The following is a 57,671-nucleotide window of genomic DNA, read 5'->3' on the forward strand; positions in this document are numbered from 1 at the left end:
GACGCCGTGCGAGCTCGTCGCGAATGCTGGCAAATTCGGTCTGCCGTTCCTGCGCCAGCAGCGGCTCGACCAGATTTTCGGGCAGGGTCGCGAGCGCCTTCTGCATGGTGCCGACCCGCTCGGCCGGGTTGGTGCAGTTGGTCAGCACATAGGCGAAGGCGTCACGTGCGCGGTCGGGCTTGCCGGTCTGGACGAAGGCCTCGGCGACGCGCCAGAGCACATCGACATTGGCGCAGGTCAGCATCGCCGGCGTCTCGGTGCCGAGGCGGATGACCTGTTCCCATTGCCGGGCATTGGAGGCGTTGACGAGGCGTTGGCGCGCTTCGGCCGTGTCGAGCTGCGCCACGAGGTCGGCAGGCGCACGCCAGCTTGGATCGGCGCTGCCGCGCTGGGCTATCGCGGCCCGGGCCTCGCCGTACTTGCCCTCGGCGAAGAGCTTCCACACCCGCTCGAGCTCGGGATCGCCGACCTGCCCCTGCGAGGTCAGATCGGTCGGCGGCTTCCATTCGGGGTAGAGCGCCCGCAGCCTCGCGAGTTCGGCTTCGAAGCGGCGAACGTCGCCCCGCGCCGCGAAATAGCGGAGCGCGGTTTCATCGACCTTCTGCGGGGGCTGCTGCGTTTGGGGCTGAGTCGCTGACGGCGTCGCGGGGCGCGCGGGCGCGTTCGGGGCCTGCGCCAGTTCGAGGGCCGGCTCGTTGCCCGGCATGGCCTGCTGCGTCTCGCCCTGGGCGAGCGCCGGCCGGATCACGGGTTGCGAGCCCGGCCATTTGGTATCCTGACCACTGTAGCGGCCAAGGGCATAGAAGGCGGCGCCCGAGGCCGCGGCGACGATCAGGACCGATCTCACATGCATTGCGGATACCTCTCGCTCAGCATCGAGAGGGAGAGAAGATGCAGCGTCGACGGGTAGTACAGCGTAGGCTGGAAGGTCTTCAGCTCAGCCGGAATCGGGGTTTTGTCGAGCGCGCAGGCCATCGCTGCGGCGAGTATGCGATAGCCCGCATCGGGGAGAGGCTCGACGGGTTTGCCGCTGCGGACGTCGACGACCGCCGTGCCGCCGGCCCAGGCCTGGCGGAAGGGCTCGAGCCGCGCCTTCTCGCCGAGCCCGGCGCGCAGCAGATAGAGGGGGATGCGGAGCGCATTGTAGCCGAACTGGGCGGGGAAGCCTTCGGCCGGCTTCGGTTCGGCCTTGATCGACAGCCATTCCGGCGCAAGCAACTTCCGCTTGGCCAGCTCGTCGAGCAGCTTGAGCCCGCTGGCCTGGACATGGGTCCAGACCGGATCGCCGGTCAGCTGGGTCATGACGGGGAAGGCTTCGAACACCCAGTAGGAGGGGTTGATCACCGGGCCGTCGGCACGATCCTTCTCGGAGAAGCCGACCGCTGCCGGCATCAGCCAGACATCGTTGCCGCGCTTCAGGAGTGCGACCTTCGCAAGAGCGCGGGCGAGCTGGCGGGCGGCGGCGCTGTAGGCGGGCATGTTCCAGCGGCTGCCGGCGCAGGCGAGGGCGTGGGCGATCAGAAGATCGCCATCGCTGGCGTTGTTGATGTCGGTGACGCGGGGGCTCGCCTTCGGATCCCAGCGCCAGGCCGCGAGCCCGTCGTCGCGGATGAGCAGTTCCGTGCGTGTGAAGGCGAAGATGCTGGCGAAGGTGCTGCGATCTCCCGCCAGGCACGCCAGCAGGAGCCCGTAGCCCTGGCTCTCGCTATGGCTGATCCCGCTATTCGCATCGTCGACGACGCGGCCCTCGGCGGTGACGAATTTCTGCCGGTACAGCGCCCAGGCATCGGCGGGCACCGTCGCCTGCGCATTCGGAAGGAAGCCGAGGAGAGCTGCGGCGAGCATGGCGAGAAAGCGGATCACGATCGACGCCCCAACCGCCGGAGCATCAGGGATGTTCCGATGCCAAGGCCGATGCAGGCCGTGAGCAAAGCCAATGCATAGATGCCGATATTGCTCGACATCCAGTTGGCGAAGACCAGGCGCATATTCGTCAGGCTGAACGGCCGTGTCATGACGAAGGAGGTGCTGTCGGCCGAGATGATGTGCGCCTCCTGGGCGCCTCGGAACGCGGTGATCTTGCCGGCCATGGCCGCCCAGTTTCCGGGCGAGACGACCCTGTCCACCGTGCTTTCCAGAGCCTCTTCGCGGCGGGCGATAAAGGCGGTCCAGACCTGTCTCGTCTCCGGATCGGCGGCCTGCGCGACAATCAGGTCAGTGCCTTCGGCCGGCTCGTAGAGCGTCGGCGCACGCGAGGGCGCGCGCAGCTGCGCGAAGGAGAGATCGAAGGTTCGCTGGAGCCACTGATCGAAGGCGATGAAGTAGCGGGCAAGAGGGCCGCCCAGCGAGCCGCGCCAGCGGTCGCGCACGGCCTCGGTGGTCGGAGCTGCTCCGCCCGAGGCTTCGGGCGTCGCCTGCCGGCCCTGCAACCGGTTGATCACGGCGTCAAAGACGGCGGCGCCCTCCGCATCCGGCGTCACCACCACGGCGTCCGAGCGCAGCGGCCAGGTGGCACGGACATTGTCGGCAATCCCGACGCGCGGGAGCATCCCGGCCGGCAGCTGGCCGGCGGCGCCGACGATCAGGACCGGCCGGTCGCCGACAGCAGCCGGACCGGACAGCACCTCGACGGTGAGCGGCCTGCTGGCCCGCTGGGCGATGCGCGCCAGCAGCGTACTCGCGGCGCTGAGATTGGTGGCATCCTGCCGGCCCATGATGAGGGCGACCTGCGATGCGACCGAATAGGGAAAGCCGGTGCCGGCTGCCGCCGCGAGATTGGGGCTGACCCCGATCTTCGCGAAGTTCGGAACGGACAGCACAGTGGTGTCGAACAGCGCGAAGCGGCTCTTGCCGGGGAGCGTCGCGCCAGGCCCGCAGCTCAGGTCCGACTTGGCTACGGTGACCGCCTCGAACCAGATCTCGTTGACGCCCGGCCGGAAATGCCGCAGCGGCACGGTGATCGGGAATTGCTGGAACAGCCCGCCCGTCACTGCATTGAGCTGCAAGGTCGCGGCGACGTTGCCGTTGACGAAGATCTCGATATGGCTGTCGCCCGGAAGGACTTCGTCCGAATAGGCGCCGTCGAGATAGAGCGTCGCCTCGCCGTAGGCGTTGGCGTAGAAGTCGCCGGGCATCGCGACGACGGCCCGCACCCGCATGCGCCGGCCGGACGATTCCTGCGTGGGGATGCCGAGCTCGGAAAACCGCACCACCTGCCGGTCCGCGACGAAGGGCGCATCCGGCACATGCCAGCTCGCCGTATCCATGGTCTTGCGATTGATGTTGGCCGGCCTCGAGACGGGGGCGGTCAGCAGCTTGCCGACGATCGCGTCGATGTCCGGCCAGTTCGCGCCCGTCACGAGCAGCATGTCGGTGCTCTTCTTCGGGCTCGGCACGAAGCCGAGGAAGCTGCGTCCGCCGGCTTCGGTGGGCAACCCGCCGAGCAACGCACGGATCTCGTCGTTCGTGCCGAGTGCGACGGTCAATGTGCCCGGCCGGGCACGTTCGGGCAGGCGTTCCGAGACCTTCACTGCGACCTGGCCGTATCGCCCGCGCAGGGCAAGGGCCTGCGCCACGGCGAAAATGCTGTTCGCGGCAATCGCGCTCGCTGCGCCGGGGGCGACGATGACGATCGTGGTCTGGCCGCCCTCGTCGGCGCCGATCGCCGGCAGATCGTCGAGGCTGCGCAGCCGGAACTGCTGCGCCGCCGGTCCCTTGAAGGTCAGCCGGGTGCCCGCGCCGTCGATGCGGGTCCACAGCTCATAGGTCGAAGCCACCGTGCAATCCGTGCGATGGCGCTGCAGGGCTTCGAAGCTGATCGTATTCAGCCCCGGCCTGAGCAGGCCTTTGCGAACCGCGACCGAGGTCTGCTTCAGGCGGTCGGACGATGCGATCGGCATCTCGATCACCCGTTCGCCATTGAGGCGGACGGCCAGCCGGGAAACCTCCGGCATCACGACCAGTGCATTCTGAAAGGCGATATCGAGATTGGGATCGGCCGCCGCCTCGTCCTGCGTCAGGTAGAAGGCCCAGCTGCGTGTATCGCTCTCGCCTTCGAGCATGACGCGCGGTGCCGGCAGCAGCGGCTTGAAGGCGAAGGCCGGAGCCGGCGATGGCGCCACCGGCTCCCGGGCCGGAGGCGGGGCAGGGCTCGCCGCGGGCGGCGGTTCGGCCGGCTGCGCGCCGGGCGGCGCAATCATGAAGGGGGCCGGACCGGGCACCGTCGCTGGCGCCTCCTGTGCCGAGAGCCGCGGGAGGAGGCCCTGCGTCAGTGTGGCAACCGCGACTGTGAGGAGGGTGAGCGGGAGCCGTCTCATTCCGCCGCTCCGGTGCGCGTGGACGACCGTGAAAACCGGTAGAGGCCGAAGAAATAGGACAGGCCGCGGCTCGTCTGAAAGGCCGCCATCCGCAGGAAGCGGATCGTGCCGTAGATCACCCCCATGTTCTGCCGCCGCGACTTCTGGAACTGGCTCCAGTTCTCGGCGTCGGAGAAAGCGAGATCGGCGATGATGCGGCTGTGCAGCGGTTCGGTCGGCTGGTAGCTGCAGCCGAGCAGAAGACCCTTGTCGTCGGGAGCGACGCGCATGACCCGCAAGGGCAGGGATCCACGCGGCATGTCGATGGTCGTTTCGAACGACACCTGCCCCACGCTGCCGATCGACACCTTGTCGAGGTCCCTGGACAGTACCCGGATGGCGATGCCGTCGACGGATACATTCTCCGTCACGACCGGGGCGATGTGGCCGTCGATGCTGATCTCGCCGCGCCGCTTCACCGGGAAGCGCCGGGCGGCGCGCCCTTCCGGCCGCTCGGAGACGACGCCGAGCGCGCAGCCCGCCATCAGCAGGTTGAGGATGTTCCACAATCCGACGACGAGGGTCGTGTCGGCATTGTAGGGCTCCGCGATCATCCGCCAGTAGGTCGCGATGACGCCGAGGAACAGCACGGCGAAGATGATAAAGAACGGCTTGCCGAGCTCGGAGACGCGCCGCTGCTCCAGGGATTCGTTCTTGGCCGTGACCTTGAAGGTCGGCTTGGTCGGCCTGAGCAGCACCGAGATCACCGCCGGCAGCAGATAGACCGACTGGATGAATTCGTAGAGTTCGGAGATCCAAGGCCAGCGATAGCGGCCGTAGAGGTAGTTCTGCATCATCAGGTTCACCGCCATGTAGCTGAGCACATAGGCGATGAACTCGGCGCCGGAGGCGGTGAAGATCTCCAGGCCGAAGAACAGGTAGAACAGCGGCGCGATCAGGAAGGTCAGCCGCGCGAAGGGGAAGAGCCAGAACAGGGCGGAGGACGAATAGCAGAGCCGCTGCGGCAGGGAGAGGCCGCGCTTGAACATCGGGCGATGGAACAGCAGGATCTGCATCATGCCCTGCGCCCAGCGCGAGCGCTGGCCGATGAAGCTGGTGAAGGTCGCCGGTTGCAGTCCTGCGATCAGCGGCTTGTCGACATAGACGCTGTGCCAGCCGGTGGCATGCAGGGTGATCGCCGTCTCGGCGTCCTCCGTGATGCTCCTCCCCGAGAAGCCGTTCGTCGTCTGCAGGGCTACGCGCCGCAGGACCGCGGCCGAACCGCAGAAGAAGGACGCGTCCCATTTGTCGAGGCCGCGCTGGATGATGCCGTAGAACATCTCGTTCTCGGACGGCATCGTCTTGAAGGTCTTGAGGTTGCGTTCGAGCGGGTCGGGATTGATGAAGAAATGCGGGGTCTGGACCAGGAAGAGCTTCGGATCCTGGCCGAAATAGCCGACTGTCTCGGTCAGGAAGCTGCGTGCCGGGGCGTGGTCGGCGTCGAAGACGACGATCAGTTCGCCCTGCGAATGGGCGATGCCGTTGTTGAGGTTGCCGGCCTTGGCGCTGATGTTGCGCTCGCGCGTCAGGTAGGAGACGCCAAGCCCATCGCAGAGCTTCTGCAGTGTCGCCCGGCGCTCCTGGGCGGCGCTGGCAGCAACGAAATTGTCGGCGTTGCACTTTTCGTCGGTGCCGCCATCGTCGAGCAGGTACACTTTCAGGCGGCCGGCGGGATAGTCCATCGCCAGCGCCGCCGAGAGCGTGGTCGCCAGCAACTCGGCATCCTCGTTATAGGAGGGTACGAAGACGTCGACCGTGGGCGCGCTCTGCGGATCGATCGGCGGTGCCTTGCGGCTCGGCTGGGGCATGGCCACGACGAACAGGCTGAGGAACAGCATGCCAATGTTGTAGAGTTCGGCGAGGTAAACGATCAGGCCCGGAATGAAATCCTCGAGCTGGTTGACCGGAGGCAGGGTGCTCGTGGTGCGCCAGTAGATATAGCGCAACACGATTGCCGTCCCCAGGCCCAGCGCGATCAGCCTCCAGACGCCGTAAGGCCTCAGGAATTTGAGGATGATCATCGCGCTCACCACGATCGCACCGGCGATCAGATGCGCCTGCAAGCTGATCGGCAGCGTGATGAGCGCGACGACCACGATCGCTGTGATGGCCCAGAAGATGACGTAGCATGCTGTTCGCATGGGCGTTCGGCAATCCGGATCGTGTTCAGGGCGCGGGCGGGGGTGGGACGGTCGGATATCCTTCGAGAGGCTTGTCCGGGATCGGCTCGGGAGCTTCCTGCACGCGGCGCTCGCTTCGCGGCGCCCGGACCGGGCGCGGCCGGGCGGCGGGGGCCTGCTCGAAGGCATCGGGAGCAGAGGCCTGCGGCACCGGATAGATCGGCGCTCCGGCCTTGCCGAGTTCCGGCGCAGGCGACGGCGCATCGCCGATCGGGCTCCAGCCCGTACGCCGCAGCGAGGCGTTGATCGAATAGCTGTAGGCGAGGCGCAGCAGCGCCGCCTCGGTGGCGACGGGGTCGCAGACCCTGATGCGGACCGAAATCACGCCCGATCTCGGCATGAACAGGCTGTCGCCGCTCGCGATGCGCTGCCAGGCATAGAGGCAGGCTTCGCCGCCTACTCCGCGCCCGAACGCATAGCTGAAGGGGCCGTATTTGTTCTGGACGAAGACGGCTGCGGGCGCCATGGCGATTCCGGGCAGGCGCTCTTCCATTTCCTGGGCAATGGAGAAGTCGTCGATACCCGGTTCGCGCAGCAGATTGCCCTCGACGCCGAGCCTGTCGGGCAGATCGGTGACGGTGAAGAAGGCGGCATGGATGGCATTTTCACCCGGCGTGCGGCCGCGCGTCGTCAGCGAAATAACCTGCGAGACGGCATTGTCGTAGCTGCGTTGCGTGACGCCGGTCACAGGGAGGCTGCCGGGCGGCGGCAAGACCATCGCCCTGCCGACATCGACCGTGATGGACCGCGACGCGATCATCAGCTCGGAATCGGAAAGCTTCTGCTCGCCGCAGCCTGCGATCGTGAAAAACAACCCGGCCGCCGCGGCGGACATCGCCACATGACTGAGTGTTGGACGTCGCACCGTGGGGTGTACGGGCGGTAGCTGCCTCGAAACACTCATTGGCGTGCCGTTCGATGTCTGCTCGGCATCGTCATATCGCGACCATTGGTTAACACAGGTTAACGCATAGTTAACTGTGGCCGCGCGGCTGTGAGCCGACGGTCAGCCTGAACTCCCCCCCTTCCGCAATACAGATGATTCGCGGGTTCATTCCAACTGTGGATCGCTTTCGATTGCGACAGCTCAAAGAATGTTCGCGAGTCGACCGATGAACACAGATCGGCTACCGGCCGGCAAAGATGATTCGCGGTGGCACGGTTTTTTCTTTCCGGCGCATCGGAAAACCGTGCCCGGCATTGCTCCGCCGCGGTCGAATCAACCCGAAAACACCTGTGGAGAACAGAGATGCCCGGCTAAGCGAAGCCGGGAGGCGGTGAGATGCTGCCGCCATATCCTCTCATATGCCCGAACGGGCTTGCACCGCTGCGCGGGGCACGGCAACAATGGCTGATGATCAGGATATCGATAGCTGCAAGCGTGGTCGCCATCCTCGTGGCAGGCTGCGTCTCATCCCAGCCCCGTGCGGTTCCGGCTGCTTCGGGCGGCTCTGCCAAGCGGATCGTCCGCGACAGCGCACAGCTCATCCTCCCGGACGGTACGCGGGTGAACCCGGACTCGACCGGCGGCTTCGAGCTGCCCAATGGCGATTACGTCAAACGCGATCCCGGCGGCGCGCTCATTCTGCCCACGGGCGCGCGCTGCCTGCCGGATCAGGGCGGCTATCTCTGCCCCTGATCACGACAAAGCCCTTCCGGGCCGATAGGTCGGCCCGGTCGCAAAGTTAGGTCATTGGCTGGTCCGGACGGGCAGCGGCGCCGTCTCAGGTGCTCTGCCGACGCGAGGTCTTCCCGGCCGAAGCTTGCTTTGACGGCATCTCGGCAGCCTGCTGGCCTGACGGCCGCGAGACGTTCTCATCCTCCAGCACGTGGTTGTGGCTGCGATAGGCCCAGATTTCCTTGGCCGCGTCCCAGTGCTCGCGGTCACGCCCCTCGGGCTGGCCGTCCTTGATCCACAATGCGTAGGCGATCTTCCTGATCTCGTGCTGGGATTTCTCGTCCTGCATGTCGCGTCTCCATGATGGTTCCCCATTCGCGGGGGATCCTGGTTTCGGAGAGGGCAACGGCTTCAGCCGTGCACGGGATCAACGAGGTTCGCGAAGCGCTGTTCCCTCTGCTGGTTCGAAAGATCGCGTGCGAAGCGATGCTCAGGCTTTCGCCGGAGCAAGCACCGGTTCGCCGGGCGCCTTCGTCTCGGGCTTGGCCGGGCGGCGCGCATAGCGTTGCGCCAGCACGGCGCAGGCGAAGAGCTGAGCCTGATGGAACAGCATCAGCGGCAGCACGATCAGGCCGAGCGCCTGACCGGGGAAGAGGATATTCGCCATCGGAATGCCGCTCGCCATGCTTTTCTTCGAGCCGCAGAAGACGATGGCGATCTCGTCCTCCTTGGAGAAGCCGAGACGGCGGCTGGCGAAGGTCGTGATCACCAGCACGGCGGCGAGCATGACGATGTCGAGCCCGATGACGAGGCCGAGGTCGGCGAGCGTGACCTGCGACCAGATGCCGGCGACCATGCCCTCGCTGAAGGCGGCGTAGACGACGAGCAGGATCGAGCCGCGGTCGACCAGCGAGATCGGCGCCTTGTGGCGCTGCAGGAACGGCCCGATCCAGCGACGCAGCAATTGCCCGGCGACGAAGGGCAGCAGGAGCTGCAGCGCGATGCTTTCGACGGCGCGTGTGCTGAAGCCACCGCCCTTCGAATCGAGCAGCAGCACGACGAGCAGCGGGGTCAGCACCATGCCGAAGAGGTTGGAGACGGAGGCGCTGCACAATGCCGCCGCGACATTCCCGCGGGCGATTGAGGTGAAGGCGATCGAGGATTGCACGGTCGAGGGCAGGATGCAGACGAAGATCAGCCCTGCTACCAGTTCCGACGGCAGCCAGTTGCCGAAGGCGCGGGTGAGAATGAGCCCGAGAACCGGAAAGAGCACATAGGTGCTGGCGAAGACGAGCGACTGCAGTCGCCAGTGCAGCAAGCCTTCCCAGACTGCCACCGGCGACAGGCGCGCGCCGTAGAGGAAGAACAGCAAGGCGACCGCCACCGAAACGGCGTCATTGGCGACTTCCGCGCCGACGCCGCGTGCCGGCAGCACGGCTGCGACCGCGACCGTCGTCATGAGCGCGATGAGATAGGGGTCGATGCCGAAGCGGGCGAGCGTGCGGCGGATCATCTGCGGTCCTTCCGATTGGATGCAGCCTTGTAATCCCTTTCATGTTCATTTTGATCCGGACTGGACATGATATCGCTCATCATGGATCGTGATTGGCATGGAACTGGACAAGAAGCCGCTCGATTCCGTCCTCCTGCAGAGCTTCCTCAAGGTCTGCGAGACGCTGAGCTTCACGGAAGCCGCGCGCCAGCTCGGCCTGCGCCAATCCTCGGTCAGCCAGCACGTCGCGCGGCTGGAGAAGCGGGTCGGGCGACGCTTGCTGGCGCGCGACACGCATGAGGTGCGCCCGACACCGGACGGCGACGCCATTCTGCCCTTCGCGCGAGAAGCGCTCGATGCTGGTCGTCGGATCGAGCGCTATCTCGAAGGTTCGACTCTGCGTGGGCGGCTCAGGCTCGGAGTCTCCGAGGATTTCGCCTACACGGCGCTGCCGGACATCCTGGCCGAGTTCGCCATGCAGCATCACGCAGTCGACCTGGAGCTGACGGTGGGCCTCAGCGGCTTGCTCTACGAACAATATGATGCCGGCGATCTCGACCTGATCTTCGCCAAGCGCCGCAAGGGTGACGCGCGCGGCGAGGTCGCCTGGCAGGAACGACTCGTCTGGGTCGGGCGTCCGGGCGCGCGGCTCGCCGAGCAGCGCGAGGTGCCGCTGGTGCTCTATCCGCCGCCGAGCATCACGCGCGTCCATGCGATCGAGACGCTGGAGCAGGCGGGGCGACCCTGGCGCGTCGCCTGCACCAGCGGCAGCTTGGCGGGCCTTCGCGCGGCAGCGGTTGCCGGGCTCGGCATCACCGCCCATTCGGCGCGGTTGATCCCGCCGGGGCTTGCCGAGGTCGAGCCGCGCGAGGTGCTACCAACGCTCGGGACGATCGAGTTCGTTGTTATCGGCGGCCAGTCGCATCAGGAGGCGGCGCGGGCGCTGGCAACCAGCATCCTGTCGAGCGCCGGGCGCATCCTGCCGGAAGCTCCTGCGCGGCGCGGGCGAAAGCCCTAGTCCCGCGCCAACGCGACCACCGGGTCTAGACTCGCGGCGTTGCGGGCCGGCAGGAAGCCGAAGGTCAGGCCGATCAGCGTCGAGCAGGCTATGGCAGCTACGAAGGCCTCGCCCGAATAGATGAAGCTCACCTGCGAGCCCGAAGCCTCGAAGGCGAAGCCGATGGCGAGCGCCATCCCGATGCCGAGCGCGCCGCCGATAAAGCAGACCAGCGAGGCCTCGATCAGGAATTGCTGGAGAATGTCGCTGCGGCGCGCGCCGACAGCCATGCGCAGGCCGATCTCGCTGGTGCGCTCGATCACCGAGACCAGCATGATGTTCATCACGCCGATGCCGCCGACCAGCAGCGAGATCACCGCAATCGAGGAGATCATCAGCGTCATCGTCGCGGTGGCGCTGGTGATGGTGTTGCGGATCTCGTCCTGGTTCAGGATGAAGAAGTCCTTGGCGCGGTGGCGGTGGGTCAGGAGTTCCGTCACGGCTTCCTGCGCGGCGGCCATCGGTGTCTCGTCGTCGACGCGCAGCGTGATGCTGCGTAGCGAGAGGTCGCCGAGGAAACGGCCCTGCACGGTGGTGTAGGGCAGGAAGACCTGCGGGTTCTGGCTGCCGCCGAAGCCGCCCTGCTGCTGGCGGATCACGCCGACGATGCGGCAGGGCACCGAGCCGATCAGGATCACCGTACCGATCGGGTTCGCCCGTCCCTGCGGGAAGAGCACGCCCAGCGCGTTCTCGTCGATCACCACGTCCTGCGCGAGCGTGCGGACATCCGCGGCATCGAAGAAGGAGCCGCGCGTCAGCACGCTGCCGCGCACGTCGAAATAGCGCTCGCTGACGCCGTTGACCTGCGCGGTGGCCTCGACATTGCCGAAGCGGATCGTCGCGCTCGTCGTCACCGTCGGCGTCACGCTGGCGGCATAGGGCTGGCCGGCGAGGACCTGGGCGTCGAGCACGGTCAGGGTCCGCACGCGGCCGGAGCGCAGATCGCCAAAGCCGGCGCCTGGGAAGATCTCGAGCGTGTTGGTGCCGAGGCCGGAGATGTTCTGCAGCACATTGCGCTTGGCGCCCTCGCCGAGCGCGACGACGCTGACCACGGCGGCGATGCCGATGACGATGCCGAGCATGGTCAGCGTCGTCCGAAGCTTGTGGGCGGCCATGGCGCGCACCGCCATGCCGAACGCCTCCTTCAGCCGGCCGAAGACGGCGCGCAGGCGCCCCGCCGGCGGCGGGACAGGAGAGGGCGGAGGCACCTTTTCCGAGCGCGGCGCCGTGCGCCGGTCGGCGATGATCCTGCCGTCGCTGAGCTCGATGATGCGATGGGCGCGGTTGGCGACATTCATGTCGTGGGTGACGAGAATGACGGTGTGCCCCTCGCGGTTTAGCTCCTCGATCAGGGCCAGCATCTCCTCGCCGCTCTTGCGGTCGAGCGCGCCGGTCGGTTCGTCGGCGAGGAGGACGCGTGCGCCGTTCATCAGGGCGCGTGCCACCGAGACGCGCTGCTGCTGGCCGCCGGAGAGCTCGGAGGGGCGATGCGTCTTGCGGGGGCCGAGACCGAGCCGGTCGAGCAGCGTCGCGGCGCGCTTCTCGCGCGGACCCGGCGGAATGCCGGCATAGATCGCGGGGACCTCGACATTGGCGAGCGCGGTCAGCTCGGAGAGCAGGTGATAGCGCTGGAAGACGAAGCCGAAATATTCGCGCCGGAGTCGGGCGAGTTCGTCCGGGTCGAGGTCACGCGTCGGCCGGCCGTCGATCTCGTAGGTTCCGCCGGTCGGCCGGTCGAGGCAGCCGATGATGTTCATCAGCGTCGACTTGCCGGAACCGGACTGGCCGACGATCGCGACCATCTCGCCCGCCTCGATCACGAGATCCGCGCCGTCGAGCGCGGCGACGGTCGCCTCGCCGGTGCCGAAATCGCGCCGGACGCCCGCGAGACGGATGAGCGGCACGCCCATCGTCAGAAACCGAAGGGCGAGCGGGAACGGCGTGCCGGGCGGGTCGCGTCGGCGCCGCCGCCGCTGCGCGCAGTGACGACGCGCTCGCCCGCCTTCAGGCCTGTGGCGATCTCGGCGACGATCTTGTTGTCGAGACCGATCGTGACCTTGCGCTGCTCCACCTTGCCATCCTCGCCGAGCACCTCGACGAAGGCGTTGGGGCCGCGGCGGCGGATGGCTGTCGAGGGGATGGTGACGACGTTCTGGGCCCGGCCGACGATCACCGTGACCTGCGCGGTCATCGAGGTCAGCAGGCGGCCCTCGGGATTCGGCACCTCGAAGAGGGCGTTGTAGTAGACCGCGCTGGTGCTGGAGGCCGAAGAGCTGCTGCTCGCCGTGGAGGACGAGGTCGTGTTCTGCGTCTTCAGCGTGTCGGGCGCGGGCTCGACGAAGGAGATCTTGCCGGGGAAGCGCTGCTCGGGCGCGCCGAGCACGCTGAAATACACCTCCTGCCCGGCCTTCACCCGCAGCACGTCGGCTTCGGAGATCTTCGCCTTGACCGTCATGGTCGAGACGTCGCCGAGCACGACGACGGTGGGCGCGGACTGAACGGCGTTTACCGTCTGGCCTTCCTGCGCGACGAGGGCGAGGACCGTGCCGGCGCTCGGCGCGGTGATGCGAGTGTAGCCGAGATTGGCCCGGGCGGTCTCGACCTTGACCTGGCCCGAGACGATCTGGGCGTCGAGCGCCTCGATCTGGGCTTGCGTCGTCGAGACGGTCATCTGCGCGTTCTCGTAGGCGTCGCGGGAGACGGCGTTCTGGCCGACCATCAGCTTCTGGCGGGCGAGCACGGCCTCCGCATAGGCGAGGCTGGCGGAGCGCTCGGCGCGCTGCGCCTTGAGTGCGGCAAGATCGGCTTCGGCCGAGCGCAACGTGTTCTGCTGGGTAATGCCGTCGATCTCGGCGATCAGGTCGCCTGCCTTGATGTTGTCGCCGAGCTTGACCTTGAGCGAGACGACGCGGCCGGTCGCTTGCGAGCCGACGCTGACCTGCCGGACCGGTTCCAGCGCGCCGGAAGCGAGCACGGCTTCCTCAACATTGCCCATCGCTGCCTCGACGGTCGGCAGGTTGACGGTTTCAGCCGGTGCGGGCTGTCGTGCCTGCCAGAGGTAGTAGCCGCCGACAGCGGCGACGATCAGGGCAGGGAGCAGGAGGCGGCGCGGCCTCATGGTTGCGGTTCCTCTACGGGAATAAGGCGTAGGCGCGGCCCGGTTTCGCCGTCGATCACGGCCGGCGCCGAGACTTCGACGGGCCTGAGCCAGCCGCCGCCGAGCGCCTTGTTGAGAGCGATGAACTGTGTCGCGAGCGTGACCCGGCTTTGGATCAGCGCCTCCTCGGCGCCGAACTGGGTGCGCTGCGCCTCGAGCACGTCGAGGAAGCTCGCATTGCCGGAGGTGTAGAGCGCGCGCGAGAGCTGCGCGGCTTGGGTCGAGGCCTGGGCGGCTTCCGACAGGCTGCCGAGCCTGATCCGCTCCTGCCGCAAGCCCACAAGGCTGTCCTCGACGTCCTGCAACGCGGTCAACACCGTCAGCCTGAACGCCGCGTCCTGCCGGTCGCGCTGGGCCCTGGCCGCATCGACGGCCGCCGCGAGCTCGCCGCCGTTGAAGATGGGGACGCTGAGGCTCGGGCCGATCGTCCAGCCGATGGCGCTGTTCTTGGCGAGATCGCCGAGCTTGAGCGCCGAGGTCGAGATGTTGCCGGTCAGCGAGACCGAGGGATAGCGGTTGGCCTCCGCCTGGCCGATCCGCGCCGTCGCCTGGGCGAGCAGGCGCTCGGCCGAGCGGACATCGGGCCGGCGACGCAGCACGTCGGCAGGAATCCCGGTGCGCGGCGGGGCGGGTGTCGCGGGGACTGCGGCTGCGCGCGCAAAATAAGGCGCCGTCGCCGCCGGCGGGCGCCCGATCAGCACGGCCAGGCGATGCTGGTTCTGGGCGAGCGAGGTTTCGAGCAAGGGGATCTGCGATTCCGTGCTCGCGGCCTGGGCGGTGGCCCGGGAGGTGTCGATGGCGGAGATGTCGCCGGCGCGGAAGCGCGTGCGGGTCAGCGCCTCAGTCTCACGTTGCGTTTTGGCCGTGCTGCGGGCCAGCGCGATCCGCGCCTGCAGGCCACGCGCCTCGACATAGGTCGACGCAACATCGCCGATCAGTGTCARCATTGCGCCGTCGAGGTCGTCGAAAGCGGAATCGGTGCCATAGGTCGCGGCCTCGACGGCGCGATCCTGTGCGCCGAAGAGGTCGATCTCCCAGGAGGCATCGAAGCCGGCGCGGAAGCTGTTGCGCGTCACGATCGCAGAGCGGGAGCGTATGGCGGAGGCGTTGCCGTCGACCTGCGGGAAGAGCGCGCCGACCGCCTGCTCGCGCGTGGCCCGGGCCTCGCGGATGCGGGCCTTGGCCTGGGCGACGTCGAGATTGCCGGCGATGGCCTGCTCGACCAGCGCGTTCAGCGTCGGGTCGCGCAGGGTGCGCCACCACTCGCTCGGTTTCGGCGCCTTCGGCCCGCTATTCGCAGCGCTCCAGCGTTGCGGCAGGTCAAGCGTAGGTGGCGTGTAGTCCGGCCCCACGGCACAGGCGCCGAGACCCAGCGCCAGCATCAAGAGGGGAGCGGGGCGAATCATCGCGGCCAGAATGACGGGAAAACCCGAGGCCGCCAGCCTTTCACCCCGTCCATGCGCAATATTTCGTCCCTACGGCGATCCCGCCAGAAGGATAGCCGGTCAGGTTGCCCGGCGCATTGCGGCTATATGACCATCCGGTGCGACAGCGTCTTGACGGTCATGTAATGGGCCAGCCCTTCGGCGCCGCCCTCGCGGCCATAGCCGCTGTCCTTGACGCCGCCGAACGGCACTTCGGCGACGGAGGCCTCAAGTGTGTTGATCGACACGTTGCCCGCTTCGATACCTTCGGCGAGTTGGTCGGCGCGCGCCGCAGAGTGCGTGAAGCCGTAAGCCGCGAGGCCGAAGGGCAGGGAATTGGCCTTCTCTATGGCTTCCTCGACCGTGCGGACGGGATTGATGATCGCCATCGGCCCGAAGGGCTCCTCGCGGAGCGCGCGGGCGTCGTCCGGCAGCTCCGTGAGAACGGTCGGCGGAAAGAAATACCCGCGATTGCCGAGGCGCTCGCCGCCGGTCAGAACGCGCCCGCCACGGGCCCGCGCATCGGCGGTCAGCGCTTCCAGCGCCTCGATGCGGCGATGGTTGGCGACAGGCCCCATCTCGGTCTTCGCGTCCAGGCCGTTGCCGACCGTTACGGCCTGCGCCCTCTCGACGAAGGCCTTGGTGAAGCGTTCATAGATATCCTGCTGCACGAAGAAGCGTGTCGGTGAGGTACAGACCTGGCCGGCATTGCGGACCTTGCGGGTGGCCGAGAGATGGGCTGCGGCAATGGGGTCGACATCGTCGCAGACGATGACCGGGGCGTGGCCCCCGAGCTCCATCAGCACCGGCGTCATGTGGCGCGCGGCCAGTTCGGAGAGGTGCTTTCCGACCGCTGTCGAACCGGTGAAGGCGACGAGGCGGGTCTGCGCCTGCGGGATGAGATAGCCGGAGATTTTGGCGGGGACGCCGAAGACGAGGTTGAAGGCGCCGGGCGGCAGGCCGGCATCGTGCAGCGCACGCGCGATATGGAGGGCGCCGGCCGGGGTCTCCTCGGCCGCCTTGATGATGATCGAGCAGCCCGCCGCGAGCGCGCCCGCGATCTTGCGGCAGGGCTGGCTCATCGGGAAATTCCAGGGCGAGAACGCCGCGACCGTGCCGACCGGCTGATGGGTGACGATGTAGCGGATGCCGGGCTCGCTCGGCACGACGCGGCCATAGGCGCGCTGGCCCTCGGCCGCGTCCCATTCGAAGAATTCGCAGCCTCTGATCACCTCGAGCCGGGCTTGGGCAAGTGGCTTGCCGTGCTCCATCGTGATCGAGTGGGCGATCTCTTCGACGCGCTCGCGCATCAGCGCAGCCGCCTTCAGCATGATCTCGGCGCGGATGCGCGGCGCCACGCGGCTCCACACCTTGAAGCCTTCCGCGGCGGCGGCGAGCGCATCGTCGAGATCGGCATGGGAGGCGAGGGGCACGGTGCCGATGACGCTTTCGTCGGCCGGATTGATCACCGCCTGCTCTTCCGCCGTCTTCCGCCAGGCGCCACCGATATAGAGCTTGAGATCGGGATAGGTCGTCATGAAAGCCTCGGCTGGCGGTGCGTTCAGCGGTCTGTTCGGGTGGTTTCCGCCATTCTCAGGGGGACCATAGGGGGCGGCTTATTCTGTGATCCAGTCGGCTAAATCAGATAAATTCAGATCGATCTGGTTATGAATGAGCTGCGCTCGTTGCGTGCGTCATTCTCGGGCGAAGCCAAGCTTCGACCCGAGAATCTCGCGACGGCGGGCTGGCCTCCGAGATGCCCGGGTCAGGCCCGGGCATGACTTGGAGGGCATCGTCTAACGCACCAGCGTCCGCACGCGGTTCTCGATCAGCCTGACCAGTCCGAGCGCCGTCATCTCCGAGGATTTCGGATTCGATGCGAGAGGCCGGTTCTCGATGGCAATATCGAGTTTGCCGAAGGCGCCGCGGGCGCTGAGCTTGTGGCCGTTGCCAGTGGCGGCGGGGTCGGCGACGAGCTCGACGCGCGTTCGATCGAGCCCGATGCCGGCCAGTGCGGAGATCACCGCGACATTGGCGTTCTGCGGGAAGCGTGAGGCGGCCTCGCGGGCCGTGCCGGAGAAGAAGACCTTCGCATCGGCAAGCCCATCGAGCGCGATCAGGCTTTCGGCCGAAGTTCCGCGCCAGGCGGCCGGCGGCTTGACGATGCGATGGACGACCTCGTCGAGCGGGAGCAGGGCCGCGGCCGCGATGCCGTCGATGCCGGCGAGCGCGCCGGGCGGGATCAGGATCTGGCTGCCCCGGTTTTCGGCGGTGACGATCAAGCGATCGAGCAGCGCGTCGTCGCAGAAGGCGCTGGTCGAGGCGACGGCGAATGCCGGGGCGTTTCCGAGCGCTGCTTCGCCCCAGATGCCGACCGCCTCGCGTCCGGCGGCCTCGACGATGAGATCGAGGTCGAGAGCGGCCAGCTCGTCCGGTGTCGTGATCAGTTTGGCACCGGCCGGGATGTCACTGGCCGCAGCGGGGTTACGGACCGCGATGGCCGCAATAGTAATGTCGCCGCCGTCCCGCTGGGCCAGAAGCTCGGCAACGCGGCGATTGATGGCACCCCAGCCGATCAGGGCAAGGCGCAGCGGCTTGGCCGAACGCGTCGTCATGAGCCTTCAGCCGTTCTCAACGCAAGGTCGAGGAGCGTGCCGCCGTTCAGTCCCTCCAGCATGCTGAAATGATGGCCGGGGCAGATCAGGGGCGCCGGCGCTTGCCATGTTGCGGCGAGTGCCGCCGATTGCGCCTTGAAGGCGTCGCTCTCGCCTTCGCCGACCGCGAAAGCGACCCGCGTGGCCTGCGGGCGGGGCTGGGCAATGGGGCTGAGCCGCGTTGCGCGCGCGGCATCGTCGAGGCCGAGCAGGCGGCCGAGCGGCAGATGGCCGAGCGGGTTGAGGTGGTAGAGGCCGGAGAGCAGCAGGGCCGAGGCGATCGGCGGGGCGTCCGGCGCGCAGAGCACCATTGCGGCGAGATGCCCGCCGGCGGAATGGCCGGAGATGTGCAGGCGGGTGGCATCGAGGCCGAGCGTATCGGCTTCGCGGGCGAGGTAGTTCAGCGCTGCGACGCTCTGGGCGAGACTTTCTTCGAGCGGCGTATCAGGTGCCAAGCCGTAATTGGGCATGGCGACGGCATAGCCGGCATCGAGCAGCCCCTGCGCGAACTGGGCATGCTGGACCTTGTCCGAGGCCTGCCAGTAACCGCCATGGATGAAGACGAAGATCGGAGCGCGCATCGCCCCGGCCGGGCGGTAAAGGTCAAGCGTCTCAAAGCGGCTGGGTCCATAGGCGAGATCGGCGGCGCCGTGGCGGGCGCGGAAGGCTTCGCCGTCGCGGCTCCATTGCCGGAACAGCGCCTTCATGTCGGCTTGCAGGCGCGGGCTGTATTGCCGGCCGAGCTCGCGGAGCGTGTARCCTTCGACCAGTGTATCCGGCAGCGGCTGCGCGGCGACATGGCGGGCGCGAATGGTCAGGCCGGGCTCGGAACGGGGCTGAAGGCGGATCGGCGGGCGGAAGCCGGCGAAGACCTCGCGGTAGGCCAGTTCGACGCTATGGCGGGAGAGATGGAAGGCCTCGGGCCGGTCTGTCTCCCAGATCATTTCGCGCAGATGATGCGGGCCGCAGCCCGCGGCGATGAGCCCGCCAAGGATGTCGCTCAGTGCATCGCGCAAGGCCTCGACCGGGTCGTTCTCGGCGCTGTGCGCGATGATCTCGATGAGGTCCGTTTCAGACGCCGACATAACGATGCACCAGTTCCGCATTGGCCGCGAGGTCGGTGCTCGTGCCCGACCAGACGGTGCGGCCTTTCTCGATGATGTAGTGCCGGTCGGCGATGCGCTTGAGCACGTTGATGTTCTTGTCGATCAGCAGGATCGACTGTCCCTGCGCCTTCAGCGCCTCGATGCAGCCCCAGATCTCGGCGCGGATCACGGGCGCGAGGCCTTCGGTCGCCTCGTCGAGGATGAGGAGCTTCGGGTTGGTCATCAGCGCGCGGCCGACCGCGAGCATCTGCTGCTCGCCGCCCGAGAGCGTGCGGGCCGACTGGCCGGCACGTTCCTGCAGCCGGGGGAAGAGCGCGTAGACACGGCTTAGCGTCCAGGGCGATGAGCGCTTCAGCCGGTTCGAGGCGGTGGCGACGAGGTTTTCGCGCACGCTCAGCGTCGGGAAGACCTGCCGGCCTTCCGGCACGAGGCCGATGCCGCAGCGGGCGATCTTTTCCGGCGCGATGCCGCGCACGTCCCGGCTCTCGAAGCGGATATCGCCGCCCTTCGGCGCCAGCAGCCCCATGATCGAGCGCACCGTCGTGGTCTTGCCCATGCCGTTGCGGCCGAGCAGGGTCACGACCTCGCCCTCGGCGATATCGAGCGCGACATCGAACAGGACCTGGCTCCTGCCATAGGCCGATTGCAGGTTGCGCACGCTCAGCATCAGGCGTCTCCCTCGCCGAGATAGGCGGTGCGCACCTCCGGATTGTCGCGGATCTCCTCGGCCGTGCCGGTGGCGATGACGCGGCCATAGACGAGGACGGAGATGCGGTCGGCCAACGCGAAGACCGCCTCCATGTCGTGCTCGACCAGCAGCATGGTGACGCGGCCCTTCAGGCCTGAGAGCATCGCGACCATCTGCTCGCTCTCGGCGTGGCCGAGCCCTGCCATGGGCTCGTCGAGCAGGAGCAGGCGGGGCTCGCAGGCCAGCGCGATGGCGAATTCGAGCTGCTTCTGCTCGCCATGGGAGAGGTCGGCCACCTTGATTTCGGCGCGGTGGCTCAGGCCGGCGGTAGCGAGGTGTTGACGGGCGCGGCTGCGCAGGTTCTCGTCGCGGCGGGCATTGCCGAAGAAGCGGAAGCTGTGGCCGTCATGGGCCTGCACGGCGAGCGCGACATTGTCGAGCATCGTGAAGTCCGACAGGAGCTGGTTGATCTGGAAGGTGCGGGCAAGGCCTCGCGCGACGCGCTGCGGCGTCGACAGCGCGCCGATTTCCTCGCCTTCCAGCGTGATCGCGCCCTCGTCATGGGTGAGTTCGCCGAAGAGCTGCGTCAGCAGCGTGGTCTTGCCGGCGCCGTTGGGGCCGATCAGCGCGTGGATCTCGCCGTCGCGTATGTCGAGATCGACGCCATCGGTGGCAATGAGCCCGCCGAAGCGCTTGCGCAGGCCACGGATCGAGAGGAGCGTCGCGGTCATGGCGCGCTCCTGCCGAGGCCGAGGCGGCTGATCAGCCCGTTGAGCCCGCCCTGGGTGAAGAGCACGACAAGGAGCAGGATCGGACCCAGAACGAGCTGCCAATGCTCGGTCCAGCCCGTCAGCACGGTCTCGAGGATGACGAGAGCGGCGGCGCCCAGCAGGGGCCCGAGCAGTGTGCCGACGCCGCCGAGGATGACCATGATCATCAGCTCGCCGGATTTGGTCCAGTGCAGCATGTCGGGGCTGACGAAACGCAGATAGTTCGCCATCAGCGCGCCCGCGAGGCCGGCGCCCATGCCGGAAATGACGAAGGCGGCGAGCTTATAGCGATAGGGCGCGATGCCGATCGCGGCCATGCGCCGCTCGTTCTGGCGGATGCCGGCCAGCACCATGCCGAAGCGCGAGCCGACGATGCGCCAGAGCGCGAGGAAGACCAGCGCCGCGACGACGAGGCAGATGAAATAGAAGGTGACGTCGTCGCGGGTGTTGAAGTCGAACAGCGCATTGCGGCGGCGGATCGTCATGCCGTCATCGCCGCCATAGGCCTTGAGCGAGACGAACAGGAAAAACAGCATCTGCGCGAAGGCGAGCGTGATCATGATGAACTGCACGCCGCTGGTGCGTAAGGACAGCGCGCCGATCACGCAGGCGAAGAGGCCGGCCACGAGGATCGCGGCCGGCAGGGTGAGCAGGAGCTGGTCTGTGCCCGGGATGAAGCCGAGGAAGAGGGCGTCGTCCATCATCGTGCGGTAGAGAATGCCGACGGCATAGCCACCGATGCCGAAGAAGGCGGCGTGGCCGAAGCTCACCATCCCGCCGAAGCCGAGCGCGAGATTGAGGCTGGCGGCGGCGATGGCGTAGATCAGGACGCGTGTCGCCAGCGGCACCAGCGCGGGCTGGCCGAGCGCTTTGACGACGAAGGGCAGGGCGATCAGCGCGGCGGCGAGGGCGACCAGCGCGATGATGCGGCCCAGCGCCGGCGTCGCGGCATGCGGGCGGGTGATGGCGTCGTCAGACATGGGCGGGGAACAGTCCCTTGGGCCGCACCAGCAGCACGATCGCCATGAGCAGGTAGATGCCCATCGAGGCGAGGCCGGCGCCGAGCGCATCGGCCTCCGAGCCGGTCATGACATGGCGCAGCAGGCCGGGCATGAAGGCGCGCAGCGAGGTGTCGACGAGGCCGACGATCAGCGCCCCGAAGAAGGCGCCGCGGATCGAGCCGACGCCGCCGATCACCACCACGACGAAGGTCATGATCAGGATCTGCTCGCCCATGCCAACCTGCACGGCGAGGATCGGCCCGGCCATCAACCCGGCAAGGCCGGCGAGCAGGGCGCCGAGCCCGAAGACGGCGGTGTAGAGCAAGCGGATGTCGACGCCGAGCGCGCGCACCATCTCGCGATGGGTCGCACCGGCCCGCACGAGCATGCCGACGCGAGTGCGGTTGATAAGGAGATAGAGGCCGAGCGCCACGAGCAGGCCGACCGCGATGATRGCGAGGCGATAGACCGGGTAGGTGAGGCCGGGCAGGAGCTGGACCGAGCCATTCAGCGCGGGGGGAATCGAGACGAAGAGCGGCTGGCGGCCGAACAGGATCGTCACGCTCTGGTTGAAGATCAGGATCAGCGCGAAGGTGGCCAGCACCTGATCGAGATGGTCCCGCGCATAGAGCCGGCGCAGCACGACCAGCTCCATCGCCATGCCGATGACGGCGGCGGCGGTCAGCCCGGCCAGCACCGCGAGCAGGAAGGAGCCGGTCTGGGCGGCGGCGAAGGCGGCGGCATAGGCGCCGGCCATGTAGAGCGAGCCGTGGGCGAGGTTGATCACGCCCATGATGCCGAAGATCAGCGTCAGCCCGGCCGCGAGCAGGAACAGCATCACGCCGAACTGCAAACCGTTGAGCAATTGTTCGAGAACGAGCGTCATTTTTGTCGGGGCTAGAGTGCGCCGCGTTCGCTTGGGAACACCGGCGTTGTTCCAGTTTCGTCATGCTCGCCCTTGTGGCGAGCATCCACGTCTTGAACAGGGCCTTGACCAGCGAAGACGTGGATGGTCGGGACAAGCCCGACCATGACGGCGCGTCTCGCGAGTGGCTAGAGTCCGAGCCTTCTACGGCTCAGAGCTTGCAGTCCTTGGCGTAGACGTCGCTGTGGTTGCTCAGCACCTTGCCGGTCGTCTTCAGCACCGGCGTGCCGTCGGCGGCCTTCTCGACCTTAAGCGAATACCAATCCTGCACCGGGTGCTGGTTGGGGCCGAATTTGAAGGCGCCGCGTACCGACTGGAAATCCGCCTTGGCGAGCGCCTTGCGCAACGCCGGCACATCGGTCTTTCCGGCGGTCGCCTTCAAGGCCGAGGCGATGGCGAGCGCGGTGTCGTAGCCCTGGCTGGCGTAATAGGTCGGCACGCGGTTATAGGCCTTGGTCCAGGCCTCCATGAACTTCTTGTTGGCCGCGTTGTCGAAGTCGGTGTTCCAGTGGGCGGTGACGCTGAGGCCGAGCGCGGCGTCGCCGACCGCCTTCAGGGTGGTGGCGTCGAGCGAGGGCTCCGCCAGCACCATCGGCACCTTTCCGAGCAGGCCGGCCTGCTGGTACTGGCGCAGGAAGGCGATGCCGAGGCCGCCCGGATGGAACTGGAAGACGACGTCGGGATTGGCCGCGCGGATCTGCGCCATCTCGGGGGCGAAATCGGTCTGGTCGAGGCGGGTGTAGACCTCGCCGGCGATCTCGCCCTTGAACAGACGCTTGAAGCCGGTCAGCGCATCCTTGCCGGCCTGGTAGTTCGGGGCGAGGATGAAGGCCTTCTTGTAGCCGAGATTGGTGGCGTACTGGCCGGCGCTCTCATGCAGGCTGTCGTTCTGCCAGGCGACGACGAAATAGTTCTCGTTGCACTCCTTGCCGGCGAAGTTGGACGGTGCGGCATTGGGGCTGACATAGAGCGCGCCGGAATCGACGATATCCGGCACGGTGGCGCCGGCGACGTTCGAGAAGACGATGCCGGTCATGATCTTGATGCCGTCGGTCTTCAGCATCTTCTCGGCGATCTGCTTGCCCTGACCGGGTTTCAGCGCGTCGTCCTCGACGACGAGCTCGACCGGCACGCCGCCGAGCTTGCCGCCTTCCATGTCGATGGCGAGCTTGAAGGCGTCGCGGATGTCCTGGCCGAGATAGCCGCCGGGCCCCGAGAGCGTGGTGATCATGCCGATCTTGACCGGCTGCTGGGCCAGGGCCGTGGAGGCCGCCAGCGTGGCCGCGATGCCGAAGAGCAATCCGCGCAGTTTCATCATGGACTCCAGTCGTTCCGTTCTGCCTCTGAAATGGTTCGACGCGGCGTTTCTGCGCCGCCGCGCTTATGCGTATTCCGACGACAGGCGCCGCCCGAGCCGGCGGCGCCTGCGGCATGGCATCACAGGCAGACCCAGCCCGCCGGCGGCTCCTTGCCGGGATGCAAGGTGCCGCAATGCGGGCAGGTGCGAGCCTGCTCGTTGCCGTAGAACTCACGGTAGAGCGGCGGCAGGTCGTCGACAATGCTGACGAGGTCGACCTCCACACGATGGACGAGGCCCTGGCACTCGAAGCAGTACCATTCGAAGGCGTCGAGCCAGCCCTCCGGCCGCTTCGGCTCGATGACGAGGCCGATCGAGCCTTCCTGAGGGCGTTGCGGCGAGTGGCGCACATGCGGCGGCAGCAGGAAGATGTCGCCTTCGCGGATCGTCACGTCATAGTGCTTCCCGTCATCGACCAGCTTGAGCATCATGTCGCCCTTGAGCTGGTAGAAGAACTCCTCGACAGGATCGTCATGATAGTCGGTGCGGCGGTTGGGGCCGCCGACGACCGTCACCATCAGGTCGGAGTCGGTCCAGATCTGCTGATTGCCGACCGGGGGCTTGAGCAGATGCTTGTGCTCCTCGATCCACTTGTTGAAGTTGAAGGCCTTCAGCCGCCCTTCGGTCGCCATCTCTCCACCTCTCCCGTTTTTGTCTCGGATCTCGTTCAGCCGGCCTTGGCCAGCGGTGCCCGGCCGGGCTTCAGGCCGCAGCTCTCGAAGGCGGAGCGCGTCGCGGCCTTCTCGGCCTCGGTCAGTTCCAGCATCGGTGGCCTGACGCGCCCGCCGACCTGGCCGAGCAGCTCCTGCCAATACTTCTGGTGGGCATGCGGCTTCTCTGCCGGGCGCGTCCCGCGAAGGGCCTCGCGCACCGGGTTCAGGCTGTCGCGGATGGCGCGGGCCTTCTCAGCCTCGCCGCGGAAGGCAAGGTCGGTGTATTCGCGCATGCGCAGATCGTTCGCCGTCTGGATGAGATAGGGCGGCGACGAGCAAAGATAGAGCTGCCAGCCGAGCTCGAGGATGTTGTCGAGCCACTCATCCTCGGAGGCCGTGCTGACCAGAATGCGGTCGCCGGCAACGCGGGTGAGCTCGGTATACATCGGGCGGGGCACGCTGTACTTGATCGCGACCACGTTCTCGATATCCGCGAGGCGGTTGCAGAGCTCTGGGCTCATCAGATAGCCGGAGTCGGGATGGCTCCAGAGCGCGATGCCGATATCGACCTTCTCGGCGATGGTCCGGTAGTATTCGTAGAGCGTCTCGTCCTGCGCCTTGAAGAAATGCAGGATCGGCGCGTGCACCACGATGTAGTCGGCGCCGACCTTCTGGGCATGGCGGGCGAGGTCGATCACCACATCCATGTTCTGGTCGGAGCAGGACATGATCGTCTGGCCGCGCCCGGCGGAAGCCTCGACGGCCAGCTCGAAGCTGCGCTTGCGCTCCTCGATCGACATCGAGAAGAACTCGCCCTGCTTGCCGGCGATGAACAGCCCGTCGATCCTGAGGTCGTCGAGCCAGTGGCGGATGTTCTGGCGGAAACCGCCCTCGTCGATGGCGAGGCTATCGGTGAAGGGCGTGAGCGCGGCCGCCCAGATCCCCTTCATATGGGCGCGGGCATAGGCCTTGGCGTCCTTCTTGGCGTATTTCATGGAAGACTCACCCTCGCATTCCCGCACGGTCCGGGCAGGGCGGGCGGCGATGGCGAGGGCTGGCCTTGAGCCGCTCATCCGCGCCGCCGCCTTTCCGCGTCCCCGCCAGGCGTCGCCCCGGATCCGACTGGGGCGATGAGGAATGATGGCATGACAGGCGGGGTATACGGCAACTCGTAACATTCGTATGAATTCGGAAGCTCTCCTTATAAATCGGGAAACCCATGGCGATCACGCTGCGCCAGATCCAGGCCTTCCTCGCGGTGACCGAGCAGGGCACTTTTACCAAGGCGGCAGAGCGGCTGCATATGGCGCAGCCGGCGCTCTCTCAGTTGGTGCGAGAGCTGGAGCGCGAGCTCGGCATCCGGGTGCTCGACCGCACGACGCGCCGCGTCGAGCTGACCGAGGGCGGGCGCGAGTTCCACGGCGCGGCGCTGAAGATCGCGCAGGATCTGGACACGGCGGTGCAGAACGCCAACGGGCTGGCGGAGCGCAGGCGCGGGCGCATCGTCGTCGCGGTGCCCCCGCTGCTCGCGGCCGTGATCATGCCGCCGACGATCGCCGCGCTGCGCGCGAAGCACCCCGGTCTCCAGGTCGCGATTATCGATGCGCGCAACGATCTCGTCGTCGAGGCCGTCCGCTTCGGCCGGGCCGATTGCGGGGTCGGCACCTTCTCGGCGCTGGAGGACAATATTGAGCGCACGCCGCTCGCCCGCGACAGCCTGATGCTGTTCTGCGCGCGGGGCAGCCGATTCGCGGAGCGGGAGAGCGTGCTCTGGCGCGATCTTGCGGAAGAGGAACTGATCACGCTCACCCGCGACAGCGGCATCCGCCTGCTGGTCGAGGTCGGCTATGAGAGCGCCGAGATCACATTGAGGCCGGCCTATGAGGTGGCGCAGATTACCACGGCCCTCGCACTCGTCGAGGCGGGGCTCGGCATTGCGGTGCTGCCGACCTATGCGCGTGCCGTCGCGCCTTCGGGCGTGGTCGCTCGCCCTCTGGCAGAACCTTCGATCGCGCGCGACATCGTCATGATCCGGCCGAGCGGCCGGTCGGTCTCGCCGGCGCTCTCGGCCTTCGAGACGCTGTTGCGCCGATTCGTGCGCCAGCTTGTGCCGAGCGAGGAGAACTGAAGCCGGCGGCTAAGGCGAGCTCTATCACGACCGCAAATTGCGTCGAGCCCTTGCCAGGAGCTCCTCGCGACCGGATGGGAGCGATCACGTTTCCTGAACCGAACGAAGCGGACCTCGCCGAGCTGCCGCCGCTTACTCTGGCGGAAGTCGCCGCAGAGCGTGGCCTTGATTCCATCTGGGTCGGGGCAGTCAGCAATGACGAGTATGACCTGTTGGTCAGACGTTGGAGGGGGGCTCACTGCGACAGCTCCGCAGGCTGGTCGATACCGCGCTGGCGGCTCGTGAAGCTGGTGCGACCCGCCACTAACGCACAAGGACGGCGCGCGCTCGTGCTTCTACCGAGCGGTGGCTAATTGCGATCTGTAACGACAATTAGCCCAACGACCTGAAAATCAGCGCGGCGTTCAGCCCGCCAAAAGCGAAGGAGTTTGACATGGCAACCGGGATTGCCATCGCCCTCCCTTCATTGGGCACGCAATCGAAATCGCATTCCGGGTCTGGAGCGTGGAAATTGGCGGTCGGCGGCGCTATCCCATTCTCCATGGCCAAGATCGTCGCAAATGGCCTCGAACGCGCCAGCAGCACCGACGCCGACGCTCCCGATCTCCGGTCAGGCCGGGCGAACGGTGTGCTTCTCCAGGTATTCGACCAGCGTGTCGAACCTCTCGTCGCGCGCCGGTAGTGTGACATCGATGTCGAGATCGCAGCGCTCGACATGAATGATCGCGCGTAGTTCGGACTTCATCACCGCAAGCGTGCTGTCGAAGCTTGGAAGTGTCATGTTGGTGACGAGGATGACCCCGTCGCAGATCACGACGGAGCGCAGGATCGTTGCCTCGAACAGGATGTCGAAATCCGGCGCGTGGGTGAGAGGATCGCGGTCGTCGGCGATCAGGATCGCAGTCTGTTTTCTGGGAAATCCCTGGTTGATGACGAGCGCGCTGCGTTGATGACGTTCATGGAGCGGCGCGATCGAAAAGCCCGGTCCTAACAAGGGGGGGGCCGCTGCTAAATCCTCGTAGGTGGATTGCGCGAACAGACGAGCTCTTAGAAGCTGTGAGAGCGTCACGCGGTGCAGGGCGTCGAGCGGGCGCCGTTGCCGGTTCTTGAACATGGCCGCATCGCGAAAGCCTCTGACGCTGCCCTCTCCTTTCAGCAGGCGGCGGAGGAGATCAGCCTCTTGCTGAGGATCCTCCTTGCCGATCCTGGCGATCGCTTCAACCGACATTAGCGGTGGGTGCTGGAGTGCCAATTGATTGAGATCGATACCTTTCGAAGCAAGGTAGGCCAACGCGACGAACTGCCGATAGATCGTGTTGGGCGCCTTGCCGATCTTGTCGCTGATGCGCTGCAGGAACGCGGTTCGGGACGACCGATTGGTGGCCTGGAATTCCTCCCAGAATGGTAGCGAGAGCGCGATCCAGTTCGTGGCTGCTTTGGACTTTGGGGCCGGCATCGATCGCGTTCCAGACAGCTCAGTTGACACGATTTTTGTTACACCACATCATAACAAAGATGATCAACCGAATTCCGATCCCGCCCGAGCAACCGCCTGTGTCCTTCGAAGGTTTTCCACAGGCGCGCCTGTGCGTACCCGGAGGAGACAACCGAAATCGCCGAGGTCAGTGGGCAGCCACCGACGTGGCAGTGAACTCGCTCGTCTGCTTCCTTCAGCCCGTGTCTGCGCTGAAAAACCGTTGGTTTCGAGAGGCTGCGTTCAAAGCGCGTGTAAACGCTATCGATTTGCACGGCACTCGCCCGAACGCCCCTGACGCGCTCGCCGGAGCGGCACGATGAGCGCACCTGCCCCAATCAGCCTGTCCTGCCAGCTTCCGCCCAATCTACGACGCGCCTGGGCGCGCGTCGAGATGGATGCGACGGGCCTGCTCGGACGGACCCGTTCCATCAATTCGCTGGTCGCCCGACATCATGGGACGTTCGAGGTCCTCATCGATGGCGGTCTGCGTCACGAGGATCTCGTCGCGTTGCTGGCCGAGGCTGGCATCACGCGCGCTGACGGTAGCAAGATCACTCGCAACGCGATCGCCGCTGCCATCAGCCGGGGCCGGCGTTCGCCTCGTTCAAACACACCACCAATCATTGCTGGGCTTGGACCCGACCCCGCTCCGTTGCCGCAGGTCTGCGCGCAATCAATCGAGCCGCTCAACCAGCCACTCGCTGGTCCGGACCCACCTGGGCCAGTGGCTCCACACGGCCGGTGGCCACAGCCAACGGCGGTCAAGCCTTCCAGTCGGGCGGCCGCGAACCTTCGCGCAGGTCGCCTCTTCAACCGCATTGGACAAGACCGAGACCATGACTGAAAAAAGCAGCGTCAAAAGTAAGCCCATTCAGGAGGTGCCACGCGTGTTCGTCGAAGCCACCTCAGAGGCTAGTCACCAAGGCAAGTCGACGATCTTGCAGCGGATCCGAGATCTGTTCGATGATATCGGCCTGCCAAACGTGCTCGTCCGCGTTGAATCTCGACGCGTTGCTGGGCCTCTGCGCGAAGGCGATGTGGCCATCGCAACCGAAGATCTCGCCGTCGCTGAAACCACGCCGGGAGGTGTGGTTGGCGTCCTGCGGCCCGGGTTGTTGCAACTCGATCGGATCGCCAGGGAGGGTGGGGTTGTCCTGTGGGATTGGCCCGGCGGCTTCGGGCAGCAGCGTCAGGAGGTCCTGGTTCGAGCCAATCTCGATGCACTCCTGAAAAAGCGAGGCATCAAGGCAATGACCCTGGTGATGACGACAAACGTGATCGATCGGATCGCGGAAGCGCAGAGCATTCTGGAGGTCACGCGGGACATCGCTCCCAGCTTTCAGCGCGTTCTGATTCGCAACGAATATGTTGGGCGGTTCGCCTTTGCCAGCGATAGCGCCCCCTATCGTAGCCTGAAGGCGGCCGAGGCAGCCGCGACCTTCCCGGGAATCACCTTGAATAAGATCTCGGACGTCTCGTTGGCTGCCCTGCGCCCGACGGGCCTCAGCATCCGAGAGATCATCGAGCAGGACCCAGAAACCCTCGCGGAACGACTTCGGACCGACGAGTTTTCGATGGCTGCCTGCGTGACCGGCGTCGCAGCCTGGTACGATCGGTCGGGGAGGGATCTCGCGCAGATCCTGCCTTTTCGCGCGGCGCCCCAGTTGGTCGACGGCTCAACTGAAGCGGCTGGCCGCGAGACGTAAGCGGCTCAGAAGGGCTGCAATCTGGCATTGCCTGCAATTCGCCATGCGACAGGGTCGATCTCCAAGCCCTGCCGTCACCAGGCTCTTGAAGCCCTGGCAATTTGCCATCGTCGTGATCGTCGCTGAACTGGCCTCTCAAATCCGCGAAGTGATCACGGCGCTGAACAGGTCACGCTGACCAACCCGCGACCATCGACGCGAGGCCCGATCACTAACGGTGATCGGGCCTCGTTTTTGTTGGAATCGCTGTCGTGCCACAAGGAAGAGAGTTCGTTGCCCTCTGACGTGAGGTGATGACTTATGACAGGCTATGACAAAGTGTGACGCGCTGTGTTGAAATAAACGCGTTCTGACCGATTGTGACAAGGTATGCCGTTATTCGTGGAATCTTTCCGAAAATAATCGACCCTATGCCAATATCGTTAAATGAAGCGACGTCGGCCAATTTTCAATCGCTAGTGAGTCATCATCATCACTGGTGACGATCGCTTGAGAGGTAATCCGTTCCCCTCTGCGTTGGAACAGTCATCGGTCTTGTGTTGCTGGCTCGGTCACGGTTATTCAACTTCGGTCGATGGATCCAGACGCAAATTTCTTAGATGCGATCGAGGCGTGTTAACGCTGATCTTCATAAATAATTGCCTGCAGGATTCGCTTTGAGCAGAATCCCCAAATCGGTTCGTGCATTACGCCCGAATCGAAGCGGCCGCCGGTGCGTTTGCAGACGCCCCGGCGGCCTAACCACTCTGTATCTGAGGGATACATCATGGCTGAAGACCCCTATACCGGCGCTCCGCGCGCCGGGAAATCCCCTTTGCCTGCCTATCCGCACCGCTGGCTGATCGGATTCCCGCAGCCGGGCGGGTTTGAGTCGCATCGTCCGACCGAAACCATCCATCCGCTGATTTTCGTGCCGAGAATCCTGATTGGCATGCCCGGCCAGGTCGCGGGGATGCTGCCCGCCAATTTTCTCCAGCACCCTGGCGCCTATCTCATGCTGCGCCCCGGCTCGGTTCTCGACCGTCCCGAGGTTCGGGTTGGGGAGGGCCGAAATGTCGCTGAGCGACTGCGCCAGACGCAGGAAGCTTGGGTCGCGGCGGGGTACTCGCTCGTCATTGCTGTGACCTGTGATCATCCGGCATTCAACAAGGAAGCGGCCGAGACCGTGGAACTGCGCCTCACGGCGATGATCGAAAGCAACAGCTCGATCCGTGTGATACGTGACCGTGCTCCGAAAGTGCGTGCGCTCGACCTCACCACACAGCGGGCAATCGACGACATGCTTGCGATCGTCCGACAGGAAGTGGAGCGGCGCGGCATCGCCGTCCTGTCCTCCAGGTTGGCAGCGACAGCACCTCCCCAGCCGACCAGCAGTGGTTCGTCAACTTTCGCCGCGCCAAAAGCCCTCGAAACTCCTGCTGTGACCGACGAGATGCTGTTCCGTCCGAGCATGGAGATTTCGCGTCAGGCCAACCGGTCACCAGGTGTGTTGAGGCAGGCTGCGGAGCCGGGCTTCCGCAAACCGAAGCCCGAGCCTTGGCATGCCAAGAAATACTGCCTGCATTACGCTGCGCTTGACGGCTCCATGGTGAAGCACCGGTCCGATCTCTTCGAGATTGAATCCGGCACGCAGGTGAGTGCCACAGAAGTGCCCGCCTTGCATCAGACACACCGCAAGCTTCGCAAGACATTGATCGCGAAGGGATTCATTGGGCCCGATCCGGATCGCATGAGCGGCCTCGTTGTTTTGCGCCCGATCGCGCTTCCAACCGGCGCCAAGGCGGCGGCCATCGTAACGGGTTCGACCAAGAGCCCGACGCGCGTCTGGCGCGCCGCCTGAGCGCTTCAGCCTCTCGCTCAAATCTCCCCCATTTCATTTGGCCGGGCCGCAGCTTCGCTCTGCTGGCGCGAAGGAGCCCTCATGTCTCACGCCTCCGAAGACGATCTTCCAGCTGCCTGCCTGACAAATCCGCCCCAGCATTGGTGGCGCTTGCTGAGCCCCTATGATTGGACCAATTTCGCTGTGTGGGGACTCTGTGACCGCGTTCTCGATACGCTGGAATTCCTGAACGAGCCTCGCTGGGCGATCGCCAGGCAGGGTGATCCCGCTGCCGCGATCGCTTTGGCGCTGAAGTATGATCGCGCGGATGTTCACGTGGCTCTTGTCGATGCGGTCATGTCGACGCTGGTCGTCGCAAGCTTGGCGGGCAACCGAGCCGCACGGCTCGTCCTCATTAAAGCCCTGGCCCGCCGCAGGCGGGATGACCCGGCGTTCGATCATGYGCTCGAAGCTTGGTCCGAGCTCGACCACGAGCTGGTCATGGAACAGCGCATGGCGAGCTCGGCGCGCCGGAAGCGCCACACCGATCACTCCAAGGTTGCAACCAGCAGCGACACGCCGCTTTGATCGGAGGAGCGTCATGGATGATTTCGACGAATTCGAACTCGATCTGAACATCGGCGTTGCGCGCGATGCTGCCGAAGCCGACACAGACGATCCGATCGCGCGGCTGCCGCGGCTGATCAGACTTGGCCTCAACGCCATTGGTCACAAGAAGTCGATCCGGGAGCGGGTCGGTGGCGAGATCCTGGAGGTCGCTCCCGAGCTCATTGGAAAGGTCACCGCCTGGCTCACCGGCTATCGCGACACTCCGATGAAGGCGCTCGTGAAACAGCTGGATGCGCTCAGTGTCGACAGCGACAGGCCGGTGCTCCGTTCATTGGCGAACGCTGTACTTTTGGTTTCGCTGTCTCCCTTCCTGCGGGATCGGCAAGCGCAGGGGCGCGTCGCGCTAGCGCTCAGAGTCGCGTTCGACGAGATCGCCTTCGACGCTCCACTGGAGACACGCGCTCAGGCCGCTCGGCTTCTGATCGGCTGGTCGATGATGGCATCTGGCGCCTTCACCTCGACCCGCTTCACGAGTGCCATCGACATGGTGCCGGGTCTTGCCAACGCTGCAGTCGAGGACGTCTCTGTCCTCGCGAGCAAAGAGGCGAAGGCCCAATCGGAGGAGGCCAAGGCGAAGGAGGACGGCTCACGCGGCGGAGACGCGACGCTGTCCGGAGCTCGCTCCTTGGTAGTCGTTCCGCCTGGCCACATCATCGTTTGCGCACCCGTGCGCAGCAATGGAAAGCTTTGCGACGGTCATCATCATGTGGTCGGCAAGCCGGTGCCGCTCATTGCGACGCCAGATCTGGTTGCGGTCCGCCGGCAGTTGGCAGCGGAGTTTCCTCACGCGACCAACGCGATTGATCGGATCCTGGCCGATCTGATTGGCCGAGAGCACATCCTTCTCCGGCCGCTTGTACTCATCGGATCGCCGGGCTGCGGCAAATCCAGATTTGTGCGCAGGCTAGCCGAAGTCCTGGGGCTTTCGACTTGGCGAACCGCGGCCGCAACGGCAGACGGAGGCGCTCTCGGTGGTACGGACCGCCGTTGGAGTTCGGCGCAGCCTTCCCATCCGTTCCTCGCGATATCGGCAGCAGGCCATGCCAATCCCATCGTCATGATCGATGAGATCGAAAAGGCGCCGACGCGAAGCGATTATGGCCGCTTGTGGGACGTGCTTTTGTCGCTGCTCGAACCGGAAACCGCAAGGCGCTATCTCGACCCGGCCCTGCAGGTCGAATGCGATCTCTCCAGAGTGAGTTTCATCGCGACAGCAAATAGCACCGAATCCCTGCCAGCTGCCCTTCGCGACCGCATGCGGGCGATCACTTTCCCTGAACCGACCGAAACGGACCTTGCGAAGCTGCTGCCGCTTACTCTGGCGGAAGTCGCCGCAGAACGTGGTCTCGATCCCATCTGGGTCGAAGCCGTCAGCAGTGACGAGTATGATCTATTGACCAGACACTGGCCCGGGGGCTCACTGCGGCACCTCCGCAGGCTGGTCGATACCTTGCTGACCGCTCGTGAAGCTGGCGCCTCCCGCCACTAGGAGCAGAAACGGCTCGTGCTGCTGAGGGAAGTCGGCTGACAGCGATCTGCTATGGCAATCAGTTCAACGACCTGAAAACCAGTGCTGCGTTCAGCCCGCCGAACGCGAACGAGTTCGACATTGCAGCCGGGATTGCCATCGCCCTCCCTTCATTGGGCACGCAATCGAAATCGCATTCCGGGTCCGGGGCGTCGAAATTTGCGGTCGGAGGGGCCCAGCCATTCTCGATGGCCATGATTGTGGCAATGGCCTCGAGCGCACCCGCGGCACCCAGCGCATGCCCGGTCACGGCCTTCGTCGAGGAAATCGGCGGGAGAGGCCGATCGCCGAACAGATGCTTCAAGGCCTGCGTCTCGGTGCGATCGTTGGCGCGGGTCCCGGTCCCGTGGGCGTTGATATAAGCTAGGTCCCCGGCGACGATCCCCGCGTCGTTGAGGGCGAGATTCATCGCTGTCGTCATGCCAGTCGCGTCGGGCGAGACGATGTCCCTCGCATCGGCGTTGAAACCGAAGCCCGCTGCCTCGATCGTGGGGGCCAAGCCGCGGCTGCGCGCGTGGGCCTCGGTCTCCAGCACGATGACGCCCGCGCCTTCCGCAAGCTGCAGTCCGTTGCGCCCCGCTGCAAATGGCCGGCAGACGGAGCGAGACATGATCTTCATGGATTCCCAGGCGAGCAGGGTGCCAGCCGAAAGCGCCGCCTCTGTGCCCCCCGCAATGATGATGTCAGCGAGCCCGGCACGCAGGAATTGCATGGCGATCCCGATCGCGTGGCTAGAGGACGCGCAGGCGCTGGATGTCACGAAACAGGGGCCGGTTGCCCCTGAGACGATCGAAACCCAGCTTGCGGAGGAACTTGCCATCACCTTGGGAACCGTCATCGGGGGAGGACGCTTGTTCTGCTGGTAGAGCCGGGAATACTGTTCATCGACGCTGCATTGCCCGCCGGCGGCGTTCCCAAGGATCACACCGACGCGTTCTGGACGCGGCAGGCCATGCTCAAGGCCGGCGGCGGCCAATGCGCGCTGGGCCGCTGCAACGGCAAAGAGCGCGTTGCGGTCGCAGACTGAGGGCGAAAGGGGTAATCCTTCCATGAAGTCTTGGTTCAAGACTTCAGACACGCGAATGCCCTTCCCGGGCAAGGCAGACGCTTCGCCGAAGCTTCCTCGCCCTGTCAGCAGAGCCTGCCAGAAGCTTTCCGCGTCACAGCCGGACGGGGAAACAACGCCGAGACCCGAAACGACGATTCGCGTCATGCAGCCTGCTTTTTGGCCACAAATTTTCCGACTTCATCGCAGAGTTCGGCGATCGTTTTTACGTCGTTAATGCTGTTATTCGCGTTATAGTCGATCTCGATGCTGAACTGATCTTCGATCTTGAAAATCAGTTCGACCAGATCGAACGAGTCAAAGCCAGTATCTTCGAGAAGCGTCTCAGGCCCCCAAACGATGGCAGCTAGCTTTGGGCGATCGCGCGACGTGTTCTCCTGGATGACCTGCTGAAACAGCTCGATGAGAAGATCGGTCGTTATCGTCGGTGCCTCGCGTGTCATGCCGAGCTTTCCCATTCGAATCTGCCTGCCACACATCTGCTGGAGTGCAAGAAGGCCGTAAACCATTTGTCGGTTCAATCCATACAGTGGCGTGTTGCACAAATTCGTAGAGATCATGGTTGCCCGATGAGGCCCGTGATGATCTTCGCAATGATTTCTGGCTGAGCATGATGTGGCATATGTCCAACTCCGGGCAAGACCATCAGCCGTGACATGGGGGTCTCGCGCACTAGCGCCCAAGAGTGACGCTCCGGTGAAACGAAGTTGTCGCGATCGCCGGTGATTGCGAGGATCGGAACCCGCATCTGCCGGTAACGCAAGGCTTGCGATTTGAGGAAATCATCTGCCGCGACAATGTCCTGAAGATTGCTGCGAAAAGTCTTCTCTCTGTAAAGCAATGGCAGCTCGCTCTCCTTGATATAATTAGGAGGGACGGCTTGCGGCGAGAAAGCAAGGGCCACGCCGTTCGGAAGCAGGAAACTCGCCAAGGGGATGCCGATCAGGCGATTGAAGATCGGTCCGAGCGTTGGCGATGTCGACAGGGAATGATAGCGCAGGGCGTTCCCCAACCAGGGATGCGTGACCGCACTTAGCAGGACGAGCCCATGGAGCCTTTCGGGTCGATCGAGGGCGATATGGGCTGCTAGCGGCCCGCCAAGCGAATGGGCGACGAGCGCCAACCGCTCCGGAGCGATCCTGTCCAGCAATTCCATCAGCATCCCGGCCTGGTTTCCGGGATCGGCCATGTCCCAGTCTCCCGGCCGGTCACTCCCACCCTGCCCGGGCCGGTCGACGGCGATAACACGGTAGTCGTGAAGGTGGGGGCCGAGCGCCGCGAGAAGATCGGCGTGGCCAGCCCAGGCTCCGTGCACGAGAACAATCGTGCCCTTTGACGCCTGCTGCGGCTTGAGTTCGCGATAGTGTAACATGGCGCCGGCGACGTTGGCGAAAGTGCCACGTGGCAGATAATCTCGCGCGGCTTGAAACCCCAGCCACTCGCTGTAGGCGGCTAAGGCGAGCAGGATGACAACAAGCCCGCCCAGGCTGGTTCTTAACCATCGAGATGCCCTGCTTTTTCGAACAGGATTCGGGCTGCTGCTTCCTGCCAAATCCGCCTCATGAAGCTGAGATGAGCGACTGTCTGTATGAATTGCAGACGCTGGGATCGATCCCGATACAGGTCATTTCCGCAACGAGCACGATGCCCGACGATCCGCGCCTGCGTCGCGAGCCTCCTCGTTGGGGAACAGATCAGTGTTTCATCGCATTCGAGAGAAAATGCTCTGACGGGCCAGCGCTACGCGTCGCAGAACGCGGGTGAACCAGATCATGCTCGCGACCTTGCGCCGATGCCGGTCCGGCATCGGCTTGCCCGAGAGTGGGAGCAGGGTGCGCAGGGCGCCATCGTAATCGCGGACCCGGCGCTGCGCGGTAGCGAAGCTCAGCTGGATCGCGCTTGCGTCCGGCGCGAGCGCGGCCGAGTGGCGATGGGCGGCGACGGCCTCGGCATGCCGGCCGAGGCGCGACAGGAGATAGCCGAGATAGTGCCAGGCGAGTTCGGACTGCGGCGCCATCAGCGTTGCCTTGTGGGCCAAGGCCAGCGCCCATTGCTGCTTGCCTCTTCCGATCGCCGCATAGGAGAGGGTCATCAGATAGTGCAGCGAGCGCTTCCGCCGTGCGCGGGCGAGCTGGCGCACGGCTGCCAGATCAACCGTGCCGCTCGCGACCGACAGGACGAACTCAGTCAGGAGCCCGCACTCGGACAAGAAGGACGCGCTGGCATGGCCGGCATGGGGCAGGGCAAGGCTATCGACCTGCATCTCGCTTTCGATGCGTTCCAGATGCAGCCGTTCGGCGCGCATGACGGGATCGTAGGCGACGATGGCCGGCACATCCGAAGGCAACGGGCCGGACAGTTCGGGTAGCCATTTTTCGCGGCGATGCTTGCGCCAACGCTTCTCAAATGGCGCCTTGCGGGGATCGCGGCTGTATTGCGGTGAGAGCACCAGCGCGGCTGCCGCGCCGACGCGGTCGGCAAAGCGCAGCGCGGCATAGCCGCCCATGCTGGAGCCGTAGCTCACGATCCGCGCGTAGCCTTCGGCCGCAGCGCGCGCCGCGGCAATCGCCTCGTGCCAATCGGGCTCGTGATACCAGCGATTGCGGCCATTCACGACATGAACCGCCGAGACTTGGTGGTCCGCGAAGAAACCCTCGCCGAAGGCCGGGCGATCGAGGTTTGCCGTATCGGTATAGGAATCGAAGGTCACGACACAGCAGGTGCCGCCTCGATGCGCGACCTTCACGAGCAGGTGCGGCGAGCGGTAGACGACGTCAGCCAAGGCCGGCCTTCGCGGGGCGAAGCGGGGAGCGAAGGGCCCGAGGTCGATCCGATCGCGATGCATGGTCCCTTCTTTCGGAGCGTTGCCGGCGCTCACGAAGCCTGCTGCGCATGGCCGAGATGGCTGAGTTCCACCTGGCCGAGCGCAATTCGTCCTTCGATGGCGCCTTCCTCTGTCCGGACATGGAACTCCACCGGATTTTCCGGCTCGCTGACGAGGAAGCTGAACTGGGCCGCGAAAATGCCTTCCTGCCGTGGCCGCAGCCGTGCCTCGCCCAGCAAGCCCGGTCCAAAGGCTGCCATTTTGAGCGGCAACCCGACAGCTTCCTTGGTGAAGCCGAGCGTCAGCTTGGCCCGCCAGCGCCCTTCGGCGAGATGAAAGTAGGGCCCGTAGTATAGGACACGCGACCCGCCCGTGGCATCCGTGACGAGCGGAGCCTCTTCGTTCGGGCGATCCCCTGAAAAGAAGACGCGATGGGGCCAGATCGATCTGAGCGGGACGCCAGCGTCACGCAGATGCGCGATGCCGTTCTCGAGGACGAGCGTGACGATGCCTTCTTCCGCTTCCGTGAAGGTGGATGCCGTCTGCAGAGGCATCGGTCCGACGGACGCCAGTACCGAGTCGACGGCATCGGCCGCGATGCCGCAGCCGATATGGTGCGCGATGGCTTGGATCATGATCCCTGCCGATGGCGCAGTGGTCGCATCGAGAAGCAGGGCACGCTTTTGCGGCCGGCAATCTCCGATCAATGCGACGCTCGCGCCGATCGTCCGCACAGCCTCGATCAGCCCCGGTTGGAGCTGGCGCTGGTGGGCGACTGCGTCGATGCCGGTCGTCGTGAAGACGATCATGGGAGCCTGATGCATCGGCAATGCCTGCCGCAAGGACCGCGACGGAAAATGCGAGCAGATGAGCAACGGCGCGGCGTTATCGGGATCAAAAGAGTCAGCCCGATCGATCCAGCGCATCTGCAGATCGGGATGGGCAGATTGCGCGAGATGGCGGACCACCTCAACCCCCCAAGCGGCAAAGGCGCTTGGTATGCCTAGGACGACGATCAACATGCCGGAAGGATCACTACACGACAGAACGCTGCCCTGCCTCGCTCACAATGTCGCATAAATCGAGCACGCCAGATCAAGATCATAGAAAACGCGCCCGCGGCCTTGCTTGAGGACCAAAGCCGAGCTGCAGAATTCCTTGGCGAACTCCATCGAATGGATCGCCATCAGCATCGCCCGGTCCTTGCGCTTGACCAGAAGCTCGTCATGGCAACGCTGCTGGAAGCGCCTGTCGCCAACCAGGATGACCTCGTCGATGAGATAGCATTCGAAGTCGATTGCCAGGGACAACGCGAAGGCCAGGCGCGCGCGCATGCCGTCCGAATAGAAGCGAACCTGGGTGAAGAGCTGGCTCCCCAACTCGGTGAAATCCGCAACATACTCAATGGTCTCTTTGAGCGGCGCGCCGTAAAGCGTCGAGATGAACCGGCATGTGTCGTAGCCGGTCATCTGCCCTTCGAAGCCACCGCCGAGAGCGAGCGGCCAGGACATGTTCAGGCCTCGATGGACCTTCCCATAGGTGGGCCGCTCCACGCCGGCCAGGATCTTGATCAGGGTCGATTTGCCGGCGCCGTTGCGGCCGAGGATTGCCATGCGCTCACCGATGCCGATGCTGAACGAAATCCCGTCCAGGACGCGGCGTGGGCCATGTTCGGTATGGAATTCCTTGATCACATCGTCGGCGCGCACGGCGCGCTCCGGGCGGGCGCCTGAGACGTCGGGCCGGGCCTGACCTGCGTGCAAAGCGTTCATGTCAGGGCTCGTGCGCGCGGATGTTTTCGATCAGCGAACGGCAGATTGAGTAGACGGAAAAGCTCAATGCCACGACGATGCCGATCCAGAGCAGACGCTTCGGCTGGCTCGGGTAGTCGGCTGCATGCGGCTCGACGACACGTTCGAGATAAAGCTGCTGCCGCTGCGACTCGATGCGCGCGTTCTCAAGGGAAGCAAGGGCCGAGGCGAGCGCCCGGTCGGCAAACTCGCGCTCCAAAACGAGGCGCTCATAATCAGCGATGACAGGCGCCAACGCCTGTGCCGAACCGCCGATTTGGCGTTTCTCTTCGACAATTTGCTGCTCGACTGACTGTATTCGGTTCCGCAGATTCGTAACCTGCGGTCCCTGCGGCGAATTCCGCAGCGCCTCGGCGAGTTGAGCGTTGGCCTGCGCGGCTTCGAAAGACAGTTTGCCGATCGTCTCCAGCAAATTCTGCGAGGACTTGGCGGGATCGACCGTGCCGGCGCGGGTGCGGAAGACCGTGAGCTCCTCCCGCCGTTGGAACGCGCGCGACTTCGCGGACTCGACTTCGGCTTCCGCCGCCCGGATGGTGTCGCGGCGGGCGCGTTCGTTCAGTCGATTGATCAGAGCCTCGGAGCCCTCAAGCAGGGTTTGGGCGATCTTGACCGAATCCTTTGGCCGGAAGCTCTGCACCGTGAGCGTACTGATCCCAGTCCCGCTGTCCTGCTTGATCGAAACGAAGTCGAGATAGCGATCGAACAGCTTTTCGCGCAGATCTTTTGAGAACCAGCCGGGGAAGCGCCAGACCGGATCGCCCTCGGGCCGCGACAGAATGGCCCGCAGGTCAGCCTCTCGCACGAGCAACTCTACGGCATCGCGCGAGCGGACGAACTGGTGGACGGCACTGGCCTCGTCCGAAGCGCGCTCGGTCCCGGTGGTCGTCGGGATCGCGCTCGTGAGCTGGTCGATCCCGGTTCGGCTGGGGCTTCGAACGACGAACTGCGCCTCCGATGTGTATCGGTCGGCGGCAACCAGCCCATAGTACAGCACGGCCACGACACTGGGCAGAACGAAGGTGATGAGGAGGAGGGCGTGGCGGCGCAGCCAGATCAGCCAATTGAGATGATTGCTTGCGACAGGCACGTGCAGATCGAGCTCCTCCGCCCGAAGCGGGACGAGTTCGACATACTCCGTGACCTGATCCGGCGTGACGCCTTGTGACATCGTCTTCTGATCTCTGTGCGAAGAATGCTAGATAGCAGGCGGGCTTCTGGATAGGAATGCCGAACTGATGCTTTCGGCCGCAGTATTGTGCGGCTTTGCCAAGGCGATACGATGTCGAGATGAGGCAACGCTTCGAGAAGATCTCCCGGCGGCTGCGGCCGATCGCGCATGCGGCGCGACCGCTCGCAGCCAAGCGATTCGGCCTGCCCATGTCCGGCGCAGCGGACGGGATTGGCGCAGTGACCGACGCACGGATGCGCCGTTATCCCGCCGCGCCGCGCCTGAGCTGGAGCAAAGCCGCGTTCCTGCTCGTCGTGGTGCTGCCGACGGCGATTTCCGCGCTTTATTTCGGCCTCGTTGCCTCTGATCGATTTATGTCTGAGTCCACTTTTGTCGTTCGCTCTGCGAAGTCACCCCTGTCTGGGGGGCTCGGGGGCTTGCTGCAGATCGTCGGTATTTCGCGCTCGCAGGACGACAGCTATTCGGTGCAGGAATATCTGCTGTCGCGCGATGCGGTCACTGCGCTGTCGCAGCGCTTGCCACTGCGCGAGATGTTCAATCGCTCAGGCGCGGATTTCATCGCTCGCTATCCGAACCCGATTTATGGCTCGACCGAGGAAGAGCTTTTTCAATATTACAAGTCGCGCGTCAGCGTCGTCCACGGTGCTACCACCGGCCTGACGACGTTGAAGGTTGATACCTTCCGGCCGGAGGACGCCCTGGCGATCAACCGAAACTTGCTCGAGCTGGGTGAGACGCTGGTGAATCGCATGAACGAACGGCTTCGCGCCGATGCCATCCGCTTCGCCGAGGCAGAAGTGAAACGCGGCGAAGAGCGGCTGGTCGAGACCCAGATCGCGATCACCGAATTTCGAAACCGCGAATTGATGCTCGATCCGTCGAAGAGTTCGTTGATCGTGGCGGAACTTATCGGGCGCCTCTCCGCCGAGCTTGCGGTCGTGACGGCGCAGCTTCGGGAGGTCCAGGCCTCCTCGCCGAATTCCCCGCAGATTCCCGGTTTGCAGCGGCGCATCGGGGCTCTCGAAGGCCAGATCACCCTCGAGCGTCAGCGGGTCTCGAATGCTTCCGACGGCTTGGCCGAGAAGATCGCGGGCTATGAACGGCTGACCCTGCAGCGTGAATTCGCCGTCAAGGCCTTGGCCTCCGCCGTCACCAGTCTGGAGGTGGCCCGCAATGAAGCGCGTCGTCAGCAGCTCTATCTCGAACGCGTGGTGGAACCGCATGTCGCGGACTATGCCGAGCAGCCTCGGCGTTTGCGCAGCGTGCTCCTGACCTTTGCCGGTAGCCTGATGCTCTTCTTCGTCGGATGGCTCCTCCTCGCCGGCGTGCGCGAGCATAGCATCAAGGTTAAGTGACGCTGTTAGAAGGCCGTCAGCGGCTGGAACGTTTGGGCAGGAGCGGAATCGCCAAGTGGCTCCGCTCAGGCTGAAAGTGTCTCCGTTCAATGGGGGGCGAGGCAATTCTGCTCGGGCAATTCAAGATCCCAGCCCAGGTTCACTATTTGGTATTTTAGTAATCATATTCGCTAATGCCGCGGTTTTCGTAACTGATCAGCGATGCGCAGAGGCCACACTGGGCGAGGGAATATACCTGTGACGCCTCGGCTTCGTTTCCAAACGGGCTGATCAATGGTAGTCGCCGAGTGGCTTAGGAGATGGGATCAGTGCGGGTTGGCCTAGTAGCGATTCTGTCCGTCATGGCTTTGGCGGGCTGTTCCAGTCTTCCCGCGAGTGGTCCATCCACTGCCGATATTGTTGCTCAGCCTGCGGATAACGCGAATTTCGGCTTCGAGCTGATTGATTTGGCCCCGGCGTCGCTCTCGGCCCTCAACGCGCGCGCTGTCGATAGCTTCAGCGGCAGTTTTGGGGATCGCAGCGGTGCGGTCGAATCGCGGATCGGAATCGGCGATTTTGTTGCTGTGACGATTTGGGAGGCTGGCGCCGGCGGCCTCTTTTCCGCGCCGCTTACGACGGATCGCTTCACGCCTGGTTCTCGGACCGCGACGATCCCCGAGCAAGCGGTCGCTCGTGATGGCACGATATCGGTTCCCTATGCCGGGCGCATTGGCGTAGCCGGCAAAACAGCTGCCGAGGTCCAGGCCACCATCGAGGAGCGGCTCGCAGGTAAAGCGATCCAGCCCCAGATTTTGGTGACGATCAGCCGCCCGGTCAGCAGCACGGTTGCAGTCACGGGAGAAGTTGCGTCGGGTGGACGCATTCCCTTGTCCAACAAAGGTGATCGTGTCCTCGAAGTCATCGCTGCTGCGGGAGGAATCCGCGCGCCTGTCAACGAAACGGAAGTCCGGTTGACGCGTGGCTCGCGAACGCTTGCCGTGCCAATGATCGCGATCGTCAACAACCCTCGCGAGAACATCTATCTGCGCGGTGGCGATACGCTGACGCTCGTGCGCAACCCGCGAACCTTTATTGCGGCCGGTGCAACCGGCCGCAATGCGGAGATCCCCTTCGACGCCGACGCCATGAACCTGGCGCAGGCAATGGCCAAGGCAGGCGGCCTGCTGGACTTCCGAGCGGATCCGGAAGGCGTGTTCCTGTACCGGTTCGAATCGTCCGACGTCCTGCGGCGGATCAAGCCGGACAGCCCCCTTCTTGGCTACGGTCGCTCGGTCCCGGTGATTTACCGCGTAAACCTGCGCGATCCCAGCGGTCTGTTTGTGGCGCAAGGCCTGCGCATGCAGCGAGGCGACATCCTCTATGTTTCCAACGCGTCTCTGACGGACGTGCAAAAGGCTCTCTCCATCTTCCAGAGCCTGACGTCGCCCGTGGTACAGGGCGCCAGCATCGCCGCCGGGTTCAAGTAAACAGGGGGCCTGGCGGCCCGTGATGCAGCGAAATCGTGGATTGGCGTTGCCGGACGTCGGCAACGCAGCGACTGGGCGATGCGAAACGTGAATCATCTCAGGAGGCTGGAGGAGGAGGCGATCTTCCTGCTGAGGGAGACCGCTGCGCTGTTTCGGCGCCCTGTCATGCTCTATTCGATTGGCAAGGATTCGACGGCTCTCGCTCATCTGGCCGCCAAGGCGTTCTGGCCGGCGAAGCCACCGTTCGCGCTCCTCCACATCGACACGACGTGGAAGTTCCGCGAGATGATCCTGTTTCGCGATCGCCTGGCGAATGCGCTGGGCTTTGATCTGCGGGTGCATTCCAATCAGGAAGGGCTGGCGCGCGGGATCACACCGTTCACCGCCGACACCAACGCCTATACGCGGATCATGAAGACCGACGCGCTTAAGCAAGCGTTGGAGCTTGGCGGCTTCGACGTCGCGATCGGCGGGGCAAGGCGAGACGAAGAGAAGAGCCGCGCAAAGGAACGCATGTTTTCCTTGCGCAGTCCCCAGCACGGTTGGGAGCCGCGCAGCCAGCGGCCGGAATTCTGGCGGCTGGCAAACCCGCATCTGCGCCCCGGGGAGACGATGCGCGTCTTTCCATTGTCGAACTGGAGCGAGCGCGACGTCTGGCGCTACACGCTTGCCGAGGGCATTCCGATCGTCCCGCTTTATCTGGCGAGGCATAGGCCGGTCGTGCTGCGTGGCGAAGCCCTGATCGTCGTCGATGACGAGCGCTTTCCGTTTCAATCTGGCGAGACGGCCGAATTGCGATCCGTCCGCTTCAGGTCGCTGGGTTGCTATCCCCTCTGCGGGGCGGTGGAATCTGAGGCCGCAACGGTTGCGGAGGTCGTGGCTGAACTTGCAGCGACCAACACCTCGGAGCGGCATGGGCGGCTGATCGATGGTGCCGGCGCTGCTTCGATGGAGGCTAAGAAGCGGGAGGGCTATTTTTGAATCCCATTTCTGCGTCATATCAGGCGGTGTTCGGCTCGCCTGAAGCGGCAAGGCCCTGTGAACGTCCGCCGGCTTTGCGCATCCTGACATGCGGTGCAGTGGATGACGGCAAGTCGACCCTCATCGGCCGCCTGCTTTTTGAAGCGGGGGCAGTGCCCGATGACCAACTGGTGGCGCTTGCTGCGGATTCGCGGCGCTACGGGACGAGCAACGGTGAAATCGACTATTCCCTGTTGACGGACGGGCTCGAGGCCGAGCGCGAGCGCAACATCACGATCGACGTTGCCTATCGCTACATGTCGACGGCACGCCGGGATTTCATCATCGCCGACACGCCGGGCCACGAGCAGTACACCGCCAACATGGCCACCGGGGCTTCGCAAAGTGAGGTCGGCATCATTCTGGTCGATGCCATACGCGGGCTGCAGCAGCAGACTTTCCGGCATGCCGCCATCTGCAGCATTCTCGGCATCCGGCATGTGGTTCTCGCCGTGAACAAGATGGACGCTGTCGGGTTCTCGCAAGAGCATTTTCGTCGCATCTGCGAAACGTTCGCGCCGGTCTCCGCGCAGTTGAAACTTGATGTCGCTGCGATCCCGATATCCGCTCGCCGCGGCGACAACGTCGTCGTCGCAAGCCGATCTTTGGGTTGGTACGCAGGAGCCACGCTCCTAGAGCATCTCGAAAGCCTCGAGATCATCCAGGATGATGGCAGCAGCGGCTTGCGCCTGCCGATCCAGGGTGTCAGCCGCACGTCGGACGGCGTGCGGCTCTACACGGGTACGATCGCAACGGGGACGCTGACGCTGGGCGAACGGGTCCGGGTCGCGGTCAGTGGGGCCGAAGCCGTTGTAGAAAGATTGGTGGGAGTAGAAGGGCCGGTTGACGAGGCTGGCCCCGGGGCTGCCGTGGCCGTCGCGTTGACCCCGGAAACCGATCTCGGGCGCGGCGATCTGCTGCATACGGATCCCGATCTTCCCGCCTGCTCCAATCACTTTTCAGCGCAAGTGATCTGGTTTGGCGAGCGGTCGCTGTTCGCCGGCCGGGACTATGAGCTGCGTCTCGGGACTTTCACCAGCCCGGTCACTGTGACGGCGATCAGAGGCAAGCTCGATATCGTCAGCGGGCTGCGGGTGGCGGCGACCGAAGTCACGCGCGATGAGATCGCAATCTGCCACCTTGCGACGCCTGGATTGATCGCTTTCGATAGCTACGACCATTGCCGCGCCACCGGCAGCTTTCTGCTGATCGACCGGGTGACTGGTGAGTCGGTCGCCGCCGGCATGGTCCGGAACGCCCTTGATCGCGGGAGTAACCTGTTCGCGCAGAAGTTGACGGTCGATCGCCGAGCACGCGAGGGCCTGCTCGACCAGAAGGGCGCGGTCCTCTGGTTTACGGGACTGTCCGGGGCCGGCAAATCGACCATCGCCGATGCCCTCGAACGCAAGCTGCACGCCAGGCGCAAGCTGACGATGCTGCTGGACGGTGACAATATTCGACTCGGGTTGAACCGCGATCTGGGCTTCACCGAAGGGGATCGCGTCGAAAACCTACGGCGCGTCGCGGAGGTCGCCGGGCTGATGGTCGATGCAGGCCTGATCGTGTTGTGCAGCTTCATCTCGCCCTTTGCAGCCGACCGGGCGATGGTTCGCGAGCGTCTTGAAGGCACACCCTTCCTCGAGCTCTTCGTCGATGCTCCTCTCGAGACCTGTGAGCATCGCGACCCGAAGGGGCTCTACGCCAAGGCGCGGCGTGGCGAGATTCGAAACTTCACCGGCATAAGTTCAAGCTACGAGCGTCCTGCCGCGCCGGATCTCGTTCTTGACAGCAGCCGGTATGAGGCCGACGAGCTCGCCGACCGTGTCGTGCGCTTGTTGGTTGAACGGGGTATCGCTACCTAGTGGGCAGCACGGTCAAGCCGGCGAATTGGTGGGCGCGCGTCGGGATAGCGGTTGGAGCAGACAGGTTGATCAGGAACAAGAAGATGCCGCTCCCGGTCGATCTGCCAATGCCGAAGCCGATCGTTCCCGGGAGCATCCTGTCCCTGGACGAACTGCGGGGACCGGATCGTTATCACACTGAATGCCTCTGCCGTGCGGCGACGCAAACCGCCTATCTCGGCGATCATGTCGTCCTCTCGCGCATTTTGGGGCGATACAAGGCGTTTCTCGATACGCGCGATCGAGGCTTTGCTGCGCATGTGATGCTCGACGGCTATTGGGAGATGTGGCTGACGCAATTCATCGCCCGTCTAGTCGAGCCTGGCATGCAAGTCGCCGATGTTGGCGCGAATTTCGGCTATTATTCGCTGCTCATGAGCGATCTCGTCGGCCCGACGGGTCGCTTGATGGCGGTGGAGCCGAATCCGCCGGTCGTCGAGATGCTCCGGCGAACCCTTGAGCTCAACGGTTTTGCCGGCTGCAGCACCGTCATGGCTGCCGCTGCCGGCGCGAACGAGGGAGAAGGGCGCCTTTTCGTGCCCGCGGGCGAGCCAAAGAACGCGATGCTCGTTGGTGACATCGCCGCTCATGATGATGCCGCGCTGGTCGAGGTCCCCATCCGTAGCCTCGACGCATTGCTGGGCGAGTTTCCGCGTGTCGATTTCCTCAAGATCGATGCCGAAGGGGCCGAGGAGGACATCGTCGTCGGGCTGAGACAGACCATCGCGCGCTGGCGGCCGCGCATCGTGCTTGAGTTCAACCCCGGGCGTTGCCGCGATCCACAAGCCTTGCTCGCGTTGTTGCGCGGTCCCTATCCCGTGCTCCAATGCCTCGGCTACGATGCGGAAGTTGTTCCGGTTTCGGATGAAAGCCTCCTCGACCCCACCAATCATGAGGATCGCTTGCTTTATCTGGATGGGGACGCAGCGATATAGGCGCATCCGTAACCCGAAAGGCCGAGGCTCGAAGATTGGCTGGACTGTGACGCTCCCGATCGACTTTCTGTACCTTCTTGGTCTCGTGGCGGGTGCCGTCATTCTGGTGATGCTGCTGACGGGCCTCTTCTTCGAGGTCATGAATGCCCGGCATCCCGAACGCCGCATTCAGAAGAACCGGGTCAACCGCCGCAAATGGAAGGAGTTGCGGCAAGCTCCGATTTCGATCCTCACCTTGTCGGCGTGTTTCGCGTTCGGTCTCTTCGCACAGCGGCAAGGCTGGTCGCTTGTGCCGCTGGAACTTACATGGTGGTCGGGGCCTTTGACACTGCTGGTGTCGGTCGTTCTTTATGACGCTTGGTTTTATTGGGTTCATCGGCTGCTACACAGCCGGGCCTTCTATCGCTTTCACGCTCTTCACCATAAGAGCGTGGCGCCAACGGTCTGGAGCAACCATCACGAGAGTTTCGGCGAAGCGCTCCTCAACCAAGCCTATTACGCGATCATCGTCTTCGTCCTGCCCATCCCCTGGCAGATGCTCGTGCTGCAGAAGATCTACGATCAGGTGAGCGGGATGCTGGGCCATGCCGGTTTCGAGCATTTCGCCTCACCGGCTGGCCGTGCGCCATGGCCGCTCGCCAGCACCGTGTTCCACGATCAGCATCACGGCACGTTCAGGTTCAACTACGGACACACATTCTCGTTCTGGGATCGCCTGATGGGAACGCTGCATCCGCGCTATGACGACACGCTGAAGAGTTTCGAGGGGGCCGAGCAGGGACCAGCGACCGCCGAGCCAGGCTCTCCGAAATCGCGCTGAGTTCGACTCCGCTTCAGGTCGCGTTGCGGAGCGCCGACTTTATGCTGAAGGCTCGGCCGAAGATCCGGAGGTGGCAGAGGGGCTCTTCTGGTAGCGTTGCGCGATGTAGACCACACCGCCCTCGCTCAGTTCCCGGTAGAGCACAGAACCCTGTGCGCCGGCGAACTCCGCGACAAAGCCTCGCATGAAGCGAATCTTGGCGATCCGCGTCCGCTTGCGTAGCTCCGCTGCGTCGAGGGCTGCGATCACGCCTTTCGAGAGATCTGTTTCGCTGCGCAGAGTCATGCTGGGTATCGTCAGATGCTCCCGCAACTGGGGAAGGGCGTTCCGGCCGCGCATGTCGGCGAATGTGAACCAGCCGCCCGGCGCCAATACACGTTCGACCTCCCGCGCAAACGCCGCGACGTCGCCGTAGCAATGCGAGGACTCGATATTGACCACGACGTCCATCGAGGCATCGGCGAAAGGCAGCTTTTCCGCATCGCCGACCTCGAAAGTCAGATTGGCGGTGTCCCCGTTCAGACGGCGCGCCAGCCGAACGGTCGCGGGCGAGTAGTCGACCCCGGTGACCGAGGCAGGCTGGTGATAGCGCGCGACATAGCGGGCGCCGCCGCCGCGGCCGGACCCGATCTCGAGAACGCGCGCGCCGGCGAGCGGCAGCCCGGCGACCGCTTGCGCGTAGAGCCCGATGAAGGGGCGGTCGGCTTCGTCATCCGGGCCGAGCGGAAAGCCGGGGCCTGACGGCAGGAAGCCGTAGTTCATGAACCGCCAGTCGTCGTCGCGCCACCGCCGCGACAACATGTTGTAGAGCACGCGCCACAGCAACTTGCGCGTCCTGGGGAAGGCGCCCCGATCGATGGCTTCAAGCAGGCCGGAGAAAGCAGGGCTCGCCATGGGCGCTGTGCCTCAGGCGCTCGGTTGTGAGGCTGTCGCGCCGGGCGGCGGCGGGAGGTTCGCTGCCAGCCAGTCCCGTCCCTTACGCATCAACTCCTGATCGTCGCTGTTACGCGGATCAAAGCCCGGCATATAGTAGCGCAGCACATTCGGCAGGCAGCGCCGCCAGTAGCCGGGATAGATCATCGTCACCCAGAAGAAGCGCAGCCAAAAGCGCAATCCGGTCTTGACCCCGTCCGTCTTGGCATAAATCGGGACATTGCGCAGGAAGAGGACGAGGAAGGGGAAGAGCGTCCCGTTCATTCCAAGGACGCGGACCATATAGCGCCGCCAGCTTGACATCCCCGGCGTTGCGGCCTTGAGCACGTCGAGTGCCACGGCCTTGTGCTCGAGTTCCTCGAGCGCGTGCCACATCCAAAGGCGCCGATAGGCCGGCGCTGCCTTGTCCATCAGCTCAGGATGGCGCAGCGTCAGTGTCGACAGCGTCGCGGTCATGTGCTCGATCGCGCAGGTGATCGACAGCCGATGCAGCGGATTCTTGACGATCTCGAAGCCCTGGCGGATCGGCTTTTCCATCTTCTCGACATCGTAGCCGAGCTTCGTCATGGCCCGGTTGTATTCCTCGTGCTCGCGCGTGTGGTAGGCTTCCTGCACGGAATAGCCGTTGATCTCGGCGGCGAGTTCGCGATCCTGGAGCTTCGGGCCATAGTGCTTCAGCGAGCGAATGAAAAAGCGCTCGCCCTCAGGCAGGAAGATCGACAGACCGTCGATCAGCACCGTCTTGATAATGTCGTCTTCCAGCCAGTGCCGCTGGGCGTTCTCCAGAATTCCGAAGCGGATGTCGCGCGGAATGATGTCGTCCGCATTCCCCATGTGCTGGCCGCCGGCAGCGTTCGAAGCGTGTGCCATCAGCGCTCGCCCATCCCCAAGAATGCTTGTCTTGCCGCGTCGGTTTATCGGCAGAGGGTCTATTATCGCCAATGCCCCGCGCCGTCGAGGCCGGCCTCAAAGAAAAGACAAGTACATCTCGAGCGGCCGAGGCTGGAAGGCTCAGGGCTGGTCACAATTTAGATTGGCTTCAAAGTGCCGAGATACTCCGCGAATTGCGCGATCGTCGGGTAATCTTGTGTCACACCAGGATAGAGCTCGACACCGTATTCTTGCTCCACTTCCAGGACGAAATGAACAGCGGCGGCGGAGTCGAGGCCCAGGCTCGCGAAGGTCGCCGAGGATTCAATCCCGGCCTCGTCGCGGTCGAGCATGACCCCAAGTCCGGCTCTGCAGAAGCGTTCGATGTCCGAAACGGGCGGCATGGAGATCCGTCGCATTGATCGTGGGTCCGCGCTCCGAATGCCGCCGCGGCCCGGTGCCGTCAAGCTGTGAGGGTGCTGCGATCCTCAACCGGCTCCGGAAGGTTCCATGGCTCGAGCGTTCCTTCGAGCCAGCGACGCTTAGCCAAGCTGCGTTGAACCTTTCCGCTCGTCGTCTTCGGCAGCGAGCCGGTCCGGATCAGCACGATCTTGTGCAGGGCCACCTCGTGATTGTTCACCACGGCCGATTGAACCGCTGCAAACACCTCTGGCTCGGAGACTGTGCGACGCTGGCTGCGCTCGACTTCCTGGACGACGACGATTCGCTCGACGTTCTGTTCGTCCGTGACGGTGAAGGCTGCCCCATGATCCCGCCGCAGGGAAGGGTGGCTGGCGGCAACCGTGGCCTCGATGTCCTGAGGGTAGTGGTTGACGCCCCGGACGATCATGACGTCCTTGATTCGGCCGACAACATAGAGCTCGCCGTCCTCGTCGAGATGCCCGAGGTCCCCGGTCCGCAACCAGGCGCCGGCTTGCTCGGGGGCCTCGTCTTCAGGCACCTGAGGCTGCGCGCGAAACACGCGCTCGCTGTCTTCGGCGCGCTGCCAATAGCCGCCGGCAACACTCGAGGCCCGGATCCAGATCTCACCGATTTCACCGGGCTGTAACGGACGTTGCGTGGCCGGATCGACGATGAGGACGGATAAGCCGTCCATAGGCGAACCGCAGCTGACGATCGGGCAGCTGTCTTCGGTATCTTCGGGGGACGCGATGCGCGCGGTTTTGAGCGCCTTCGCGCTCACCTGACGTATGYGTGGCAGGGCGCCTCTCTTGGCGGCGGTCACCAGCAAGGTCGCCTCCGCCAGGCCGTATGCCGGACGCATCGCTTCCGCCTTGAAGCCATAGGCGGCGAAGGTCGCGCTGAAACGTTCCAGCGTCGCGGCGCGCACCGGCTCGGCGCCGTTGAGAGCGACCTTCCAGCCGCTGAGGTCGACGCCTTCCATCTGCTCCGGCCGAAACCGGTCGACGCACAGATCGAAAGCGAAATTGGGAGCTGCGGCTACCTCGGCGCGGTGGTCGTGGATCGCCCTGAGCCAGTTCAGCGGGCGGTGCATGAACCCCGATGGCGTCATGAGAACGCATGGCGCGCCGAGATAGATCGGCTGCAGCAAATTCATGATCAGACCGAGGTCGTGATAGAGCGGAATCCAGCTGACATGGGCCGAATCCGCATGGTTGCCCAGGCGCCTCTGCATCATCGCCAGATTGTCGAGCAGGTTGCGGTGGCTGACCATCACTCCCTTCGGCGACGAGGTCGAGCCTGAAGTATATTGCAGGAAGGCCAGGTTCGTCGGGTGAGGCCGCAGGGTGCAGATCGACGCAGGCTCGGGAGCCAGCGCGACAAGCATGTGGCGAATACCCCGTTCGGCCAGGCGCTGACGCAGCAGCCCGCGCGGATCCGGATCGGACGCAGGGCTCAGCGCCAGCCGCGGTGCGCAGTCAGCGATGATGGCCGCGCTGGCGTCGTGATTCGCGTTGCGACGCGGCGGCATCATCGGGACGGCAACGACACCGGCCATCAGGCAGGCGAAATAGGCGACGACGAATTCCAGGCAGGACGGAAAAATGAGCAAAGCGCGGTCGCCGGGCGTCGTTTCGGCTGCGAGTTGCCGTGCGAGATGCTCCGCTTGGGTGCAGAGCTCGGCAAAGGTCAGTGTTGGCCGATCGCCGGGGCGATCGGAATAGACAGTCACCGCGGCGATCTCAGGCCGTCTTGCTGCCTGATGCTGCAAGACCTCTGCCAAAGACGAGAAATGGCTCATTGAAAGCTATCTATAAAACGAGCGCGGGCATCGATCCGAGAGGCGGGATAGAGCGCCTCAAGTTTCTTTTGCCCCACGAACGAGATGAAAGCACCATCGCTATTCTATGGAGACGCGCCGCGGCCAGATCAACCGCGAAAATCTTGCTGCGCCGGCTGCGTGTCGACGCAAGGAATGCTAGAGCAGGGCAAGGCCGGCAGGCGGTGTTGGTTGCCGCATCGCGCTTTGGCAAATGAGGCACGTGGCCCGGCCATGATCCGGTGGAACCGAGAATGGATGCTTTAGCGCAGGTCAGGACAACGCAGGAGGTCGCGCCGGAAGCCCGCAACAGTGATTCGCGGCCGCTCCTGTCGCTGATGGAGGTCCGCGAACCGGCGAGGCGCTGGTCCGATGGTACCGTATCGGTTGTTCTTCTGATTCCGGCGCAGGCGTTCCTCTATGGTCCTTTCCTGCGTCTGGAGGAGGGGCGATACCGCATATCGTTTCGGTGTCGCGTGCGCCTGCCGCTACAAGGCGAGCATCCCGTCATGGGACTCGAGGTCATCGCGCAGAATCGAATCCTGCGCGCATGGCGCGACTACACGGCGGCCGAGCTCCGCAGCGGCGAACTGAGCTTGGCCTTCGAAGTGCCGCGGGAGCTCAGCATAGAAAGCGGTGCCGATGCCCCTTTCGAGTTCCGCTTCACCCATTTCGGCAATGCGTTTTTGACGATGGCTTCGGTCACGCTGCATCGCGAAGCCTCCGCCGAGCCGCTGGCCGGCTCGCCGAGCGCGCTCGCGCCGTGGCGGTTGCTCGGCCGGTTGCGGACCCTTCCCATTCCGGGTGCCATTCGTCTCTCGCCCTTTTCGATTACTCGACTGAAACTGGGCCGCAGCTCTGCAATTCTGCGACTTCCGGCCGGGACCTATCGCGCCGATGTCGTCTGCGAGCTCAAGCGCATGCGGAGCGCGTCGGAGCCGGCGCTCGAAATCGCCGTCGGGACCCGGGACGGCATTGTCCTGGGGTGCGCTCAGTTCGATGCGCGCGAACTCGAAACCGGCCGCGTCTCGCTCGAATTCGCCATCGCGAAAGATCTGAGCCTCGATGTGGGCGTGCCGCGCACGATCGACATCCGGCTGCGTCACTTCCGTAATGCGGATGTCGTCATCCGCTCGCTCGATCTGCGCCGGCTATCCGCGGAAATAGCTCCATCGATTTTGCCGGCACGGGCGAGGGCTGCGGCCGCCACGTCGGTCAAAAAGCAGATCGTGATCTTTGGGAACTGTCAGGGCAATCTGCTGGCCGAGGCGCTTCGCTACCATTCAGGCTTCTCGCGCCATTTTTCGGTCAAGCACCACTACATGGAGCTTCCGGCCAATCTGCACGAGCAGGGCAAACGGGACCTGGAGGAGTGCGACCTGCTCCTCGTCCAGGATATCCGGGAATGGGATCAATATCCGCTGCGCACCCATGTGCGGAGCGACCTGCCGACACTGCGTTACCCTTGCGTTCGCTTTGCCTCGCCCTGGCCGTTCGACGCGTTCAACGGGCCGGACGACAAGGTGGCTCGCAATCGGGACTTCCCGAATTTCGAGTTCACCTATTTCGACGGCTTGCTGGCGCGCCTGCGGCGGGAGGTCCCCGATCATGAGCAGCGCTTCAAAGCGTATGAAACGCTCGAGGTCGATCGGCTCATCGACTTTAATCGCCTGCTTCGCTTCGAGCAGGCCCGTCTCGAGGATATGGACCGGAAGTTCGAGGCGGGAATCGGCGCCTATATCCTCGAGAATTTCAGGAAGAGGCAAACCTTCTATACGACCGCTCATCCCAACGGCCGCATCATGAAGATGCTGGTCAGGCAGGTCGCGAAGGAACTCGGGCTTTCACTCCATTTCTGGCTGCCCGGCTCGCTCGATTCCCTGCGCCGCTTGCAGGTCCCGATCCATCCGAAGGTCGCGGCTGCACTGCAGATCGGATGGGCCGATGCCAGGCGGAAATACCTCGTTCGCGGTGAATGGGTTACCTGGGAGGACTATTTCCGGAAATACATCGCCTATTACGGATGAGCGGGCACGCGTTCGCACCTTTCCAAGGCGATGGTTCTCTTAGAGGGCATGCGGGCGGCGGGCCCGAGGCTCCTCGTCATGACTGCGGCGTTCTTCGCGGGCGAGTTCTGCCGCATAGCTCGCGAGCAGGTGGATGAAGGCGGCGAAGAAGCCGGCCGCCATCAGCAACACGGTGATGTCGCACCACGTCATGGTCCAGCCGGCGAATACGAATTCGGGCGCGCCAAAAAAGAAGACCGTCGTGTTCATCAGGATGATGAGCAAACGCATTTCGGTCGGCCCCCAGCCGACCAGGGAAACGTGAAACTCTCCCGAGACACAGGCCTTGACCAGCGAATAGATCGACAGCGCGTGGTAGCCAGCGAGCGCCAGCAGAGCGATGTCCATCCGCACGTAGGGCGAGAGCCCCATTCCCAAGCAGATCAGCAGGTTGCCGATGACATCGATCGTTTGATCGAGGAAGTATCCGTATTTCGGCCGCTCGATCTTCCTGAAACGCGCGAGATTGCCGTCGAGCGAATCGCCAAGCCAATGGAACACCAAGCCCAAAGAGGCCAGCCACAAGAATCCGGCAGACCAAGCGGTGAGGACATAACTTACCAGCGTAAGAGCCGCGCCAACGATGCCGAAAGCCGTCAGAGTATCGGGGGTCATTCGCGCCGGCACACGCCTGACGAGCCAAGCCAGCGCCTTCCGCTCGACAGCGCCGACAAGGCTGTTATTGATGCGTATCAAGGACGTTTGCTGGTTGAATGGAATGGCGGAGCTAGCTATTGCCGAGTACGCTGCCGGTTTCAAGCATCGTCGGCGAATAAACCGTATTTCATCACAAGGTCGGATCGTGGCCCGCTCGGGGCGACATATTTTGAGACCGTAACGATCGGCAATCGAACTCAGCCAGCCCTGTAGGATTCCTCCGTGCCGATCGCCTATGACGCCACGCGACTCTTCTTGGGGCCGCTGTCCCTGACCCCGCGCGGCATTGACCGGGTCGATCTCGCCTATGCGCGCTATTTCTTCGAGCATGAGAAGGACGATTGCTGCGCCATCCTTCCGACGGCCTGGGGCACACGTGTTTTTCCGCGTGAGCGCGTCCTGCGCGGCCTGGCCCGATTGGAGGAATTGTGGGCCGAGAACAAGCTGCCGGCGGTCGACGGCGCCTGGACATCGCTCGCACCGACGATGCAAGCCGGAAAATCGTCGTGGTACCTTCCGTCGAGCGGTCCCTTCACCATGACAGCCCGGATGACTTCGCTCATCAAGGCAACCGGTATCGGCTTCGGTGACGATGCGGCCAAAACGCTCAAGCGAAACACCGTGTACCTGAATGTTGGCCAGGTCGGCCTCGCTGTACCTCTCTTGCTTCGCTGGCTAAATAAGAGGCCGGATATCCGGCCTCTTTTCATGCTGCACGATGTCATCCCGCTTGAAACGCCGGAATACGTAGCGCCGAGCGCGGTCAAGGCTCATTCGACCATGGTCGATCAAACGGCGCGTTACGCTGCTGGCCTGATCGTCACGACCCGAGCTGCTCAGAAAGCGATCGCGGTGGAGTTGGAGCGCCGAGGCGTCAAGGCGCTGCCCACGCTCGCACTGCCTTTGCCGGTTCCGTCGATCTTCCGTCATCCGCCTGACCCAGACCCGACGCTCGCCTCCATCCCATATTTCGTGGTCTGCGGCGCGATAGAACTGCGAAAAAACCATCTGATGCTTCTGGAGGTCTGGAAGCGCTTGCATCGCCGTCTCGGGCCGAATACGCCCCACCTCGTGATCGCGGGAGCCAAGGGCTGGCAAGGCGACCTGATCCTCGATCGGCTGCGGCGCTCAGGTGATGTAAGCGCGCAGATTCATGTGCTCCACGGCCTGTCTACGCCAGCGCTCAAGCGCGTCATCAGCGGTGCGCGCGCATTGCTGATGCCGTCCTTCATCGAGGGATTTGGGCTGCCTGTGGTCGAAGCCGCAGCGGTCGGCACGCCCGTCATTGCCTCCGACATCCCCGCACATCGCGAAGTGGGGCATCCTGAAACGGTCTTCGTCGATCCGATCGATGGCCTGGGCTGGGAAGCTGCCGTTACGTCGCTCATATCGGCCGAGCCACGCCGCCTGGCTCCTTCTCCGGGCTATGCCAGTTTCACCTGGTCCGATTACTTCGCGGCGCTTTCACAGTTTGTCCATAAGATCGAGGCTGGCGGCGCAATCTGAAGTTTAGGTCGTATTGTAATTTGCGCGAGTGCCCCTTATCAGCAGGTCGGGTGTGGCGGCATGACTGTGCCGCAATATACCTGCGCTGATCGCACGGGATCGTCGAGATTGCTGAAGTCTATGTCGTTTCGAAAGCAGTCTACCGTCGCCGAAGCCGCCATCATCGGCGCATCGTGCATCCTGCCCGGCGCGAATTCGCTCGCATCATTCTGGGAACTGCTGCAGTCCGGCCGAAACGTCGTCGCGCCAAGGCCGCACGGCCGCTGGAACATCGAGCGGTTCCTTCGTCCGGGCGACCCCGCTCCTGGCTTCTCCTATACTTTCGCCGGAGGGTATCTCGACGATGCCTTTGGGTTCGATCCGGCGCCGTTCAATATTTCGCCGCGTGAGGCGCAGCAGATGGACCCGCAGCAGCGCCTGCTGCTGACCGCGACCTGGCGAGCCTGCGAGGATGCCGGATTGCCTCCGTCAGCGCTGGCAGGGCGCAATATCGGCGTCTATGTCGGCGCCTCGCTTGCCGATTATCAGAATGTCGGCGCGTTCGATCCGGCCGTCATCGGCAGCCACTTCATGACGGGCAATGCCCTGTCGATTCTCGCCAACCGGCTATCCTACGTCTTTGACCTGAAGGGGCCGAGTTTCACTGCAGACGCGGCGTGTTCGTCTTCGTTCGTGGCCCTGTCGCAAGCTGTCGCAGCTCTGCGGGCCGGGGAGATCGAGGTGGCGATCGTCGGCGGCGTGAACATGCTGCTTTCGCCGGTTCCCTTCATTGGCTTCTCGCAAGCCCGCATGCTTTCGCCGACCGGGTTGTGCCGGCCGTTCTCGGAAGCTGCGGACGGTTACGTGCGCTCCGAAGGGGCGGTGGTGCTGGTGCTGCAACGGGAGCCCGACGCGGTCGCCGCCGGGCGCAGGATCCGCAGCGTGGTCGTCGCCGCCGGTACAAATGCGGACGGCCGGACCAATGGCATCTCGCTGCCCTCAACGGAATCTCAGCAGCATTTGATCGAGACGATCTACCGGTCGGCGGGGCTCGACGCTGATGCACTCGCCTTTGTCGAGGCGCACGGAACGGGGACGAAGATCGGCGACCCCATCGAGGCTGCGGCTATCGGCCAAGCATTGGGGCAGTGCCGGGCGAGCCCTCTGCCGATCGGTTCGGTCAAATCCAATATCGGCCATCTCGAGGCTGCCTCGGGCCTCGCGAGTTTGTTGAAGGCGAGCCTCGCGCTGGAGCATCGCGTCGTTCCCCGCTCGCTGTTCGCGGAAGAGCGGAACACGGCCATCG

General features: G+C 64.5%; 50 protein-coding genes (2 of these 50 running past the window's edge). 16 read left to right on the top strand and 34 right to left on the bottom strand.

Going from position 1 to position 57,671, the window contains the following annotated elements; translation table 11 throughout:
- The 5 genes in view from AC1DE3_RS05875 to bcsN are tightly spaced (at most 25 nt apart) and all read right to left on the bottom strand, a layout consistent with a single transcriptional unit that may run on beyond the window.
- Positions 1 to 853, bottom strand: partial view of a tetratricopeptide repeat protein gene (locus tag AC1DE3_RS05875; RefSeq protein ID WP_476852199.1) — the 5' portion only. The gene continues 1,343 nt to the left of window position 1, outside the view; the window shows 853 of its 2,196 coding nt (coding positions 1-853); the start codon lies at positions 851 to 853; its stop codon lies off the left edge, out of view.
- On the bottom strand, positions 844 to 1,863 hold the full coding sequence (locus AC1DE3_RS05880; protein WP_476852200.1) for a family 8 glycosyl hydrolase: 1,020 nt from the start codon (positions 1,861 to 1,863) through the stop codon (positions 844 to 846). The genes AC1DE3_RS05875 and AC1DE3_RS05880 overlap by 10 nt, the downstream gene beginning before the upstream one ends.
- A complete protein-coding gene (locus tag AC1DE3_RS05885; protein ID WP_441510511.1) occupies positions 1,860 to 4,316 on the bottom strand; it encodes a cellulose biosynthesis cyclic di-GMP-binding regulatory protein BcsB in 2,457 nt (818 codons plus the stop codon). Before AC1DE3_RS05885 ends, AC1DE3_RS05880 begins: the two co-directional genes overlap by 4 nt.
- Positions 4,313 to 6,496 carry a UDP-forming cellulose synthase catalytic subunit gene (gene bcsA, locus AC1DE3_RS05890; RefSeq protein WP_441510510.1) on the bottom strand — a complete coding sequence of 728 codons (2,184 nt, stop codon included), beginning with the start codon at positions 6,494 to 6,496 and terminating at the stop codon, positions 4,313 to 4,315. Before bcsA ends, AC1DE3_RS05885 begins: the two co-directional genes overlap by 4 nt.
- 25 nt (positions 6,497 to 6,521) lie before the next feature.
- Positions 6,522 to 7,349, bottom strand: coding sequence for a cellulose biosynthesis protein BcsN (bcsN, locus tag AC1DE3_RS05895; RefSeq protein ID WP_441510509.1), 828 nt, complete (start codon positions 7,347 to 7,349; stop codon positions 6,522 to 6,524).
- Between the two features lie 540 nt (positions 7,350 to 7,889).
- Between bcsN and AC1DE3_RS05900 the strand changes: the two genes are divergently transcribed.
- A complete protein-coding gene (locus tag AC1DE3_RS05900; protein WP_441510508.1) occupies positions 7,890 to 8,174 on the top strand; it encodes a hypothetical protein in 285 nt (94 codons plus the stop codon).
- Positions 8,175 to 8,259: 85 nt separating this feature from the next.
- Here AC1DE3_RS05900 and AC1DE3_RS05905 read toward each other — a convergent pair whose 3' ends face one another.
- Positions 8,260 to 8,502 (bottom strand): DUF2934 domain-containing protein, encoded by a 243-nt coding sequence (locus tag AC1DE3_RS05905; RefSeq protein ID WP_441510507.1) that lies wholly within the window; start codon positions 8,500 to 8,502, stop codon positions 8,260 to 8,262.
- Positions 8,503 to 8,643: 141 nt separating this feature from the next.
- Positions 8,644 to 9,666 (bottom strand): bile acid:sodium symporter family protein, encoded by a 1,023-nt coding sequence (locus tag AC1DE3_RS05910; RefSeq protein WP_441510506.1) that lies wholly within the window; start codon positions 9,664 to 9,666, stop codon positions 8,644 to 8,646.
- Positions 9,667 to 9,763: 97 nt separating this feature from the next.
- Here AC1DE3_RS05910 and AC1DE3_RS05915 point away from each other — a divergent pair, with 97 nt between their 5' ends.
- Positions 9,764 to 10,663 carry a LysR family transcriptional regulator gene (locus tag AC1DE3_RS05915; protein WP_441510505.1) on the top strand — a complete coding sequence of 300 codons (900 nt, stop codon included), beginning with the start codon at positions 9,764 to 9,766 and terminating at the stop codon, positions 10,661 to 10,663.
- On the opposite strand, the gene AC1DE3_RS05920 is transcribed toward AC1DE3_RS05915, so the two are convergent.
- The 13 genes from AC1DE3_RS05920 to AC1DE3_RS05980 form a co-directional block, all read right to left on the bottom strand.
- A complete protein-coding gene (locus AC1DE3_RS05920) occupies positions 10,660 to 12,612 on the bottom strand; it encodes a MacB family efflux pump subunit (protein ID WP_441510504.1) in 1,953 nt (650 codons plus the stop codon). The two genes, AC1DE3_RS05915 and AC1DE3_RS05920, sit on opposite strands and share 4 nt — an antisense overlap.
- A gap of 2 nt (positions 12,613 to 12,614) precedes the next feature.
- Complete coding sequence (locus AC1DE3_RS05925; RefSeq protein ID WP_441510503.1) at positions 12,615 to 13,820, bottom strand: efflux RND transporter periplasmic adaptor subunit; 1,206 nt, start codon at positions 13,818 to 13,820, stop codon at positions 12,615 to 12,617.
- On the bottom strand, positions 13,817 to 15,265 hold the full coding sequence (locus AC1DE3_RS05930; RefSeq protein WP_441510502.1) for an efflux transporter outer membrane subunit: 1,449 nt from the start codon (positions 15,263 to 15,265) through the stop codon (positions 13,817 to 13,819). Before AC1DE3_RS05930 ends, AC1DE3_RS05925 begins: the two co-directional genes overlap by 4 nt.
- A 122-nt stretch (positions 15,266 to 15,387) precedes the next feature.
- Positions 15,388 to 16,821 (bottom strand): NAD-dependent succinate-semialdehyde dehydrogenase, encoded by a 1,434-nt coding sequence (locus tag AC1DE3_RS05935; protein WP_441510501.1) that lies wholly within the window; start codon positions 16,819 to 16,821, stop codon positions 15,388 to 15,390.
- Positions 16,822 to 17,079: 258 nt separating this feature from the next.
- Entirely contained in the window at positions 17,080 to 17,898 is an 819-nt protein-coding gene (locus tag AC1DE3_RS05940; protein ID WP_441510500.1) for an aspartate dehydrogenase, read from the bottom strand.
- Positions 17,895 to 19,022, bottom strand: a complete 1,128-nt coding sequence (locus AC1DE3_RS05945) for an alpha/beta hydrolase (protein WP_476852201.1) — start codon at positions 19,020 to 19,022, stop codon at positions 17,895 to 17,897. The genes AC1DE3_RS05940 and AC1DE3_RS05945 overlap by 4 nt, the downstream gene beginning before the upstream one ends.
- The gene (locus AC1DE3_RS05950; protein WP_476852202.1) at positions 19,009 to 19,710 is read right to left on the bottom strand and encodes an ABC transporter ATP-binding protein; all 702 of its coding nucleotides are present in this window, start codon (positions 19,708 to 19,710) and stop codon (positions 19,009 to 19,011) included. The genes AC1DE3_RS05945 and AC1DE3_RS05950 overlap by 14 nt, the downstream gene beginning before the upstream one ends.
- A complete protein-coding gene (locus AC1DE3_RS05955) occupies positions 19,710 to 20,462 on the bottom strand; it encodes an ABC transporter ATP-binding protein (protein ID WP_476852203.1) in 753 nt (250 codons plus the stop codon). The genes AC1DE3_RS05950 and AC1DE3_RS05955 overlap by 1 nt, the downstream gene beginning before the upstream one ends.
- Positions 20,459 to 21,481 (bottom strand): branched-chain amino acid ABC transporter permease, encoded by a 1,023-nt coding sequence (locus AC1DE3_RS05960; protein ID WP_476852204.1) that lies wholly within the window; start codon positions 21,479 to 21,481, stop codon positions 20,459 to 20,461. Before AC1DE3_RS05960 ends, AC1DE3_RS05955 begins: the two co-directional genes overlap by 4 nt.
- On the bottom strand, positions 21,474 to 22,388 hold the full coding sequence (locus AC1DE3_RS05965) for a branched-chain amino acid ABC transporter permease (RefSeq protein WP_476852205.1): 915 nt from the start codon (positions 22,386 to 22,388) through the stop codon (positions 21,474 to 21,476). The genes AC1DE3_RS05960 and AC1DE3_RS05965 overlap by 8 nt, the downstream gene beginning before the upstream one ends.
- A 190-nt stretch (positions 22,389 to 22,578) precedes the next feature.
- A complete protein-coding gene (locus AC1DE3_RS05970; protein ID WP_476852206.1) occupies positions 22,579 to 23,742 on the bottom strand; it encodes an ABC transporter substrate-binding protein in 1,164 nt (387 codons plus the stop codon).
- A gap of 122 nt (positions 23,743 to 23,864) precedes the next feature.
- A complete protein-coding gene (locus AC1DE3_RS05975; protein ID WP_441510494.1) occupies positions 23,865 to 24,416 on the bottom strand; it encodes a 3-hydroxyanthranilate 3,4-dioxygenase in 552 nt (183 codons plus the stop codon).
- Between the two features lie 35 nt (positions 24,417 to 24,451).
- On the bottom strand, positions 24,452 to 25,432 hold the full coding sequence (locus AC1DE3_RS05980; RefSeq protein WP_476852207.1) for a dihydrodipicolinate synthase family protein: 981 nt from the start codon (positions 25,430 to 25,432) through the stop codon (positions 24,452 to 24,454).
- 224 nt (positions 25,433 to 25,656) lie between these two features.
- Here AC1DE3_RS05980 and AC1DE3_RS05985 point away from each other — a divergent pair, with 224 nt between their 5' ends.
- Entirely contained in the window at positions 25,657 to 26,565 is a 909-nt protein-coding gene (locus AC1DE3_RS05985) for a LysR family transcriptional regulator (RefSeq protein ID WP_476852208.1), read from the top strand.
- Between the two features lie 610 nt (positions 26,566 to 27,175).
- On the opposite strand, the gene AC1DE3_RS05990 is transcribed toward AC1DE3_RS05985, so the two are convergent.
- Positions 27,176 to 28,021: a hypothetical protein gene (locus AC1DE3_RS05990; RefSeq protein ID WP_476852209.1), complete on the bottom strand. Its 846-nt coding sequence runs from the start codon at positions 28,019 to 28,021 to the stop codon at positions 27,176 to 27,178.
- Positions 28,022 to 28,406: 385 nt separating this feature from the next.
- On the bottom strand, positions 28,407 to 28,535 hold the full coding sequence (locus AC1DE3_RS05995) for a hypothetical protein (protein WP_476852210.1): 129 nt from the start codon (positions 28,533 to 28,535) through the stop codon (positions 28,407 to 28,409).
- Positions 28,536 to 28,929: 394 nt separating this feature from the next.
- Here AC1DE3_RS05995 and AC1DE3_RS06000 point away from each other — a divergent pair, with 394 nt between their 5' ends.
- From AC1DE3_RS06000 to AC1DE3_RS06015, 4 genes are all read left to right on the top strand, one after another.
- Positions 28,930 to 29,748 (top strand): hypothetical protein, encoded by an 819-nt coding sequence (locus AC1DE3_RS06000; RefSeq protein ID WP_476852211.1) that lies wholly within the window; start codon positions 28,930 to 28,932, stop codon positions 29,746 to 29,748.
- 766 nt (positions 29,749 to 30,514) lie between these two features.
- Positions 30,515 to 31,588: a hypothetical protein gene (locus AC1DE3_RS06005; protein ID WP_476852212.1), complete on the top strand. Its 1,074-nt coding sequence runs from the start codon at positions 30,515 to 30,517 to the stop codon at positions 31,586 to 31,588.
- Between the two features lie 150 nt (positions 31,589 to 31,738).
- Positions 31,739 to 32,155 (top strand): hypothetical protein, encoded by a 417-nt coding sequence (locus AC1DE3_RS06010; protein ID WP_476852213.1) that lies wholly within the window; start codon positions 31,739 to 31,741, stop codon positions 32,153 to 32,155.
- A 13-nt stretch (positions 32,156 to 32,168) separates the two neighbouring features.
- Positions 32,169 to 33,686 (top strand): AAA family ATPase, encoded by a 1,518-nt coding sequence (locus tag AC1DE3_RS06015; RefSeq protein ID WP_476852214.1) that lies wholly within the window; start codon positions 32,169 to 32,171, stop codon positions 33,684 to 33,686.
- A gap of 58 nt (positions 33,687 to 33,744) precedes the next feature.
- On the opposite strand, the gene AC1DE3_RS06020 is transcribed toward AC1DE3_RS06015, so the two are convergent.
- From AC1DE3_RS06020 to AC1DE3_RS06050, 7 genes are all read right to left on the bottom strand, one after another.
- Positions 33,745 to 34,938, bottom strand: a complete 1,194-nt coding sequence (locus tag AC1DE3_RS06020) for a beta-ketoacyl-[acyl-carrier-protein] synthase family protein (protein ID WP_476852215.1) — start codon at positions 34,936 to 34,938, stop codon at positions 33,745 to 33,747.
- Positions 34,935 to 35,300, bottom strand: coding sequence for an acyl carrier protein (locus AC1DE3_RS06025; RefSeq protein WP_476852216.1), 366 nt, complete (start codon positions 35,298 to 35,300; stop codon positions 34,935 to 34,937). The genes AC1DE3_RS06020 and AC1DE3_RS06025 overlap by 4 nt, the downstream gene beginning before the upstream one ends.
- 47 nt (positions 35,301 to 35,347) lie before the next feature.
- Positions 35,348 to 36,343 (bottom strand): alpha/beta fold hydrolase, encoded by a 996-nt coding sequence (locus AC1DE3_RS06030; RefSeq protein WP_476852217.1) that lies wholly within the window; start codon positions 36,341 to 36,343, stop codon positions 35,348 to 35,350.
- Positions 36,344 to 36,493: 150 nt separating this feature from the next.
- Positions 36,494 to 37,573 carry a hypothetical protein gene (locus AC1DE3_RS06035; protein WP_476852218.1) on the bottom strand — a complete coding sequence of 360 codons (1,080 nt, stop codon included), beginning with the start codon at positions 37,571 to 37,573 and terminating at the stop codon, positions 36,494 to 36,496.
- A gap of 92 nt (positions 37,574 to 37,665) precedes the next feature.
- The gene (locus tag AC1DE3_RS06040; protein ID WP_476852219.1) at positions 37,666 to 38,439 is read right to left on the bottom strand and encodes a hypothetical protein; all 774 of its coding nucleotides are present in this window, start codon (positions 38,437 to 38,439) and stop codon (positions 37,666 to 37,668) included.
- Between the two features lie 240 nt (positions 38,440 to 38,679).
- Positions 38,680 to 39,324: an ABC transporter ATP-binding protein gene (locus AC1DE3_RS06045; RefSeq protein WP_476803983.1), complete on the bottom strand. Its 645-nt coding sequence runs from the start codon at positions 39,322 to 39,324 to the stop codon at positions 38,680 to 38,682.
- Between the two features lie 64 nt (positions 39,325 to 39,388).
- Positions 39,389 to 40,594, bottom strand: a complete 1,206-nt coding sequence (locus AC1DE3_RS06050) for a KpsE/RkpR family capsule polysaccharide export protein (protein ID WP_476852220.1) — start codon at positions 40,592 to 40,594, stop codon at positions 39,389 to 39,391.
- A 119-nt stretch (positions 40,595 to 40,713) separates the two neighbouring features.
- Here AC1DE3_RS06050 and AC1DE3_RS06055 point away from each other — a divergent pair, with 119 nt between their 5' ends.
- From AC1DE3_RS06055 to AC1DE3_RS06080, 6 genes are all read left to right on the top strand, one after another.
- Positions 40,714 to 41,970 (top strand): KpsE/RkpR family capsule polysaccharide export protein, encoded by a 1,257-nt coding sequence (locus tag AC1DE3_RS06055; protein ID WP_476852221.1) that lies wholly within the window; start codon positions 40,714 to 40,716, stop codon positions 41,968 to 41,970.
- 341 nt (positions 41,971 to 42,311) lie between these two features.
- Positions 42,312 to 43,436: a polysaccharide biosynthesis/export family protein gene (locus AC1DE3_RS06060; protein WP_476852222.1), complete on the top strand. Its 1,125-nt coding sequence runs from the start codon at positions 42,312 to 42,314 to the stop codon at positions 43,434 to 43,436.
- 78 nt (positions 43,437 to 43,514) lie between these two features.
- Complete coding sequence (gene cysD, locus AC1DE3_RS06065) at positions 43,515 to 44,417, top strand: sulfate adenylyltransferase subunit CysD (RefSeq protein WP_476852223.1); 903 nt, start codon at positions 43,515 to 43,517, stop codon at positions 44,415 to 44,417.
- Entirely contained in the window at positions 44,414 to 46,318 is a 1,905-nt protein-coding gene (gene cysC, locus AC1DE3_RS06070) for an adenylyl-sulfate kinase (protein ID WP_476852224.1), read from the top strand. The genes cysD and cysC overlap by 4 nt, the downstream gene beginning before the upstream one ends.
- Positions 46,319 to 46,383: 65 nt before the next feature.
- Positions 46,384 to 47,292: an FkbM family methyltransferase gene (locus AC1DE3_RS06075; protein ID WP_476852225.1), complete on the top strand. Its 909-nt coding sequence runs from the start codon at positions 46,384 to 46,386 to the stop codon at positions 47,290 to 47,292.
- A 46-nt stretch (positions 47,293 to 47,338) separates the two neighbouring features.
- Positions 47,339 to 48,112 carry a sterol desaturase family protein gene (locus AC1DE3_RS06080; protein WP_476852226.1) on the top strand — a complete coding sequence of 258 codons (774 nt, stop codon included), beginning with the start codon at positions 47,339 to 47,341 and terminating at the stop codon, positions 48,110 to 48,112.
- A 39-nt stretch (positions 48,113 to 48,151) separates the two neighbouring features.
- Here the strand turns inward: AC1DE3_RS06080 and AC1DE3_RS06085 are convergent, their stop codons facing one another.
- The 4 genes from AC1DE3_RS06085 to AC1DE3_RS06100 all read right to left on the bottom strand — a co-directional run bounded on the left by AC1DE3_RS06085 (position 48,152) and on the right by AC1DE3_RS06100 (position 52,139).
- Positions 48,152 to 49,006: a class I SAM-dependent methyltransferase gene (locus AC1DE3_RS06085; RefSeq protein WP_476852227.1), complete on the bottom strand. Its 855-nt coding sequence runs from the start codon at positions 49,004 to 49,006 to the stop codon at positions 48,152 to 48,154.
- Between the two features lie 12 nt (positions 49,007 to 49,018).
- On the bottom strand, positions 49,019 to 49,915 hold the full coding sequence (locus tag AC1DE3_RS06090) for a metal-dependent hydrolase (protein ID WP_476852228.1): 897 nt from the start codon (positions 49,913 to 49,915) through the stop codon (positions 49,019 to 49,021).
- Between the two features lie 158 nt (positions 49,916 to 50,073).
- Entirely contained in the window at positions 50,074 to 50,268 is a 195-nt protein-coding gene (locus AC1DE3_RS06095; RefSeq protein WP_476852229.1) for an acyl carrier protein, read from the bottom strand.
- Between the two features lie 110 nt (positions 50,269 to 50,378).
- Positions 50,379 to 52,139, bottom strand: coding sequence for a fatty acyl-AMP ligase (locus AC1DE3_RS06100; protein ID WP_476852230.1), 1,761 nt, complete (start codon positions 52,137 to 52,139; stop codon positions 50,379 to 50,381).
- Positions 52,140 to 52,495: 356 nt separating this feature from the next.
- Between AC1DE3_RS06100 and AC1DE3_RS06105 the strand changes: the two genes are divergently transcribed.
- Complete coding sequence (locus AC1DE3_RS06105; RefSeq protein ID WP_476852231.1) at positions 52,496 to 54,184, top strand: WcbI family polysaccharide biosynthesis putative acetyltransferase; 1,689 nt, start codon at positions 52,496 to 52,498, stop codon at positions 54,182 to 54,184.
- Positions 54,185 to 54,223: 39 nt separating this feature from the next.
- On the opposite strand, the gene AC1DE3_RS06110 is transcribed toward AC1DE3_RS06105, so the two are convergent.
- On the bottom strand, positions 54,224 to 54,982 hold the full coding sequence (locus AC1DE3_RS06110; RefSeq protein ID WP_476852232.1) for a CDP-alcohol phosphatidyltransferase family protein: 759 nt from the start codon (positions 54,980 to 54,982) through the stop codon (positions 54,224 to 54,226).
- A 120-nt stretch (positions 54,983 to 55,102) separates the two neighbouring features.
- Here AC1DE3_RS06110 and AC1DE3_RS06115 point away from each other — a divergent pair, with 120 nt between their 5' ends.
- On the top strand, positions 55,103 to 56,386 hold the full coding sequence (locus AC1DE3_RS06115; protein ID WP_476852233.1) for a glycosyltransferase family 4 protein: 1,284 nt from the start codon (positions 55,103 to 55,105) through the stop codon (positions 56,384 to 56,386).
- A 120-nt stretch (positions 56,387 to 56,506) separates the two neighbouring features.
- Positions 56,507 to 57,671, top strand: partial view of a type I polyketide synthase gene (locus tag AC1DE3_RS06120; RefSeq protein ID WP_476852234.1) — the beginning only. It continues 6,272 nt past the right edge of the window; only the first 1,165 of its 7,437 coding nucleotides appear in the window; its start codon is at positions 56,507 to 56,509; its stop codon lies off the right edge, out of view.

Source organism: Allobosea sp. 10L417, from assembly GCF_056395485.1.

Bases quoted from the DNA above. Each gene is read 5' to 3' on its own strand.
- AC1DE3_RS05885 (WP_441510511.1), bottom strand. From the start codon at position 4,316: ATGAGACGGCTCCCGCTCACCCTCCTCACAGTCGCGGTTGCCACACTG.
- bcsA (WP_441510510.1), bottom strand. From the start codon at position 6,496: ATGCGAACAGCATGCTACGTCATCTTCTGGGCCATCACAGCGATCGTG.
- AC1DE3_RS05900 (WP_441510508.1), top strand. From the start codon at position 7,890: ATGATCAGGATATCGATAGCTGCAAGCGTGGTCGCCATCCTCGTGGCA.
- AC1DE3_RS05905 (WP_441510507.1), bottom strand. From the start codon at position 8,502: ATGCAGGACGAGAAATCCCAGCACGAGATCAGGAAGATCGCCTACGCA.
- AC1DE3_RS05910 (WP_441510506.1), bottom strand. From the start codon at position 9,666: ATGATCCGCCGCACGCTCGCCCGCTTCGGCATCGACCCCTATCTCATC.
- AC1DE3_RS05915 (WP_441510505.1), top strand. From the start codon at position 9,764: ATGGAACTGGACAAGAAGCCGCTCGATTCCGTCCTCCTGCAGAGCTTC.
- AC1DE3_RS05920 (WP_441510504.1), bottom strand. From the start codon at position 12,612: ATGGGCGTGCCGCTCATCCGTCTCGCGGGCGTCCGGCGCGATTTCGGC.
- AC1DE3_RS05925 (WP_441510503.1), bottom strand. From the start codon at position 13,820: ATGAGGCCGCGCCGCCTCCTGCTCCCTGCCCTGATCGTCGCCGCTGTC.
- AC1DE3_RS05935 (WP_441510501.1), bottom strand. From the start codon at position 16,821: ATGACGACCTATCCCGATCTCAAGCTCTATATCGGTGGCGCCTGGCGG.
- AC1DE3_RS05940 (WP_441510500.1), bottom strand. From the start codon at position 17,898: ATGACGACGCGTTCGGCCAAGCCGCTGCGCCTTGCCCTGATCGGCTGG.
- AC1DE3_RS05950 (WP_476852202.1), bottom strand. From the start codon at position 19,710: ATGCTGAGCGTGCGCAACCTGCAATCGGCCTATGGCAGGAGCCAGGTC.
- AC1DE3_RS05955 (WP_476852203.1), bottom strand. From the start codon at position 20,462: ATGACCGCGACGCTCCTCTCGATCCGTGGCCTGCGCAAGCGCTTCGGC.
- AC1DE3_RS05960 (WP_476852204.1), bottom strand. From the start codon at position 21,481: ATGTCTGACGACGCCATCACCCGCCCGCATGCCGCGACGCCGGCGCTG.
- AC1DE3_RS05970 (WP_476852206.1), bottom strand. From the start codon at position 23,742: ATGAAACTGCGCGGATTGCTCTTCGGCATCGCGGCCACGCTGGCGGCC.
- AC1DE3_RS05975 (WP_441510494.1), bottom strand. From the start codon at position 24,416: ATGGCGACCGAAGGGCGGCTGAAGGCCTTCAACTTCAACAAGTGGATC.
- AC1DE3_RS05980 (WP_476852207.1), bottom strand. From the start codon at position 25,432: ATGAAATACGCCAAGAAGGACGCCAAGGCCTATGCCCGCGCCCATATG.
- AC1DE3_RS05985 (WP_476852208.1), top strand. From the start codon at position 25,657: ATGGCGATCACGCTGCGCCAGATCCAGGCCTTCCTCGCGGTGACCGAG.
- AC1DE3_RS05990 (WP_476852209.1), bottom strand. From the start codon at position 28,021: ATGCCGGCCCCAAAGTCCAAAGCAGCCACGAACTGGATCGCGCTCTCG.
- AC1DE3_RS06005 (WP_476852212.1), top strand. From the start codon at position 30,515: ATGGCTGAAGACCCCTATACCGGCGCTCCGCGCGCCGGGAAATCCCCT.
- AC1DE3_RS06015 (WP_476852214.1), top strand. From the start codon at position 32,169: ATGGATGATTTCGACGAATTCGAACTCGATCTGAACATCGGCGTTGCG.
- AC1DE3_RS06020 (WP_476852215.1), bottom strand. From the start codon at position 34,938: ATGACGCGAATCGTCGTTTCGGGTCTCGGCGTTGTTTCCCCGTCCGGC.
- AC1DE3_RS06025 (WP_476852216.1), bottom strand. From the start codon at position 35,300: ATGGTTTACGGCCTTCTTGCACTCCAGCAGATGTGTGGCAGGCAGATT.
- AC1DE3_RS06040 (WP_476852219.1), bottom strand. From the start codon at position 38,439: ATGCATCAGGCTCCCATGATCGTCTTCACGACGACCGGCATCGACGCA.
- AC1DE3_RS06050 (WP_476852220.1), bottom strand. From the start codon at position 40,594: ATGTCACAAGGCGTCACGCCGGATCAGGTCACGGAGTATGTCGAACTC.
- AC1DE3_RS06055 (WP_476852221.1), top strand. From the start codon at position 40,714: ATGAGGCAACGCTTCGAGAAGATCTCCCGGCGGCTGCGGCCGATCGCG.
- AC1DE3_RS06060 (WP_476852222.1), top strand. From the start codon at position 42,312: ATGGCTTTGGCGGGCTGTTCCAGTCTTCCCGCGAGTGGTCCATCCACT.
- cysD (WP_476852223.1), top strand. From the start codon at position 43,515: ATGCGAAACGTGAATCATCTCAGGAGGCTGGAGGAGGAGGCGATCTTC.
- AC1DE3_RS06085 (WP_476852227.1), bottom strand. From the start codon at position 49,006: ATGGCGAGCCCTGCTTTCTCCGGCCTGCTTGAAGCCATCGATCGGGGC.
- AC1DE3_RS06090 (WP_476852228.1), bottom strand. From the start codon at position 49,915: ATGGCACACGCTTCGAACGCTGCCGGCGGCCAGCACATGGGGAATGCG.
- AC1DE3_RS06095 (WP_476852229.1), bottom strand. From the start codon at position 50,268: ATGCTCGACCGCGACGAGGCCGGGATTGAATCCTCGGCGACCTTCGCG.
- AC1DE3_RS06105 (WP_476852231.1), top strand. From the start codon at position 52,496: ATGGAGGTCCGCGAACCGGCGAGGCGCTGGTCCGATGGTACCGTATCG.